General features: G+C 44.8%; 53 protein-coding genes and 2 pseudogenes (2 of these 55 only partly in view). 35 read left to right on the top strand and 20 right to left on the bottom strand.

The features are described 5' to 3' along the window. Nucleotides 1-861, top strand: the 3' portion of a protein-coding gene (gene cyoE, locus OCV20_RS11235; protein WP_086775313.1) for a heme o synthase. Its footprint begins 12 nt before the window's first position; 861 of the gene's 873 nt are visible here — the last part of the coding sequence; its start codon lies beyond the left edge, outside the window; it ends in the stop codon at nt 859-861. Between the two features lie 96 nt (nt 862-957). Here cyoE and OCV20_RS11230 read toward each other — a convergent pair whose 3' ends face one another. From OCV20_RS11230 to OCV20_RS11210, 5 genes are all read right to left on the bottom strand, one after another. Beyond that, nucleotides 958-1,446: a hypothetical protein gene (locus tag OCV20_RS11230; RefSeq protein WP_086775312.1), complete on the bottom strand. Its 489-nt coding sequence runs from the start codon at nt 1,444-1,446 to the stop codon at nt 958-960. Between the two features lie 222 nt (nt 1,447-1,668). Then, the gene (locus tag OCV20_RS11225) at nt 1,669-3,645 is read right to left on the bottom strand and encodes an alkyl sulfatase dimerization domain-containing protein (protein ID WP_086775311.1); all 1,977 of its coding nucleotides are present in this window, start codon (nt 3,643-3,645) and stop codon (nt 1,669-1,671) included. Between the two features lie 329 nt (nt 3,646-3,974). Next, nucleotides 3,975-4,964, bottom strand: coding sequence for an efflux RND transporter periplasmic adaptor subunit (locus OCV20_RS11220; protein ID WP_048614593.1), 990 nt, complete (start codon nt 4,962-4,964; stop codon nt 3,975-3,977). Further along, on the bottom strand, nt 4,964-5,575 hold the full coding sequence (locus OCV20_RS11215) for a magnesium transporter (protein WP_086775310.1): 612 nt from the start codon (nt 5,573-5,575) through the stop codon (nt 4,964-4,966). The genes OCV20_RS11220 and OCV20_RS11215 overlap by 1 nt, the downstream gene beginning before the upstream one ends. 1,000 nt (nt 5,576-6,575) lie before the next feature. Then, nucleotides 6,576-7,811: an OmpP1/FadL family transporter gene (locus OCV20_RS11210; RefSeq protein ID WP_086775309.1), complete on the bottom strand. Its 1,236-nt coding sequence runs from the start codon at nt 7,809-7,811 to the stop codon at nt 6,576-6,578. A 134-nt stretch (nt 7,812-7,945) separates the two neighbouring features. Between OCV20_RS11210 and OCV20_RS11205 the strand changes: the two genes are divergently transcribed. From OCV20_RS11205 to OCV20_RS11190, 4 genes are all read left to right on the top strand, one after another. Continuing rightward, complete coding sequence (locus OCV20_RS11205; protein WP_086775308.1) at nt 7,946-8,881, top strand: LysR family transcriptional regulator; 936 nt, start codon at nt 7,946-7,948, stop codon at nt 8,879-8,881. Between the two features lie 256 nt (nt 8,882-9,137). Then, the gene (gloA, locus tag OCV20_RS11200) at nt 9,138-9,515 is read left to right on the top strand and encodes a lactoylglutathione lyase (protein ID WP_017084654.1); all 378 of its coding nucleotides are present in this window, start codon (nt 9,138-9,140) and stop codon (nt 9,513-9,515) included. A gap of 14 nt (nt 9,516-9,529) precedes the next feature. After that, complete coding sequence (locus tag OCV20_RS11195) at nt 9,530-10,627, top strand: alkene reductase (RefSeq protein ID WP_086775307.1); 1,098 nt, start codon at nt 9,530-9,532, stop codon at nt 10,625-10,627. Between the two features lie 110 nt (nt 10,628-10,737). Next, the gene (locus OCV20_RS11190; protein WP_086775306.1) at nt 10,738-11,604 is read left to right on the top strand and encodes a DMT family transporter; all 867 of its coding nucleotides are present in this window, start codon (nt 10,738-10,740) and stop codon (nt 11,602-11,604) included. 100 nt (nt 11,605-11,704) lie between these two features. On the opposite strand, the gene OCV20_RS11185 is transcribed toward OCV20_RS11190, so the two are convergent. Next, nucleotides 11,705-12,133 carry a MarR family winged helix-turn-helix transcriptional regulator gene (locus OCV20_RS11185; RefSeq protein ID WP_048614583.1) on the bottom strand — a complete coding sequence of 143 codons (429 nt, stop codon included), beginning with the start codon at nt 12,131-12,133 and terminating at the stop codon, nt 11,705-11,707. A gap of 16 nt (nt 12,134-12,149) precedes the next feature. Further along, nucleotides 12,150-12,794, bottom strand: a complete 645-nt coding sequence (locus tag OCV20_RS11180) for a cytochrome b/b6 domain-containing protein (protein ID WP_086775305.1) — start codon at nt 12,792-12,794, stop codon at nt 12,150-12,152. Nucleotides 12,795-13,002: 208 nt separating this feature from the next. Here OCV20_RS11180 and OCV20_RS11175 point away from each other — a divergent pair, with 208 nt between their 5' ends. From OCV20_RS11175 to OCV20_RS11165, 3 genes are all read left to right on the top strand, one after another. After that, nucleotides 13,003-13,440 (top strand): c-type cytochrome, encoded by a 438-nt coding sequence (locus OCV20_RS11175; RefSeq protein WP_086775304.1) that lies wholly within the window; start codon nt 13,003-13,005, stop codon nt 13,438-13,440. 83 nt (nt 13,441-13,523) lie between these two features. Further along, a complete protein-coding gene (locus OCV20_RS11170) occupies nt 13,524-14,033 on the top strand; it encodes a helix-turn-helix domain-containing protein (RefSeq protein WP_086774936.1) in 510 nt (169 codons plus the stop codon). After that, the gene (locus tag OCV20_RS11165) at nt 14,030-14,872 is read left to right on the top strand and encodes an IS3 family transposase (protein WP_108721729.1); all 843 of its coding nucleotides are present in this window, start codon (nt 14,030-14,032) and stop codon (nt 14,870-14,872) included. The genes OCV20_RS11170 and OCV20_RS11165 overlap by 4 nt, the downstream gene beginning before the upstream one ends. A 70-nt stretch (nt 14,873-14,942) precedes the next feature. Here the strand turns inward: OCV20_RS11165 and OCV20_RS11160 are convergent, their stop codons facing one another. From OCV20_RS11160 to OCV20_RS11150, 3 genes are all read right to left on the bottom strand, one after another. Continuing rightward, on the bottom strand, nt 14,943-16,067 hold the full coding sequence (locus tag OCV20_RS11160; protein WP_238382788.1) for a BamA/TamA family outer membrane protein: 1,125 nt from the start codon (nt 16,065-16,067) through the stop codon (nt 14,943-14,945). 224 nt (nt 16,068-16,291) lie between these two features. Next, entirely contained in the window at nt 16,292-16,786 is a 495-nt protein-coding gene (locus tag OCV20_RS11155) for a peptidylprolyl isomerase (protein WP_048609354.1), read from the bottom strand. Nucleotides 16,787-16,908: 122 nt separating this feature from the next. Next, nucleotides 16,909-17,517, bottom strand: coding sequence for a TetR/AcrR family transcriptional regulator (locus OCV20_RS11150; protein WP_086774540.1), 609 nt, complete (start codon nt 17,515-17,517; stop codon nt 16,909-16,911). 197 nt (nt 17,518-17,714) lie between these two features. On the opposite strand from OCV20_RS11150, the gene OCV20_RS11145 reads away from it, so the two are divergent. Then, the gene (locus OCV20_RS11145; protein ID WP_238382790.1) at nt 17,715-18,671 is read left to right on the top strand and encodes a glycosyl transferase family protein; all 957 of its coding nucleotides are present in this window, start codon (nt 17,715-17,717) and stop codon (nt 18,669-18,671) included. A 98-nt stretch (nt 18,672-18,769) separates the two neighbouring features. Here the strand turns inward: OCV20_RS11145 and OCV20_RS11140 are convergent, their stop codons facing one another. After that, nucleotides 18,770-19,066, bottom strand: a complete 297-nt coding sequence (locus OCV20_RS11140) for a hypothetical protein (RefSeq protein WP_048614800.1) — start codon at nt 19,064-19,066, stop codon at nt 18,770-18,772. A 178-nt stretch (nt 19,067-19,244) separates the two neighbouring features. Then, a complete protein-coding gene (locus OCV20_RS11135; protein ID WP_048609358.1) occupies nt 19,245-19,478 on the bottom strand; it encodes a hypothetical protein in 234 nt (77 codons plus the stop codon). Between the two features lie 302 nt (nt 19,479-19,780). Here OCV20_RS11135 and OCV20_RS11130 point away from each other — a divergent pair, with 302 nt between their 5' ends. The 4 genes from OCV20_RS11130 (at nt 19,781) to udp (ending at nt 25,384) form a co-directional block, all read left to right on the top strand. Next, nucleotides 19,781-20,197: a CBS domain-containing protein gene (locus tag OCV20_RS11130; protein WP_048609359.1), complete on the top strand. Its 417-nt coding sequence runs from the start codon at nt 19,781-19,783 to the stop codon at nt 20,195-20,197. A 171-nt stretch (nt 20,198-20,368) separates the two neighbouring features. Next, nucleotides 20,369-21,832, top strand: coding sequence for an MATE family efflux transporter (locus tag OCV20_RS11125; RefSeq protein WP_086774542.1), 1,464 nt, complete (start codon nt 20,369-20,371; stop codon nt 21,830-21,832). A gap of 153 nt (nt 21,833-21,985) precedes the next feature. Continuing rightward, a complete protein-coding gene (locus tag OCV20_RS11120; RefSeq protein WP_086774543.1) occupies nt 21,986-24,343 on the top strand; it encodes a zinc/cadmium/mercury/lead-transporting ATPase in 2,358 nt (785 codons plus the stop codon). A 282-nt stretch (nt 24,344-24,625) separates the two neighbouring features. After that, a complete protein-coding gene (udp, locus tag OCV20_RS11115) occupies nt 24,626-25,384 on the top strand; it encodes a uridine phosphorylase (RefSeq protein ID WP_017632176.1) in 759 nt (252 codons plus the stop codon). A gap of 196 nt (nt 25,385-25,580) precedes the next feature. Here udp and OCV20_RS11110 read toward each other — a convergent pair whose 3' ends face one another. Together OCV20_RS11110 and OCV20_RS11105 are read right to left on the bottom strand one after the other, a co-directional pair. After that, complete coding sequence (locus tag OCV20_RS11110; protein ID WP_086774544.1) at nt 25,581-26,747, bottom strand: DUF1887 family protein; 1,167 nt, start codon at nt 26,745-26,747, stop codon at nt 25,581-25,583. A 198-nt stretch (nt 26,748-26,945) separates the two neighbouring features. Continuing rightward, nucleotides 26,946-28,937, bottom strand: coding sequence for a methyl-accepting chemotaxis protein (locus OCV20_RS11105; RefSeq protein WP_048614565.1), 1,992 nt, complete (start codon nt 28,935-28,937; stop codon nt 26,946-26,948). 277 nt (nt 28,938-29,214) lie between these two features. On the opposite strand from OCV20_RS11105, the gene hinT reads away from it, so the two are divergent. The 7 genes from hinT (at nt 29,215) to OCV20_RS11070 (ending at nt 35,734) form a co-directional block, all read left to right on the top strand. Further along, the gene (gene hinT / locus OCV20_RS11100) at nt 29,215-29,565 is read left to right on the top strand and encodes a purine nucleoside phosphoramidase (RefSeq protein WP_017065295.1); all 351 of its coding nucleotides are present in this window, start codon (nt 29,215-29,217) and stop codon (nt 29,563-29,565) included. A gap of 257 nt (nt 29,566-29,822) precedes the next feature. Continuing rightward, the gene (locus OCV20_RS11095) at nt 29,823-31,214 is read left to right on the top strand and encodes a COG3014 family protein (RefSeq protein ID WP_086774545.1); all 1,392 of its coding nucleotides are present in this window, start codon (nt 29,823-29,825) and stop codon (nt 31,212-31,214) included. After that, nucleotides 31,214-31,597, top strand: a complete 384-nt coding sequence (locus OCV20_RS11090; RefSeq protein WP_017060222.1) for a YcfL family putative periplasmic lipoprotein — start codon at nt 31,214-31,216, stop codon at nt 31,595-31,597. The genes OCV20_RS11095 and OCV20_RS11090 overlap by 1 nt, the downstream gene beginning before the upstream one ends. Nucleotides 31,598-31,683: 86 nt before the next feature. Next, nucleotides 31,684-32,274 (top strand): penicillin-binding protein activator LpoB, encoded by a 591-nt coding sequence (gene lpoB / locus OCV20_RS11085; protein WP_017060223.1) that lies wholly within the window; start codon nt 31,684-31,686, stop codon nt 32,272-32,274. A gap of 154 nt (nt 32,275-32,428) precedes the next feature. Next, nucleotides 32,429-33,283 carry a phosphotransferase gene (locus OCV20_RS11080; protein WP_048616613.1) on the top strand — a complete coding sequence of 285 codons (855 nt, stop codon included), beginning with the start codon at nt 32,429-32,431 and terminating at the stop codon, nt 33,281-33,283. Nucleotides 33,284-33,391: 108 nt separating this feature from the next. After that, on the top strand, nt 33,392-33,931 hold the full coding sequence (ycfP, locus tag OCV20_RS11075; RefSeq protein ID WP_009847155.1) for an alpha/beta hydrolase YcfP: 540 nt from the start codon (nt 33,392-33,394) through the stop codon (nt 33,929-33,931). A 513-nt stretch (nt 33,932-34,444) separates the two neighbouring features. Then, nucleotides 34,445-35,734: an NAD(P)/FAD-dependent oxidoreductase gene (locus OCV20_RS11070; RefSeq protein WP_009847154.1), complete on the top strand. Its 1,290-nt coding sequence runs from the start codon at nt 34,445-34,447 to the stop codon at nt 35,732-35,734. A 121-nt stretch (nt 35,735-35,855) separates the two neighbouring features. Here the strand turns inward: OCV20_RS11070 and OCV20_RS11065 are convergent. After that, nucleotides 35,856-36,203, bottom strand: a pseudogene (locus tag OCV20_RS11065) (GNAT family N-acetyltransferase); the annotation flags it as partial. Nucleotides 36,204-36,247: 44 nt separating this feature from the next. On the opposite strand from OCV20_RS11065, the gene OCV20_RS11060 reads away from it, so the two are divergent. Further along, nucleotides 36,248-36,757: a helix-turn-helix domain-containing protein gene (locus tag OCV20_RS11060; protein WP_086774936.1), complete on the top strand. Its 510-nt coding sequence runs from the start codon at nt 36,248-36,250 to the stop codon at nt 36,755-36,757. Next, complete coding sequence (locus OCV20_RS11055) at nt 36,754-37,596, top strand: IS3 family transposase (RefSeq protein ID WP_108721729.1); 843 nt, start codon at nt 36,754-36,756, stop codon at nt 37,594-37,596. Before OCV20_RS11060 ends, OCV20_RS11055 begins: the two co-directional genes overlap by 4 nt. 30 nt (nt 37,597-37,626) lie before the next feature. On the opposite strand, the pseudogene OCV20_RS11050 reads toward OCV20_RS11055, so the two are convergent. The 4 genes and pseudogenes from OCV20_RS11050 to OCV20_RS11035 all read right to left on the bottom strand — a co-directional run. Continuing rightward, nucleotides 37,627-37,830: pseudogene (locus OCV20_RS11050) on the bottom strand (GNAT family N-acetyltransferase); the annotation flags it as partial. A gap of 137 nt (nt 37,831-37,967) precedes the next feature. Beyond that, nucleotides 37,968-38,735: a peptidoglycan binding protein CsiV gene (locus OCV20_RS11045; protein WP_017065298.1), complete on the bottom strand. Its 768-nt coding sequence runs from the start codon at nt 38,733-38,735 to the stop codon at nt 37,968-37,970. A 63-nt stretch (nt 38,736-38,798) separates the two neighbouring features. Then, entirely contained in the window at nt 38,799-42,260 is a 3,462-nt protein-coding gene (mfd, locus tag OCV20_RS11040; protein ID WP_086773732.1) for a transcription-repair coupling factor, read from the bottom strand. A gap of 6 nt (nt 42,261-42,266) precedes the next feature. Beyond that, a complete protein-coding gene (locus tag OCV20_RS11035) occupies nt 42,267-42,836 on the bottom strand; it encodes a hypothetical protein (protein ID WP_048658284.1) in 570 nt (189 codons plus the stop codon). Nucleotides 42,837-43,063: 227 nt separating this feature from the next. Between OCV20_RS11035 and lolC the strand changes: the two genes are divergently transcribed. Genes lolC through lolE form a run of 3 tightly spaced genes read left to right on the top strand, consistent with a single transcriptional unit; the run spans nt 43,064 to nt 46,202 of the window. Continuing rightward, nucleotides 43,064-44,272: a lipoprotein-releasing ABC transporter permease subunit LolC gene (gene lolC / locus OCV20_RS11030; RefSeq protein ID WP_162290805.1), complete on the top strand. Its 1,209-nt coding sequence runs from the start codon at nt 43,064-43,066 to the stop codon at nt 44,270-44,272. Continuing rightward, a complete protein-coding gene (gene lolD, locus OCV20_RS11025; RefSeq protein ID WP_048609370.1) occupies nt 44,265-44,957 on the top strand; it encodes a lipoprotein-releasing ABC transporter ATP-binding protein LolD in 693 nt (230 codons plus the stop codon). The genes lolC and lolD overlap by 8 nt, the downstream gene beginning before the upstream one ends. Beyond that, nucleotides 44,958-46,202 (top strand): lipoprotein-releasing ABC transporter permease subunit LolE, encoded by a 1,245-nt coding sequence (gene lolE, locus OCV20_RS11020; protein WP_086773730.1) that lies wholly within the window; start codon nt 44,958-44,960, stop codon nt 46,200-46,202. It abuts the gene before it with no gap. Between the two features lie 191 nt (nt 46,203-46,393). Here the strand turns inward: lolE and OCV20_RS11015 are convergent, their stop codons facing one another. Beyond that, on the bottom strand, nt 46,394-46,906 hold the full coding sequence (locus tag OCV20_RS11015; RefSeq protein WP_017060232.1) for a DUF2062 domain-containing protein: 513 nt from the start codon (nt 46,904-46,906) through the stop codon (nt 46,394-46,396). 17 nt (nt 46,907-46,923) lie between these two features. Here OCV20_RS11015 and OCV20_RS11010 point away from each other — a divergent pair, with 17 nt between their 5' ends. From OCV20_RS11010 to lapB, 10 genes are all read left to right on the top strand, one after another. Then, nucleotides 46,924-49,254, top strand: a complete 2,331-nt coding sequence (locus tag OCV20_RS11010) for a DNA internalization-related competence protein ComEC/Rec2 (protein ID WP_086773728.1) — start codon at nt 46,924-46,926, stop codon at nt 49,252-49,254. Nucleotides 49,255-49,285: 31 nt separating this feature from the next. Then, nucleotides 49,286-51,034, top strand: a complete 1,749-nt coding sequence (gene msbA / locus OCV20_RS11005; protein WP_086773727.1) for a lipid A ABC transporter ATP-binding protein/permease MsbA — start codon at nt 49,286-49,288, stop codon at nt 51,032-51,034. A 13-nt stretch (nt 51,035-51,047) separates the two neighbouring features. After that, the gene (gene lpxK / locus OCV20_RS11000; protein WP_086773738.1) at nt 51,048-52,055 is read left to right on the top strand and encodes a tetraacyldisaccharide 4'-kinase; all 1,008 of its coding nucleotides are present in this window, start codon (nt 51,048-51,050) and stop codon (nt 52,053-52,055) included. Next, nucleotides 52,036-52,215 carry a Trm112 family protein gene (locus OCV20_RS10995; protein WP_004736429.1) on the top strand — a complete coding sequence of 60 codons (180 nt, stop codon included), beginning with the start codon at nt 52,036-52,038 and terminating at the stop codon, nt 52,213-52,215. Before lpxK ends, OCV20_RS10995 begins: the two co-directional genes overlap by 20 nt. Beyond that, entirely contained in the window at nt 52,215-52,961 is a 747-nt protein-coding gene (gene kdsB, locus OCV20_RS10990) for a 3-deoxy-manno-octulosonate cytidylyltransferase (RefSeq protein WP_048609374.1), read from the top strand. The genes OCV20_RS10995 and kdsB overlap by 1 nt, the downstream gene beginning before the upstream one ends. A 292-nt stretch (nt 52,962-53,253) precedes the next feature. Next, nucleotides 53,254-53,934 carry a (d)CMP kinase gene (gene cmk / locus OCV20_RS10985; RefSeq protein ID WP_017060237.1) on the top strand — a complete coding sequence of 227 codons (681 nt, stop codon included), beginning with the start codon at nt 53,254-53,256 and terminating at the stop codon, nt 53,932-53,934. A 106-nt stretch (nt 53,935-54,040) separates the two neighbouring features. Continuing rightward, a complete protein-coding gene (gene rpsA / locus OCV20_RS10980) occupies nt 54,041-55,711 on the top strand; it encodes a 30S ribosomal protein S1 (RefSeq protein ID WP_010439921.1) in 1,671 nt (556 codons plus the stop codon). A 121-nt stretch (nt 55,712-55,832) separates the two neighbouring features. After that, nucleotides 55,833-56,117, top strand: coding sequence for an integration host factor subunit beta (gene ihfB / locus OCV20_RS10975; protein ID WP_017060238.1), 285 nt, complete (start codon nt 55,833-55,835; stop codon nt 56,115-56,117). Nucleotides 56,118-56,246: 129 nt separating this feature from the next. Beyond that, nucleotides 56,247-56,519, top strand: a complete 273-nt coding sequence (locus OCV20_RS10970; protein WP_017066774.1) for a LapA family protein — start codon at nt 56,247-56,249, stop codon at nt 56,517-56,519. Between the two features lie 12 nt (nt 56,520-56,531). Then, nucleotides 56,532-57,671, top strand: partial view of a lipopolysaccharide assembly protein LapB gene (gene lapB / locus OCV20_RS10965; RefSeq protein WP_016769333.1) — the 5' portion only. The gene runs 36 nt beyond the window's last position; the window shows 1,140 of its 1,176 coding nt (coding positions 1-1,140); it begins with the start codon at nt 56,532-56,534; its stop codon lies beyond the right edge, outside the window.

The following is a 57,671-nucleotide window of genomic DNA, read 5'->3' as shown; positions in this document are numbered from 1 at the left end:
TATCTGTCTATCACCAAGCCGGGCATCATTTTCGGTAACCTGATTTCTGTTGCGGCGGGGTTCTTCCTTGCCGCAAAAACAGAACCAGCCAATGCGATGTTGTTAGTGACAACATTAGCGGGTGTGGGACTTGTGATTGCATCAGGTTGTGTTGTGAACAACATCTTTGATCGAGACATCGACCAAAAGATGAAGCGCACACAAAATCGAGAATTGGTTCAGGGTAACATCAATACAGACGTCGCGTTTGTCTATGCCTTGGTTTTACTGCTCTTAGGCACTGCTCTGCTGTTTCAGTTCGCTAATCCGATCTCTGCGGTCATGGTGTTGCTTGGCTATGTGTTTTACGTCTTTTTCTACACCATGTGGTACAAGCGTACATCGGTTTACGGCACTTTAGTCGGCAGTATTTCGGGCGCGGTTCCGCCATTGGTGGGTTACTTGGCGGTGACTAATTACATCAGCCTTGAAGCAGTATTGTTGTTTGTGATGTTCTGCTTATGGCAAATGCCACACTCGTACGCGATCGCGATGTTCCGCATACAAGATTATCGAGATGCAGGCATTCCCGTGTTACCGGTGAAAGAGGGCGTCGACAAAGCGCATCAACACATGAAAGCCTATGTGGTGGCGTTTGGCGCAGTCTCTTTAGCGCTGTTCTTACTCGGAGAAGCAGGCTATGAATACCTAGCGGTGTCGGCAGCAGTCTGTTTTATGTGGACCAAAGTGACATTCCGCAAAGTCGATTGCCTCAACTACATCCAGTGGTCAAAGACGGTCTTCAAGGTCTCTCTGCTGGTGGTAATGAGCATCAGTGGTGTGCTGGGATTGGAGTTGATTCCACTGCCTACGCTTTTTTGATTTAAGTTTGTCGTTGAACCCTCAATGTTCTGAAGTCCGAGGGTTTGACGACTTTTTATCTGTTCCGCTTTATTTTATCTGTTCTGCTTTAAGCTATTACCCTTCAAGAATATCACCAAGCCAATCTTCAAGCTGTTCTCGTTTATCTTGTGGGCCGTTGATGATCACTAAGCCGTTTAGTGTCGCGTGATCCCAAGATATGGTGCCCGTTGCAAGCGCATCGAACACATCGAGTTCAGTAATTAACAGTAGATCTTCTTCGGTAGGCAAAGTATCTCTGCCTGACACATCGACACCTTTCTCAAACTTCACTTGGCTGTAATGACCTTTAATCGCTTCGAATAAGTTGAATTCAATTTTGCTTGGGTGGGGTTTCGCAAGCGCGGCTTTGATGGCAAAGAGTCGAAAGTGATCAGGCTTATTGAGGTTGTTGAATTCATTGTCTTGTCTGGCTGTGATGACGTTGCCAAATACCTCGAGCGAACCGGGCTCTGTCACCAAACTAAATCCGGTATCTTGGTGAAGACCGCAGGCAAACGTGAGTGAAGAGGTGAGTGAAAGAATCAAAGCAAATCGTTTTAACATAATGGTTATCGAGACCTGTAACAGGGTTAAGAAGCTGACGGCAAAAGCCGAACCTAACGATAAAAAAGGGACCACAAAGGGTCCCTGTATTTGTTTGTCGTCCATGTGAAGCGGTCAGCGAATCGACTGATAGATATTTAGCGAGATTGTTTGCTAAGTAGCTTTCGTCAAAGAGCCATCGTCGAAGAACTATCGCCAAAGAGTGACCGTTCGAACTCGCTATTAGCGAACGATGAGCATGATTTCTTCTGGAGTCATTGCCTTATCGAAGTAGCTCATGAATTGACCGAAGCCTTTGATGTCGCCATTCGAGAACGTGAATGCACCAGACTGTAGGTTGGTACCAATCACTTGTTGAGCGTTTGGGCCCGCAATCAAGATTTGGTTCAGTACTGCACGAGTGGTGTCGATTTGAACGTCTGCGTCTTTTACTGCTTCTTCGTGTAGCTGAGCAATACCGTTACGAATTTCGATAGTGAATGCTTCGTTCGTATCAGAGAAGTTGTACGTTAGCATCATGTTTACGTCTAACGAGCTTTCTGCGATAAGCGTTGAAGTCATCATGTCGAAGATCTGCTTGCTTGGTAGCGCGGTAAGAACGTCAACAGAAGCGAAGCTGATCATGTTAGAGAAGTCACGTTTGTTCTCTAGTTCAGCCGCCGCGTTAAGCGCCCAGTTACGCCAGTTGATGTTCACTTGGTCTGCAGCCCATGCTTTGTAAGCTTGTGCTTTCATCTCACGAGCTTCCATATCTTGCTTGTTTACCGTGATTGGGTAAGAAAGAATTTCTGCTGCAAATGTGTAGTTTTCAGCCTTAATTGCTGCTTGTGCAGTAGTAAGGATGTTGTCACGACCGCCCATGATCTCTACGAATGCTTTAGCGCGTTGCTCGTAAGCCATTGGCTCTAGCTGCCATGGATCCGCTTCGAAAAAACCGTTGTAACCTACGTAAATCTGACGCACGGCGTGTGCAACGGTACCGTAGTGCTCACCTAACCAAGGGTGTTCTGCAAGGTGCTTAGGAAGTTTAACTACTTCAACTAGCTCGTCTGGCGTCATACCTTTGTTCATGTAACGGATAGTTTGGTCATGAGTGTATTGAATCGCATCACGGTAAGCCGTTAGTACGTCAGCTACCGCTTCTTTGCCTTCAACAGGACGACCGTGAGAGTTAATCATGATCTCAGTGTCGAACTTACGCATTACGTCGATGCCCTTGAACCACATTGATGGGTCACGGAATTTAGTACCACGGATGGTGTGAAGGTTAGGGAAGTTCTCACCTTGAAGTACTTCAGCCGCGTGCAGGATTTTCTGATCTGGGAAGTAAACCACTAGCTCATCTTTAGTTTCAGATGGCACGTTCTCGATGTGCATTTTCACGCCAGCAATTTCGATTTCGATGTGGCTTTGGCTTGGTACAAGCAGGTTTGGTTCGATGAACGAGATAGCACCTTGCATGAAGCGTGGACCAAGGCCGTCGTTTACTGTGCCGTGTTCGCCTTCTTCTACGTGCTTAGCGCCGGTGTAAGAAGTACGGTGACCAAATAGAGTACCTAGGTTTGAAGACCAGTTAGCCACGGCAGCGGTTAGGCCTTCTTCAGCGATGATTTTTACTTCACCTGATGCCACTTCTTCGTCAGTAACCCATGCTCGCACACCAGAGATGTGGTCGATGTGGTTGTGAGAATAGATGATTGCTTTAACCGGCTTGTCGGTGATTTGACGGAACTGATCTTTAACCGATTGAGCCATTTCTACTGACTCGCCTGGATCAACAATGATGATGCCGTCCGTACCTTCAATCATGACGGGTGTATCTAGACCGAAACCGTAACCAAGATATACGTTGTCATCTACTTTGATGATTGCTTGGTCCATTTTACGACCATGCTTGGTGAGGATTGGATGAACGTTATCAGACTCTTCTGTGTAAGCCAGTGAGTCGCCCGTTTTCGAAACAACTTGGATGCGCTCGCCTTTACCCCAGAATAGGTTTGATTTGTGTTCGAATAGAACCTCGCTCTTGTAGCGAGCATCAAGATCAATGTTTTGGTATTGCGCAGCATTTGCTGTCTGAAGTTTTTGGCCGGCTTTCGATGTCGCTTCTACAGTTGGCGTTGCAGATGCAAAACCAGAAGCAAGTAGAGCGCTCGCGATAGCAACAGGAAGCGCCATTTTTTTGAAAGTATTAGTCATGGTCGTGACCTTATATTTTGATACAGGAATTGGATTTCTTGAGCCAAATGATAGAGGTGGGGGAGGTCGCTATCTACGCGCTAATAAGATTTCAACTCATCGTTTTTTCGATGGTTTATTTCTATAATGATTGTATTGGCGATTAATTTTTGATCTAAATCAATTCGCAAATGAGCTTGCAACAGATATAAAAATGCCCCGAAATTCGGGGCATTTGTTTTACAATTAGTCGCTAGTTCATGAGTGGCTGTTATACGAGTGAATAACAGCCAAATCATTGAATATTTAATTGCTTATCAAGAGCTAATCGTTTACTAAGAGCTTAAGTATTACCAAGCACCTAAGTATGACTTGTAAGATTGTAGGCGAACCGTTGCTGCGCCGATTACATCGATGAAACCCCAGAACGGATGTGGCTTCTCAGCCGAGATCCAAGCCGCGCCAGTTGAACCAATAGGGATGTTGTAACCTTCTGGTTCAATGATCTCAAGTACGATGGTACGACCTAAACCATTGCCGTTTCTTACTACGTGTTGACCGACACTTTGTGGCCCCTGAAGTGGAGAAATGCTCGACTCACCAGTACCGGCATTAAAGCTGTGTACTTTTGCTCGGAATACGTGACCTGGGTATGCGTCAACGAAGAACTCAGCGAAGTCCCCAACTTGAACATAGTTGTAAGTTTGGTCTGAAATACGCATCTCAAGGAATTTTTTGCTGGTGTTGTAGAGGTGCATGTTACCCATAACAGAACCTTCAGCAATGTTCACTATCGAAACCTGACCGTCAAACTCAGCTCTAATGGTCTTTTTCTCTTGCGCCCAATTTACTTTTTGTAAATCGGCTTTTAACGACACAAGTTCAGCGTGCAGCACTCGAAGATCAGAGTCGTACTTTTCTACGTCACGCATATTGAAGATTTCAGGTGACGTTTCAGCACGCTCTAAGTCGCGATTCATTTGCTTGATCTCTTCTTCTTTCTGAACAATTGAAGATTCGATCTTTGCTTTGTCTGCGGCAGAGTCGATGTCGACGAGTGTGTAAATTACGTCGCCTTCTTTAACCATTTGGTTGTGCTCAACAAGCACTTGGTCGATCTGCTGGCCAAAGATTGGTGACATCACCGCGTGTGGTGCTTTCACTGTGGTTGAGTTGGTTAAATCAACGGGTGCCCACAAGCGAGAGATTACCGCTAATACCGCAAGAATCGTTACGCCGCCAATGGCAGCCCATGTGTAGTTCTTGAAGTTCTTCTTAAGTGCGCCTGTCGCAAACAGTGACCATACAATTAGGATGTATGGGATCATCATCTCTTTCATTATGCGACCTCTTTTTCTGTAGCGGATGGTGTTGTTGGAGTCTTTTCTTCTGAAGCCTGCTCTTTTGAAGATTGCTCTACTGCAGACGGCTCTGTTACCGGTTGTTCAGGTGATACGTGGACTGCGGCTGTCTCTGTATTGGTCGCGTCTTGTTTAGGCTGAACACCACGGCGAATCACATCACTCAGTGATTGACCAATATGTTTCCAGTTCGCCAATGCGATAACCAATGCGATAACCCAGAATGTTTTGCTGATGAAGAGTCCGCAAAGTGATAGTGCAAACACGATTTGAACGTGAGCGCTTTTGTGCTCTTTTGCTTTATGCACACCCAGTTCATGCAACTGCCACATGCCGTAAACACCGGCTAAAACCACAGCAATGGTCACTGAGAACAAGTAACCAGAGAAGGACTCCATCTGGAAGAAGTTCATCATCATTTCATTGGGATGATTGTTGAATTGAGACATGTCGATGTCTTTGGAATGGATTGTGCCTAATGGTGCAAGAGCCCATGCTCCAGCAAACATCACCGCCATAAACAGGCAGAATTTAATCAAGACCATCACAACGGCCCAGATTTTCTTGAAAACGATTTTAATAAAGTTCATATCTCAACCTACATCAATAAGAAGAGAGAATTTGCAGCCTAGAAGTCTAACTTTTAATGACATCTTAAAAAGTAGATGTCTATTATGTGGGTAGATTGGTGCGCATAATAAACAAAAGTAATAGATGGTATTTAAAGTGATACTACTCAATCCAGACAACCGATTCTCGGTATCAAGAAGCGAATATGCTTCCTTACAAACCAATTCTTATTGTTAGCCTGAAACGCAGGTTGAATGACGATGCGCTGTCGAACGAAATATTAGGCTCGTTCTTTTCGCTATTGTCTTCTTTACGTGTAATACCTCGTCTGTCGAGGGGGGCTTCCATGGCAATTGACATAGTGTTGTAAAACATTTGTCAGCATTCTGTTTGGGCTAAGAATTGATTTGTTAGCAGGATAATAGGAAGAGTTTTGAGCAGTATCTACCCAGAATTACGATTTGATAATATCGTAATTACGATGAGTCACTATTACTCTAAATCGGTAGATTGAATTATTTGCTAGCGCTCAAATTCGGCTTTAAAACATCGTTAGTTAATTTGGTTTGGATCAATGAAATGACTAATAAAAGCATCAATAAGCAATTTGGCAGAATTTATCTTTTTACACGCTTCTTACAATAAAGGGAGTAACAGAAACGAATGATGGATGACATATAACTGATAATAGTTTTTTGAGCACTGGGTAAATACGTTTTTTCTTACGGTTGAGTGCTGAATTCGACATATTGTAGCTTTAATTCCTCAAATGTATATCTCAATGTCGCTGAACACAGTGTCATGATAAACGAGACAATATCGTATTGTTTATGTTCTATTGAATAGGTAACCTAACCCAATCAAATGCGATGTTGAATGGGGATGAAACATTGCAGTTGAAGAACAGATAGAGAAAGACCTAGCGGATAGCTAGGCCTTGATGTGGTGCACGAGTGAAGCCATGAATCGGGTACGGTGCGTTACTCATAGATAATCGACGAAAAGGTCGAGACTGATGCTTTACAGGAAGCGGTAGTTCGCTTGCATACCAAAGAAGTGTGCGCTGTTGTCATAAGCGCCTTGAACATTGATAACTTGCCCGTTTGAGTAATTCAACTCAGGCTCGTCCAGATCGATGTAATCGTAGTAAGCGCGCAGCTCCCAGCTCTTGTTTAGCGCATAGGTAACACCTGCGCCGATACGCTTGGTTTCGCCTACAGGAAGATCCATATATTGATGAGTTGCGTCATCTTGCGGCGAAGTTTCGTAGCTGATGCCTGTTTCTAGTCGCAAGGTTGGGGTGATTTGGTAATGAGTACCTATGGCTAGGTTCCACACATCGTCAAAGTTACGGTCGACAACTTTTACTGAGTTATCATTGATGTCTAACGTGAGGTCTGTCCATGTTGATAGGTCATACCAAGTCACACTCCACAACATGTCCCATTGGTCATTGACGGCGTGCACGCCGCTAATTTGGATGTGTTGAGGCATGATAAAGTCGAGCCCAACATCGCGTTTGGTGTCGCTAGCCGAATGTTGAAGATCACCCTCACCGTAATGAGCAAGTTCAGAGCGGTACATAAAGCCAAAACGATGTTGTTCGTTCGGTTGGTAAAAGGCACTAAGAGAGTAGCCAACCGTGAAATCATCCGCGTCTGCTTCGAATAAATGCTCAGACCCAATGTCGCCAGTGCCGATAAAAGGGTTCAACTCGCCGTTCGCAGTGAGGTATTCCGCATTGATAGAGGCACCCAGCGAAAACTGCTCATTCACTTTGTAAGATATCGAAGGCATCAGTTGAACAGTCATGAACTCAACGTTCTTTAATAGACGCTGCCCAGAAAAGTTATCACCATAATCGATCCCTGAACCACCTTGAGAAGCCAAAGCAAAACCAGCGTGAAATTTGTCGTTGATAGGGGCAACAAAGTAGAAGCTTCCTACCGGAGCCCAACCACCAGCCTCAATGTTACTGTCAAAACGCTCTGTTGGGTCTGTGTCTGAATAGTTGATGTCTGTGTAGAGGCCAGCCAGATTGACGGTGAGTTCAGGGTTTTCTAGCTGAGACATAGCGGCAGGGTTAGTCCATGCGGTTAACGCACTTTCAGCTAACGCTGCCGATCCTGCGCCTGCGGTACTTGCGTTGAGGGAACCAAGTTCAGGAAGAAGGTGAGCCGCAGCTTGTGCTGGGTTTGAAAGCATCGCGTTACTCGTCATCATCGCAATAGTGATGGCAAGGTAATGTTTTTTCATGGGGAAACCTATTAAGAAACTAATTACGCGGGATGTTAGTGTCTCAATTTGGGACTTTAAACGAGGGATTCTTATTTCATTCTATCGTTTTTACGATAGTATGGTGCTCATGGTCGCCTAACGAGTAATGATATATGAGCAACGACATCCCCAACTTCAATCTACTTGCCGTGTTTTCTGCGGTGATGGAGCAGGGCAGTTTAAGTAAAGCTGCGGATCAACTCAGTACCAATCAATCGACCATCAGTACCGCATTAGCCCGCCTAAAAAAAGAGATTGGCCAAGAGCTTTTTGTTCGCAAAGGAAGAGGTGTTGCGCCTACGTCTTATGCGCAAAGCTTGTATGAACAAATTAAAGCGCCGATCAATGAACTCAATGGCGTGTTTCAGTCGATGGCTAATTTTGATGAGCAATCCTCTGAGCGTAAGTTTGTTATTTCTGCACCTGAGCACTTACAGTGGGTGCTGCTCAATAGTTTCGCGGAGCTTCCTAATCAAAACTTGTCGTTGGAAGTCTTTGATCAACCAGACAGTGATGAGCGCATTTACGAAGATCTTTTGACGCAAGAGTTCGATGCGATGATCGATATTGTGGTGCCTGAACACCCCAGTATCGTCAGTGAAACACTTTATGAAGGCGAGTTTGTGATCGTGTGTCGTTCTGATCACCCGCGAATTCAAGGTGAAATCAGCGAAGCTCAGTTCTTAAGTGAAAAGCATGCCGTATTAGACAGAACACGACGCAAAGTTCGAAGTTTGAATCACTACACTTCTTTGGATCTGTCCCAGCGTAAAATCGTGTTTCACGGGCGTTCGCTGTTCAGTAATATCTTGCTGTGTAGCCAATCCGATTACATCACTGTCGTGCCTTTATCTATGGCCGTGCAGTTCCAAGAAAAATTAAGTTTACAGCTGTTCAAGCCACCCTTTGAATATCAGCCGATGTCTCATTACCTGATTTGGTTGAAGAAGCAGAACAGCGATCCTGCTCATAAATGGTTCAGAGAACAAGTCATCAGTACATCAGACTCGATGTCGAGGGCGCTTAAAGATAGGCGGTTGCGATTTTAATTGAGAGTCTAAATCTAAGGGGAGCATTGGCTTCCCTTTTTTGTATCTTTTAGTTTGTACTAGTCAATATGTTAATAACAAAAAATTATTAAAATGAGAATATTTAATAATTTCACTGATTTGTGTGTGTTCAGTAATATACCTAGCAACAGAGAAGTAGGTGGCCTCAAGGTCAACCTCAACGAACACTACTTAGCTTTATTCTATGAGTTAACTTCATACGACGAGGCTGAGATTAAAGTATCAAGGGCGAAATATGAAATTCCTACACACAATGATCCGAGTTACTGATTTAGACAAGTCTATCGAGTTCTACACCAAGGTATTGGGAATGAAGGAACTTGAACGTCATGAAAACAAAGACTACCGCTACACATTGGTTTTTGTTGGCTACGAGCAAGGCGGCACGACTATCGAGCTAACGTACAACTGGGATACTAACGAGTACGAGATGGGCAGCGCGTTTGGTCATCTGGCATTGGGTGTAGAAGATATTTACGCAGCATGTGACAAGATCAAATCACTAGGTGGCAACGTCACTCGCGAAGCGGGTCCAGTGAAAGGCGGTTCAACTCATATCGCTTTTATTACTGATCCAGACGGCTACCAAATCGAACTGATTCAACTAGGTTAATCGAGGATATAACAATGACAAACGCACTATTTCAACCAATTCAACTTGGTAATATCGAGCTTAAAAACCGTATTGTTATGCCACCGATGACGCGCTCTCGTGCAACGCAACCTGGTAATTCAGCAAACGACATGATGGCGGCTTACTACGCTCAACGCGCTTCTGCAGGTTTGATTATTGCGGAAGGCACACAAATTTCACCTATGGGTCAAGGCTATGCTTGGACTCCAGGTATCTATTCTGACGAGCAGATCGCTGGTTGGAAAAAAGTGACTGATGCCGTACATGAAAAAGAGGGCATTATCTTCGCTCAACTTTGGCATGTAGGCCGTGTAACACACCCAGACAACATTGGCGGTGAACAGCCAATCTCGTCTTCTGCACTTAAAGCAGAAAACGTAAAAGTATTCATCGATAACGGCACTGATGAACCGGGCTTTGTAGATGTGGTTGAACCTCGTGAGATGACGAAAGAAGACATCAAAGAGGTGATTGAACAGTATCGTCAAGCGGCTTTGAATGCGGTGGAAGCAGGCTTTGATGGTATCGAACTTCACGCAGCGAATGGTTACTTAATCAACCAATTTATCGATTCTGAAGCAAACAACCGCACTGACGAATACGGTGGTTCAATTGAAAACCGTTTACGTTTCCTAGGTGAAGTGGTTGAGGCTATGGTTGAAGCGATTGGTGCTGACCGTGTTGGTGTACGCCTTGCTCCATTCACATCGTTGAATGGTACGGTTGACGCTACGCCAGTAGAGACTTACACAGCGGCGGCAGCACTACTTAACCTATACAAAATTGTTTACTTGCACATTGCAGAAGTTGATTGGGACGATGCACCTGAAACGCCAAAAGCATTTAAAGCGGCAGTTCGTGAAGCTTATGATGGTGTCCTTATTTATGCGGGTAAATACGATAGCGAGCGTGGCGAAAAAGCTGTTGCTGAAGGCGTAACTGACATGGTTGGCTTTGGCCGTCCATTCGTTGCGAACCCAGATTTACCAGCTCGTATTCAAAATGGTTACCCACTTGCGGCGCACGATCCAAACACATTGTTCGGTGGTGCTGAAAAAGGTTTAACGGATTACCCTGAATACGCAGGCTAAAAACAGCTGCCTGAAGCAGAGTATTGAGATAGTATCTTGATCCTGTTGAATGTTTATAAAAAGCAACCTTGCAGAGTCGGGTTGCTTTTTTTGTTATTGGACTAAGTAAAATGATGAACGTGAAAGCGATGCGCGGAGAGCTTTACCTTCTATTTGCCACCCTGCTAGCTGGGGTGGGATGGATTGCATCTAAGCTGGTGGTATTAGAAATGCCTGGGCCAGTGTTCATTGGTGTGCGATTCCTCGTCGCGAGTCTTATTCTTCTGCCATTTTGTATTCACCATATTCGTAAGCTTTCGCTTAAGCAGATTCTGTCTCTTTGCGGCGTGGGTGTGTTGTTGTCTGCCTCATTGCAGGTATGGGTGTTTGCGGTTTCAGTGACGGAAAGCTTGTCGGAAGGGGCATTCATCATGAGCTTAGCCATGATCATTGCACCGTTTGTGTCTTGGATTTTGTTTCGAGTTAAGCCTAATCGTGCGTTTTGGATGTCTTTCCCTATCGCGATTATCGGCATGCTATTGCTGACTCTGGGCAACGGCTGGCATGTTGAGCAGAGTCAGATTTACTTCTTACTAGCATCGATGTTGTTGTCCGTTCACTTTGTGATGAACAAGCGTGTGATTACCAATATCAAACCTATCGCATCAATCTGTGTGCAACTGTTTGTGGTGGGTGTGAGTGGTTTAGCCTTTGCTTCTATGACTGCTCAGCCGGAGTTCGAAATCACCAAAACCTTAGTCTTCTGGTTTATTGTGTCTGCGGTGATCGCAACGTCTATTCGTTACTTGTTGCAAACGGTCGGTCAGCACTCCGTGAACATGGAAGTGGCGGCATTGATCATGATTCTTGAGCCTGTGTGGACGCTGCTGTTAAGTGTGAGTGTGCTTGGTGAAAGTGTAGAGATGCAGAAGCTGCTCGGTGGGGCGGTGATCATTGCTTCACTGTTTTGCTATATCAAATGGTCGAGACGAAAATAAAACACTCGGCGCAAGGCCGAGTGTGGGTTGTTTTTCAATACACGTTCAGAGTGTAATAATTTCTAAGCACTAAGCTTGGTAAGCAGTGAACGCGGTAAGATCAGATTGCCGCGACTATTTTCTGAAGTAGCTTGAGCATTTGTTGTTGCTCTTCAGCATCTAACTCGTTCATCAACTCTTTGTTTAAACGAACTGGGATAGGAACGAGTTGTTCTTCAAGTGCTTTGCCTTTTTCCGTTAAGTAAATTCGGAAAGAACGGCGACTGTTTGGATCGGCTCTGCGTTCGACCAGTTCAAGCTTTTCTAACTTGTCTAATGTGCGTGTCGTTGTTGAATTCTCGACTTTGGATTTCGCAGCAATATCACGCTGAGTCACACCTTCTTCTTCCCAAAGACACATCATGGTTGGCCATAGAGCAATGCTTAAGCCATGTTCTTTCAATTCCGTGTCGAAATCTTTGGTCGACTTATTGGCGATCACATTGATCATCCAACCAAAGCTTTTTTGTCTATCAAACTCTTCTGGCATCTATCGCTACCTAATTTTACTGTGATATTACAACTATTGTCATCGTAACTAATACCGATGCAATTAGCACCAACAACGCTTTCCTATTTGATGAAAAAGCCAATTGACTGCTATTTCTGAAATAATCCGTTGACGCTGAATGGTTTTGTTTGCCTGTGATCATGGCAAGAACCAGCGGTTTTGAACGCAGTTTGTAGATGATAATGGCCACCAAGTGCAGTACGACAAAGACCACTAACATGCGAGCGGCAATGCCATGTACTGTGCATAACACATCGAATATTGCATCAGTAATCACGAATTCCGAACCTGGAATCGCATCAAAGAAACCAGCAATAACAAGCCCCGTCGTACATTGGATAAACAGAGTCGTGATCATTCCTATCACCATCCAGGCACCCAACGGATTATGTCCCGGTTTTGGGCGAGCCTTTCCACGCAAGTAATTCCAAGCCGATTTCGGGGAGCTAATGAATTGAGAAAAACGACTGGTATCACTGCCGACGATTCCCCAAACCAAGCGCCATAAAATCAGACTGAACAGTGCTAGGCCTAAATAAACATGGGGGCCTTGTCCGTTAAATCCTGATGCAGCAAGACCAATAAAGAGTGCGGCTTGAAGCCAGTGATAAAGTCGAGTTGGTAGATCCCAGATTTTCATAATGCTTTTCCTGTTCGTAAATTTGCCTGATAGGAACAATTTACACAACAATAGTTGCGTGTGCAACTATTGTTGTGTAAATTAAATGCATCTCTTCGATTACGGTTGAATTATCAAGCCGTAATTCACTAAGAAACCAATCAGTAATTAACGAAGAAATCACTCAATCAATTAACCACTCAATCAATTAATCACTAGGAATGACACTATGAAAAAATTCACTATCGCTTTAATCATCGCACTACCAACGATTGCTCTACCTATGATCTCTGCAGCCGCAGCGGATGTTGTAAATAATCGTCAACAAGCTTTTAGCTCTATTGAAGAGGTCAGTAAACAAGTCGATTCAGAATTGAATAACAGTGACGTGGATTGGCTGAAGGTAGGCGAGTTAAGTGAAATGTTGGTGGAACATGGTGATGTCTTGAACGCGAGTTTTTCTGAAGCTGACACAGGAGGTAAGGCCAAGAAGGAGATTTGGAGCAAGCCTGAGAAATTTAACCAACTGATGTTACAGATGAACCAAGGCTTTGCAGAGCTGTATCAGGCGAGTGTTGAACAAGACTTGTCGAGTGCAGAGCAAGGGTTAAATTCTGCGAATAAGGCCTGCAAAGGGTGTCACCGTACTTATCGTTCTCGTTGGTAGTTTTTGAAATGCCCTTAAAAACAAAAGCCTGTGCGAATGAACTGACCCCCAATAGTTGGACACCAATTATTGGGGGTCTTTTTATGTCCAAATATAGCCGAGAGCTAAAATGTATCATTGCTAAGCAATACTTAGATGGCACGTCATCTCTCTACTTAGCAAAACAATATTCAATTTCTTCAAGGCAGATACGGTATTGGGCTCAAGTCTTTGCCATCCATGGTACTGATTCATTTTTACCAACTAATCATGCCGCGACTGCTCAAACAAAACGAAAAGCATTGAATTTAATGTGGACGAATGAATGGTCTCTCACGCACACTAGCGCTGTATTAAACCTCTCATCCCCTGGAATACTCTCTGTCTGGCTTAAACGATTTAATGAGCTCGGTATCAAGGGGCTCGAAATGCGCCAGAAAGGAAGACCCTCAATGAAACAGCAACCTCAACGTACCACTAAGCCTGATAATGAAATGACACTTGAGGAGCTAAAAGAGGAGTTGGTCTACTTACGAACCGAGAATGCCGTTCTAAAAAAGTTGGAAGAGTTGGAGCAGAAAAAAAACCGTCGAACAAAGAAAAAGCGGTCATAGCTCTAACTCTTAAAGGCAAGTACCCATTAAAGCACTTACTGCACACTCTACAGTTGGCAAAAAGTGTCTTTTATTATCAGGCTCAAACGAGCAAGCGCCAAAATAGCTACGAACGTGAGCTGCGGTTGATAAAGTCAATTTATCATGAACATAAGGGGCGATACGGCTACCGCCGTATTCACTTGGAACTAAAGAATCAGGGGTTCGTGCTTAATCACAAAACGGTTCAAAGGCTTATGGCTCAGCTCAACCTTAAATCGACGGTCAGGATTAAAAAGTATCGTTCATACCGAGGAGAGTCAGGAAAAGCTGCTCCCAACGTTCTTGAAAGAGATTTTAGTGCGACTCAACCCGATGAAAAGTGGGTAACTGATGTCACGGAGTTCAAAGTCAAAGAGCAGAAAGTATACTTATCTCCCGTTGTCGACTTGTTTACTCAGGAGGTGGTTGCTTATAGAGTGGCCAAAAATGCCTGCTTGCCGCTTGTCACAGATATGCTGACGGAAGCTATATCAACGCTTAAACCCAACTCAAAGCCAATTATACATAGCGATCAAGGTTGGCAATATCGCCATCGACAGTATCAGAAAAAGGTAGCGGAGAGTGGGTTAACGCAAAGCATGTCGAGAAAAGGTAACTGCTTGGATAATGCTGTTGCTGAAAACTTTTTTGCTTTACTCAAAACCGAGATGTATCACAACCAAAGCTTTGAAGATGCAGATGCTCTGATAGAGCAGATTAAAGAATACATCGAGTACTACAATACCAAACGTATAAAAGTGAAACTAAAAGGCCTGACTCCGATAGAATATCGAACTCAGGCCTTGAAAGCCGCTTAACAGAAATGTCCAACTTTACGGGGTCACTTCAGGATCGCGACAGGCTTGATGTGATAGTCGTTGGTGAGAGCTAAATATTTTCGCCCAAGCTAAAATACGCCAACACTTCATCTTCACTGTTGTAGGTGAAGTCCATGCGAACATTGATGCGCTCTTGACGCATTAGGCGATAACGCAAACCAAATCCAACCATTGATAAAAGGTCACCATCATCAAAGCTATGGTATGGGTCTTTCGGGTTGAGTCTCTCGCCAAATACTTTGCCGACACCGGTTAACCCGACCACAGACACGTTGTTTAGGAAATTGATCGATGAGCCAGAAATCGAGTAGCGATACTCCATTTCTAGATTGGTCATATGAGAGGCTATATGATCCCCGGCGACAAAGCCTCGTTGAACGTTTCGCCCTTGTCGCCCGTAAGTGCTGTACGCACTGCTTGGGGCATTTTCAGCATCTAATAAGTAGCGAGTTACCCATCGGCTGGCGATAATGTGGTTATCGTTATGGGTCAAACTGTAGAAAAAACGGTAGTCGGAAAACAGTGAAGAGTAGGTCGCATCTTCATCATTGCCTAGCCAAGTCCCGTGGTTCTCATACGTGAGTTCGAACAAAAAGCCATGGTATGGATAATAGTAATGCTCTCGCTCATCCCACAAGAATGAAAGTTTAGCCCCAGTATCGGCTTCATATTCTTCGCTAAACCCTGTCAACTTCAACAACAGTTTGTCACGGGGTGTGTCGGCTAAATAGCGAGCCGTGGAAAAGTCTAACCCCATACCTAGATAGATATTGTCATACACTTTGAAGTAGAAATCGCCATCGAACGCGTACTCTTGATGGTTGGTATCAACAAGGTCTACCAAGGTTATGTTGGTGCTAGAGAACCCCATTTCACCGCTAAATCTTATTGAGTCACCTTTCAGCAACAGCTCCGCATTACCTTTGATGTAATAGCTGTCGTTCTGTGTGTAAGTCAGTGTCGCTGATAATGTGGAAGCGTTCTTGGTTTCGCCATCGGCGTAGAAGTTATAGATGGGCACCACAGAGATCCCGGTATCTACACTCGGGTCATAAAAGGGGATCGCGATAACACGAAATTGGTCATCGAGTTCTGGTTCTTTTGATTCTCGTGTATCAACTTCGAATGCGGAACTAGAGAAACTGGCAACAGAAGAGAAGAGGGCTGTTGTCAAAAAAGAGTGTCGAGTCATGTAGAGAGTTACGTCCAATGTAAGGTTGACCACAGAGCAATGGGAGCTTGCGGATCAGGAGCATAACACGTCATTTATACTGATTAATAGTAAGGGAATGGTTAATCCTGTAAATATACCGTACAGAAATGAGTACAGTTGATAACATCGACAATAAGAAAATGGTGAGAAAAATTCTCACCATTTCGTTGCGTTTTCGTCGTGAATTACTCGTTGATGGTGACTTTAGTAATCACAATATCTTCGCAAGGCACATCTTCGTGTCCCCAACGAATGGTTGTTGGTGCTACAGCGATTTTGTTTACGACATCCATACCCGCTGAAACCTTACCGAATACCGCGTAACCCCAGCCAGCATTGGTTGTTGAGGTGTGATCGAGGAAGTCGTTGTCATCAAGGTTGATGAAGAACTGCGCCGTTGCAGAATGTGGTGCATCAGTACGAGCCATTGCCACAGAACCAATCACATTCTTCAAGCCACGGTTTGCTTCGTTGACGATCGGTGCACGAGTTGGTTTTTCTGTCATGTCGATAGTGTGACCACCACCTTGAATCATGAAACCTTCAATAACACGGTGAAATGTCGTGCCTTCGTAGAAACCGTCTTGGCAGTATTTAAGGAAGTTTTTCGACGTTACTGGCGCTTTTTCAAGGTTCAGTTCAATCTCGATATCGCCAAAGTTGGTGGTGAAAGTAATCATAGGGCTACCTAAAGTTGAAGTTTACTGAGTCGTAATGACGAAAGTGGGTTGCAGTATAGGGAAAATAACAGCGGATACCAGTGATGGTTTCATTGTGGTTGAATTCTCGTCAACCACCAAAATCACGCCCGATATTGCTTAAGGAACATCTCGACACTTGAAGTAATGATCACTTGTTTGTGCGCAGCATCCGGTGAAGGCACATGACCTATGATTTGCGGCCAAAACGCAAAAGACTTAAGCAGACCAATGAACTGCGTGGAGGCGAATTGTGGGTCAAGACCGATTAAACGACCGTCTGCCAATGCGGCTTTAATCCAGGTTGTAAGTCCACTTTCTGCTTGGGAATATTTTTCCATCGCTTGATGCGCCAGTTCGGCGTTATGGAAATACTCAGAGAACAGTACACGTGACAGGTCGATGAAGCCTTCAGACTCAAGTAACTCAAGTTCTTGGTTAGCTATCGACGAAAGTTGTTCTTCAAGTGGCAGTTCTGCTTGATAAGGGAAATGCGTCGCGGCCAGAGTTTTGCTCCAAATACTGTCTAGAATCTCATCTAAAAGCAGCTCTTTGCTGGCAAAGTGATTGTATACGGTGCGCTTTGATACTTCTGCGCGACTCGATATTTTATCCATGCTGGTGGCCTTGTAGCCATGCTCAGTAAACTCTGCGATAGCAGCGGCAACGATCGATTCACGTTTTCTTTGGCTCAGCGTTTTTTTTACAGTCATCGGGATACTACTCAATATGTCGCGGTTAGTATTGTATACGCTAATTTTACACCAGTAAGTTTACTTTTAGAACACCAATCCGCGTATTGGTAATTAGGTCGATAGCCACTGAATCGCTTTGCAATGCACTGTGGGTATCATAGAATCGAAAGTGTATTCGAATTTTATTGATATCAACGGAAGAGAATAAACAATCAATGAGTAGTATTTTAGAGTGTATTCGTACAGTTGGACGAGGAGAAAGAGGGCGAAAGCCTTTATCGTTCGAACAAGCCTACCGCATCATGGATGAGTATTTAAGCGGAGAAGTCGGTGACGACCAAATGGCTATGCTACTGATGCTGATTCGTGTGCAGAATGAAACTAATGAAGAGATCGCTGGCTTTGTAAAAGCGTTTCAATCTCGAGTGCCAGATTTAGGCGCCGATATTGATTGGCCGTGTTATGCAGGTAAGCGTAACGATAACGCCAGTGGCAAGCCTTGGAACTTGTTGGCAGCAAAAATCTTAGCTGACAATGGCTATAAAGTGTTAATGCATGGCTATATGGATAAGCCGAGCGGTAGGACGCACGTTGAAAGCCATTTGCAAGATGTCGGTGTGCAAAGTGCTGAGAACCCTGAACATGCTAAGTCGATTCTTGAACACGACGGCATTGCTTATTTATCGCTAGCTAACTTTGCGCCCGAAGCACAAACCATGATTGGTTGGAAACACCGTTACGGTTTGAGAACACCAATTAACACGGTAGTTCGAGCATTGAATCCTGGTGGTGGTCGTTTAGGTCTGCGTGGCAGTTTCCATCCTGGCTTCCCACAACTTCATGCGGAAGTTGAGCATGTTATTGGCAATAAATCCCACTCGGTGATTTCATTCAAAGGGATGAACGGTGAGTCGGAATATAATCCTAAAGTTAGCCAAACGGTGTGGATGAGCTCTCCTGACAAAGTCGAATCGTTCTACTGGGAAGAGATGATGAACCTAGAGTTGCCACTTCCTAGTCAATGTGTACTTGGTACGTCGGCTGAAGAGATGGCGTTAATGGCGAATACCGTTGTCGACAGTATGACAGCCATTCTCTTTGCAGAAACGCACGATAAAACTGAGGCATACCAGAAAGCGGTGCGCCTGTGGCATGAGTACTGTGCGCGTTAGATGGTGGTTTGTAACCAATGAGAGAAGGTCAGCGAGCGCTGGCCTTTTTTATGCTTAATTTCTAGCAAGGGCTTTTCGTGAACGCCCAAACAATAGAGCTACTTCACTCGCATCAAGCGATGCATTTTGTCTTCGAACTGAATCTCGATCACCTGTGAGATTTTCATCTTATCAACACGATCAAGCATTCTCGCTTGGTAATCACGTTTTTTCATCCACTCTAGCGGTTCTTTAAATCCATCTTCATTAATCACAAACGATTGATCGGTAATAGAGTCTTCAAAGATATGAACCACCCAAATGCGTGATTGGAAATCCAATAACTCACTAAAGTAGTTTTTTAACTTAGATAAGGAATTAGTTAGATACGTTTTAGGTGAGGTTTGAGAAGACATAGTAAACCGTATTGGGACAATGAAAATCGGCAAGGGCGCCGTCTGATCATTATAGCCTTTACCCGTTAGGCTTGTCAGGTCGAATTCGGCAGCCATTCACGGCTATTACGCTTGCTAATGCTTTGCTATTGCTACTGTGGCTGCCAGTTAGTGATTAACCAAATCAGTGTCGGATTCACTATTTTACGAATAGGCCGAAGTCGATCTCTTGTTCTCTTTGATATTTCACCAGCTTCACTTTTAGGTCGTGTTTTGCTGCTAAATCAATAGCTAAGCATGACATGCGTTTTATCTCATCAACGCAGCTTGATATGAGCGGTTTTTCTTGATTATCGATAGTGGCGATGAGTGTGTTTTCTGTACCGTCGTTACCTGCGTAAACATACGCGTACATGTTGTTGTCGTGTTGCATAAACTTCCTAAATCGGGATTTCTAATTATTAGTGCGGTGAAGATTACAGGGTTTATTTACGCAGGCTAGTTCGGCTAAGTAAGGTTAAGCAAGGGAAAGTAAGGCTTTGTAAGGGCTCTTTTTTTCTTTTTTCTGGCGTTCGAAAACGTGCTCAACCCTTTGTTTGTCTCACTTTTTTGTCTTGTTAGGTTTTGCCTATCAATAAAATTGTTGAAATCCATTTAGTAAAATCAAGATTTTAGACAACAATTAACTTAACAAGATAGAAAAATATATGACGCAAAGTATTTAGGGAGAACGCAATGCATTCTATTAAAGTGAAAGATTACATGACGCAGCAGGTTGTGACATTTACTCCTGATATGCCGTTAAGTCTAGCGTTAGACAAAGTGATGCGTAGCCACCATATGGGTGGACCCGTAATCGATGATAAAGAACAAGTGATTGGCTTCCTTTCTGAGCAGGATTTACTCGAGAAACTTGTGAAGGTCAGTTACTTCTGCCAAGACACACACCTTGTGGGTGACTGTATGTACCAAGAAGTGCTGTCGGTGTCACCTGACCTATCCATTATTGAATTGGCGGACATGATGCAGGTTGGAAAACCTAAAGCATACCCTGTGATCGATAATCGAAAACTGGTGGGTATTATCACCAGAACCGATGTTTTGAGAGCAATCGGTAAGAACTTGGAAGAATGCTTCAAACATCAGGTATAGTAGCGTGTTAAGAACGATTATTTTTCTCAATACCCTCAATTGAAAAAAGGCGCACTAGCGCCTTTTTTCTGTATAGCGCTTTTCTTGGTCGATCCTCTCTTTGTGGATCCCGAGTCTGTTGATTAGCTGATTGGGCTTTAGCTCTTGGGTATTCCAACTTTTGGAGGTTTCATGTCAAATCAAACGGCAAAGTTTGTTGAAGGTTCAACGATGCGCCACATATTGGTGATGTCGGGGGCTGGCTCTGTCGGTTTGATGGCGTTATTTGTGGTCGACTTACTCGACATGCTGTTTATCAGTATGCTCGGGCAGGTTGAATTGGCTGCTGCGGTAGGCTTTGCAGGTACGCTGACTTTCTTTTCTACCTCCGTTTCGATTGGTACTTCTATTGCCATGGGCGCATTAGTGTCCAAAGCCATCGGCTCAAAGAATCAAGAACACGCTCGAAACCTAAGCACCAGTATCATGCTGACTGCGTTTGTTATCAGTTCGACCATAACTGCAATCATGTTCGCTTATATTCCAGAGCTGCTAGCCGCGATAGGCGCCAAAGGGATTGCGGCCGAGCGTGCTCAAGCTTACCTACAGATTTTGCTGCCAAGTGGTCCATTTTTGGCGTTAGCGATGGCGGCGGGTGCGGGCTTAAGAGCAGCGGGCGATGCCAAACGTTCGATGTGGGCAACTTTGTCGGGCGGCATTGTTAACGCGATTCTCGATCCTCTGTTTATTTTTGGTTTTGGTTGGAACATTGAAGGGGCGGCTATCGCTTCGGTTGTCGCTCGCTTCTCGGTGTTGTTCTTCTCGCTTTACCCTCTGATTCGCAGTCATCAGTTGGTGGCTCCACCTTCTTTTGTGCAATGGCGCCTTAATATTCGACCAATATTGGCGATTGCACTGCCTGCGATTATCACCAATACCGCAACGCCTATCGGTAACGCGATTGTGACAACGGGTATCGCACAATATGGTGAGGATTTTGTCGCGGGCTTTGCCGTGATAGGTCGTCTGACGCCAGTTTGTTTTGCGGTTATCTTTGCCTTGTCTGGCGCTGTGGGGCCAATCATTGGTCAGAACTTTGGTGCTGAACGCATGGACCGAGTAAAAGAAACACTCAATAACTCATTGCTGGTTACTACGGCATACACCATCGCTGTTTGTATTCTGTTGTACTTCGTTCAAGGTTATGTCATTCAAGGCTTTAGCTTACAAGGTGATGCAGCAATCATTGTGGCAGCTTTCTGTACCTATGTGGCGTTAACCTTCACCTTTAACGGCGCGCTATTTGTTGCCAACACCTCTTTTAATAACCTAGGTAAACCGCTTTACTCGACAGCATTAAATTTGGGTAAAGCCACGTTAGGTACTCTGCCGTTCGTCTATCTAGGTTCGGAGTGGTATGGCGCTTTGGGTGTTCTTTATGGTCAAGCTTTGGGTAATGTTATGTTCGGGATTTTAGGTATCTTGGTGCTTCGACATCATATCGCTGAGCTGATGCAAGGCTCTCAAGTCGACCCTGTGGAAGATGATGTGTCGATTGTCAGCCTGAACACTCAGCCATTCTGTTCACACGATGCAGTGCTTATTGATGATGTATCGGCAAACCGTGAAGAGTGTACGGAGCTTAAATCTCAGTAAGCCATCGGCGCTGGCATAATATTTTTGTTTTCTTGAAAACTTCTTCTTGACCTTGGAGTAGCCTCCAAGGTTTATACTTTTGATGAACTTAAGGTTCTGTTGCTCGTAAGTTAGCAACAACCTCAAGGCTTTTGAGTATTAAGGAGATACATTATGTGCGCAAAACATGCAGCGTGCCGCTCAGCAAAAGTGGACGTTCAACCTCAAGCGGCAGGATCAAGTTGCTCTAGCCCTAAAATTTCAAGCATCACAGCAGCAGGTACTTCATCTGGTTGTTGTAGCTCTTCCGCTGCTCCGTCATCGTCTGGAGATGATTGTTGTAGTTCGTCGGACAGTGGAGAAGAAGACAGTCAGTCCTCAACTTTATCTCTCGACGCCCAATTTTCGAAAAGTTGGCTGGTTGCCGGAATGGACTGCCCAGTTTGTGCAAGAAAAATAGAAAACGCGATCAGCAATATTGACGGTGTTATTCAAGCGAAGGTTCTCTTTGCTACCGAAAAGCTGGTTGTGAAATTCGATAATGAAAGCCTTGCCGACACCATTGAACAGGTCTCTATCAAAACGGGTTTCCCTCTTACGGAAGTCGGTTCAAAGAAAGAAAAACAACAACCTGAGACTTTTTGGCAAGCTCATATCCAACCTAATTTACAGATTATCGCGATTGCAGCAGCAATGCTGTTTGCTGCGCTTCTGAAAAGTATCTCTCCTCAATTAAGTGAAGGCTTGTTTACGGTAACTTGTCTGCTTGGTTTATATCCGGTGGCGAAGAAAGCGGTTCAGCTGGCACGTTCAGGTACACCGTTTGCTATTGAAACCTTAATGAGTGTTGCCGCGCTGGGTGCTTTGTACCTTGGCGAAACTGCGGAAGCAGCGATGGTTCTATTATTGTTCTTGATTGGTGAGCGCTTAGAAGCGTTTGCTTCATCTAGAGCAAGAAGTGGCGTTCAAGCGCTAATGGCATTGGTACCAGAAAACGCGACTAAGATCATCAACGGCGAGCGTGTAGAAGTAGCAGTCAGTGAACTGGTTCCTGGTGATGTGATTGAAGTGGCTGCGGGCTCTCGTTTACCTGCTGACGGACAATTGATTACAGACGCGGCAAGCTTTGATGAAAGTGCGTTAACCGGTGAATCTGTTCCTGTTGAACACATCGAAGGCAATAGCATCATGGCTGGCGCTGTGGTGGTCGATAAAGTGGTTCGTATCACCATCACTTCAAAACAAGGTGAGAACGCGATCGATCGCATTCTTCATCTGATTGAAGAAGCAGAGTCTCGTAAAGCACCACTAGAGCGATTCCTCGATAAGTTCAGCCGTTGGTACACACCGTTAATGATGGTAGTGGCTCTGTTGGTCATCATCACACCACCATTGTTGTTTGCGCAGCCATGGGAAACATGGGTATACCGTGGCCTAGCGCTATTGTTGATTGCTTGTCCGTGTGCCTTGGTGATCTCGACTCCTGCAGCGATTACCTCTGGTTTAGCAGCAGCTGCGAAACGTGGCGCGCTCATTAAAGGCGGCGCAGCGCTAGAGCAGCTTGGTAAAATCCAAACCATCGCCTTCGATAAGACAGGCACACTGACCGAAGGTAAGCCTCAGGTTACGGATATTCAACCTCTATCGGGTTGGCAACAAGATGCGATGCTGCGTGTAGTTGGGGCAATTGAAGTTGGCTCTACTCACCCGTTGGCGCAGTCACTTGTCGCTAAAGTAAAAGATCTGAATATTGAGATTCCTGAATCACACAACAAGAAAACATTGATTGGTAGTGGTGTTGAAGGTGATGTTGATGGTGTTAAGTATCAGGTTCTGTCGCCGTCTAAAGTGACGTTCGATCTTGGTCTCGATGTGGTTTCTCAAGTAGAAGCATTAGAAGGCGAGGGCAAGACGGTTGTGGTTGCTCTCGAGGTTAAAGATCAAGAAGAGTTAACAGAGCAAACTACGACTGTGATTGGTTTGATTGCTTGGCAAGATACGTTACGCAGTGACGCTAAGCTTGCGATTGAACGACTTAATGACTTGGGTATTCAATCTATCATGCTGACCGGCGATAACCCGCGCAGTGCAGCAGCGATCAGTAGCAAGATTGGTATGCAGTACAAGGCAAGCCTATTGCCAAGCGACAAGGTATCTTACGTTGAGGAGTTGTCTCAACAGTCGCACGTGGCGATGGTCGGTGATGGCATTAACGATGCACCAGCAATGAAAACGGCGAATGTCGGCATCGCAATGGGCGGTGGTACAGATGTCGCTTTGGAAACGGCGGACTCAGCACTGACTCATAACCGCTTAACTGAGCTGCCAGCGATGATTGAACTGTCGCAAGCGACCATGAACAACATCCGTCAAAACGTAGCCCTTGCGCTTGGTTTGAAGGGCGTGTTCTTGGTGACAAGCTTGTTAGGTATTACCGGTTTGTGGGTGGCAGTTTTAGCAGATAGTGGTGCAACTGCATTGGTGACATTGAACGCATTGCGTCTGCTTCGATTTAAATCTAAAGCGGACTAAATCTAGCTCACCGACATAGAGCATTCTTAATATAAAAGCGCCTTTAGCGGTAATACGTTAAAGGCGCTTTTTGTCTCATTAGTATGCAACACAGGCGTTCTGATTGCTTATTTTTGTGATGCCAATCGGTTTTTTGTGAAACTTGAATTCTTGTTGCGATCGTTCATGTGATGTGTGTCACTTCATTTTGTAATGAGCTTGGTTAGAGTGTGTTCGTACCCCACGAATTTACTATGAGCTTAAATAAGGGTAAAAAGCCCAATAAGCCAAAAGGAGCGAACTATGTCTCAAGCTGTTTTCCACTTAGGTGTTACTGAAGCAGATCTTAACGGTGCTACTCTTGCGATCATCCCTGGTGATCCTGCTCGTGTGCAAAAAATTGCAGAAGAGATGGAGAACCCAGTATTTCTTGCTAGTCACCGTGAATACACGCTTTACCGCGCAGAGCTAGACGGCAAGCCAGTTGTTGTATGTTCAACAGGTATTGGTGGCCCATCGACTTCTATCGCAGTTGAAGAGCTTGCTCAACTTGGTGTTCGCACTTTCCTACGTGTTGGTACTACTGGTGCTATCCAACCTCACGTAAACGTGGGTGACATGATTGTTTCTACAGGTTCTGTTCGTCTAGACGGCGCTAGCCTGCATTTTGCTCCAATGGAGTTCCCAGCAGTGGCTGACTTTGAAGTTGCTACAGCAATGAAAGCGGCAGTCGAAGAATCAGGCGCAGCAGTTCATATGGGCGTAACGGCTTCAAGTGATACGTTCTACCCAGGTCAAGAGCGTTACGACACGTTCTCTGGTCGCGTTGTTAAGCGTTTCCAAGGTTCTATGCAAGAATGGCAAGACATGGGCGTTCTGAACTTCGAGATGGAATCTGCAACACTACTAACAATGTGTGCTAGTTCTGGTCTGAAAGCAGGTTGTGTTGCTGGTGTAATCATCAACCGTACTCAAAAAGAGACGCCTGATCACGACACTCTAAAAGTAACGGAAGCACGTTCAATCAAAGTGGTTGTAGAAGCTGCTCGTAAAATGCTTTAAGTCTTAAAGTGCTTTTAGTCTTCAAGTGACATTAAATTTTGAAAATGGCCGCATCGAATGATGCGGCCATTTTTTTGTGCCGTCTGAAAGTAATTAATAGAGAACACAGACAACAAAAAAGGCGAGTGACTTAATCGTCATTCGCCTTTTTAACAATCTGCTTAAGAGCATTGAGCTCTCATGAGTTTATTGGTTTTTAGTACTCTAGATCTTCACTGCCACCCGCAGCCGTAAACCATGCCGTTAGGTGTGTTTTAAGATCTTTCAATTCGTCAGGGCCAATCAATGCAAGGCCAAGATCTTCTGCTCGTGTGATGTCGTTATGACGAAGAGGGCGGAAGCTCACTAACATTGCACGTGCTTGTAGGCCACCAAGCAGGTCTCTAAGCGATTCCAGTTTGTACAAGGTGTCATCACCATCATCACGCATGCCTTTGGTCTTACATTCGATGATGTGCAGCTTATTGTTCACCACAGAGGCAACATCAAGCTCGTTACGAACCTCACGTTCACCCAGTTGACGGTATACCTGAACATTCAAAGAACGGTCTTGAATGGTCGGCATGTCATCTTGGATTTGCTTAACAGTGCTATGAACCAATGTTTCAAGCCATTCACCGTTTGAGAAGCGGCGTGCGTCTTCATTGGCAAAGGTCAAAATACCGTTGTCGTAAGTCGCAATTTTAGCTTCAACCAAATCGCTCAGCAGCATGTTGAGCTCGTGATAGCCTTGTTGCTTCTCCGATAACCCTACATCAAGTTTCTGTTCTTTACGGCAGGTCGTTGCTAGGTAATTCAATGTCGCAAGACCTGGGCCTAGTTCGAGTGCGTTACTTGCCCAACGTTCACCCAGCTCATAAAGTTTCTGATCAAGTTGCGGAGACAGCTGAACATCGCTGAATTCACCGCGAGCGCCGAACACAGTCAGGTAGTCGTCGATAGTGATGCGGTCTTGAACCTGTGCATCTTCTTTACCATTCGGGTACAACCAGCACAGCTTGTCACTGTTTGGTTCAACCACGAAGATTGGCCAGTGGTAAGTGCGGAATACTTCGTACACAGAAAGTAGGCGGTGACGGAGGCCACAACTTGCGTTGAGCTTCACTTCTTGGCCGCGTGCTTTGAGGTCTTCAGCAAGGGTTTGGATAGATTCTTTAATGACGGATGTATTTACGATGGTTGGAATTTCGAAAAACTCACTCGTAATGTCGCGCTTGTGCAAAACGCTGTCTAAACGTTTGTACATACTGACTTGATTTTTGTCGCCGATAAACACGATGTGAGTGCTGACCGTTCGGTTATCAAGTAATGGGGTGAGCAAGCGAATGGGGTCTTGATCGATAATGCCAACATGAACAGCCATATAAATTCCTTAATAGCGGCTCGCTCATAAAGGTGAAAGAAAAAAACGGGAAGCAGCAAGCCTTAATAATCATATAATGACAAAGCTCATAAAAAACAAGGGCAACCCTTGATAAAAGTTGCCCTAGCTCAATTAGTTACCACTATTGGGTAAGAAGTCTCAACAATCTCACTAAATATCTATCGATTCTTCATTTATCTATAGTTTGAATTGATGTACTAAATCACCTTGCTGGTTCGCCAGAATTGTTAGGTTTTGGCTTGCCTCTGCAATTGAAGACATCGCTTGGTAACTCTTATCTGCGATGTGGTTGATGTCTTCGATGTTGCGTGCGATATCACCAGACGTTTCACTCTGTTCAGCAGCTGCTTGAGAGATGTGTGTACTCATGTGGCTGATCTCTAGAATCAAGGCTTGGATCTCTTCCATCGCACTGTTTGCACTTGAAGCTTGTTGAACCGACATGTCCATATCGCTCATGCAGCTTTCGATGACGTTACTTGCGGTTTTCGAGCTTGATTGCAGATTGCTGATCATGGTCTCGATTTCAGAAGTCGATTGAGTGGTCTTTTGTGCTAGCACTCGAACTTCGTCGGCAACGACTGCAAAGCCACGACCTTGTTCACCAGCACGCGCTGCTTCGATTGCCGCATTAAGTGCAAGTAGGTTGGTTTGTTCAGCAATACCACGAATAACGTCAAGGATTGAACCAATCTGGCTACTCATCTGTTGTAGCTCGCCTACAGCACCCACAGACTCAGTAAGGCGAACCTCAAGCTGATTAATGGTGCTGATGTTGGTGTTCATGATCTGACGACCAGATTCAGAAGCCGATTCTACTTGTTGAACCATGCTTAGTGAGCTTTGCGCGCTGTTCGCCACTTCTTGCACAGAATGAGACATCTCTGTCATTGCTGTTGCAACGGTCGCGGTTTGTTCGCGTTGGCTGTTCAGTTGAGCCTGTGTTTCTGTAGAGGTTTTTTGGTTAACGCTTGCTGTCTTGGTTAGGTCATCTGAAGCATCATTCAGCTTCACAAGGATGTTGTGCAGGTTGTCCGCCAAGGTATTGATGTGACGGCTTACACGGCTGAATTCGTTGTCGTAGCGAATATCGATACGCTGAGTCATATCGCCTTCGGTTAGACCTTCTAATGTACCGAGGATGCGAGTTAATGGCTCTCGTACGCTATGTGCAATGTGGTAACCAATTGCAGCAGCGAACACAGTCACAACAATGCCAATTGCAATCGCGTTGAATAGGCCTTTGTCGTAGATGCTGCTTGCGTCAGCGAGTGATGAGTTGAGTTGCTCTTCAGCGGTCACGTTGAATGAGTCCAAAACGGCCATCGCTTGGTCAACTTCTACGGCTAGGTTGGCGATGTTCACGTACAGCGCTTGCTTGGCTTGCAGGTAGTTGTTGTGCTTGTCTAGTACGCCGCCTTTCTGACCAACGTCTTTGGTGAACTTCTGAACTGACTCATCGAAGACATTTTTAAGTGCTGGTAGTTGTGTTGATAGACCGCGATAAGCGTAGTTAAGATGAGTAACGGCCTTTTTGTTTTGGTTAACGGCTTTCTGAACGAAGGCAACGTCAGAGCTAGCAAGTGCATCAGAGGTAATAACTTCTGCGTCTTGCAGTTTGATGAAGTAGCTCTTTGCCATCACTTTTACAGAGATGCTTTTTTGATCGGCAACGTACTCTTTCATGCCAACGGTTAATTCTGAATGTAAGCGTTGGAAGTCACGAGAGGCTTTTTGCACTTGTTCTTGTGCTTCGAACATCGCAACGTAGTTATTCATCGCTTCGTCAGCTTCGGCGAAGTAGCGTTCTTCCATTGCTCTTAATTGCGCGATACGTTCAACAAGTGAAGCATTGTTTTGGCTTGCCGCTTCTAAACTACCGAGAACTTCTGAAAACGAGTTTTGTGATGCAGCAAATTCTGTACGCATTGCAGACATGCGTTCAGCGTTTTGTGTGGTTAAGAAATCTTTGAATGACTTATCAGCAGAAAGCAATTGAACACTTGTTTGATTTGAAAGCGCGACAAGTGGCAATGAGGTTTCTGAGACACTCTCAAAATTGCTGTGTATCTGATTCATGCTGTTCATCATGATGGTTATCGTGACTGCGAACATGATGATGATCAGTGCGAAACCAGCGTACATACGCTTGATCACAGATCCCTTCATGGCTTTCTCCCTAAATAAAAATGCAGACCTAATGTCAGGTCAAAGTAAAACTAACAAAATTGTCAGCATTCTATTGAGCTCGGCTTACGCGTTTTATGACGCACACGTCAAAAATAACGCTAAGTTATAACCAACATGCCATTCTTGAGAGCTAAGGCTCGTTTTCTTTGATTTGAACGGTGTTTTTTATTATGCTTTAAAGCAGATTTATTGTGGTTTGATGCGGCATAGCGCATACTCAAAGCATTAAAAAATAAATGTTTTATCGGAGAGAAACATGGCTGAAGAAACCATTTTTACTAAGATCATCAACAAAGAAATCCCAGCAGATCTACTATACCAAGACGATTTAGTCACCGCATTTCGCGATATTAACCCTCGCGCGCCAAGCCATATTCTAATCATCCCAAACAAGCTGATTCCGACAACCAACGATGTTGAAGTCGAAGATGAAGCGATGATGGGTCGCATGTTTACTGTTGCTCGCAAGTTAGCAAAAGAAGAGGGCATTGCAGAAGATGGCTATCGTCTTATCGTGAACTGTAACTCTCACGGTGGCCAAGAGGTTTATCATATTCACATGCACTTGGTTGGTGGCCGCCCACTTGGCCCCCTATTAATGAGCTAATGAAAAGCTAACGAGTTAATGAAAGCTAATGCGCTAGTTTAAACGCGCTCATTAGTGGGTTAACACAAGTAGTTAGTTGGAAAATTTGTAGTTTGTATGCCAACTTTAAGTTCTATCTGTTGTCTGAATGTCGGCATCGCCTAGGCAGAGGCTATATCAGTAGGGTTTCAACTGGCTTGAGATCCTTTTTACAACACGTTTCGTTTTGATAATGAGACCAATAAAGTTGGCATTTTAAACATGCACGGAGACGATAAGTGAAGCAACAGTTTAGATTCGCTTCCATTGCCCTGTTATCGGCGTTGACCGTAGGTTGTGCGAGTATGTCTGCAGGAAGCCTGTTCAGTCATTACAGCGCACAGAACAAAGCGATCTACCAAGCCGTTAAATCTGGAGATTATTCAGAGGCTCAGCAAGAGCTACCAGATTACGCGGCAGGCGACATCCTTGATAACTTTGAAAGAGGCAGAATTAATCTGCTGGATCAAAAATACCCTGAGAGTAAGGCTTCGTTTGAAGTGGCTGATCAGGCGGTGACTGAGCAGCAACGCAAAGCCGTGATCTCAATCTCAGACAGTGCAACCAGTGTGGGTGCGTTGGCTGTGAATGACAATATTACTGAGTATGTGCCAGCCGATTATGAGTTGGGCTTTCTTCATCTGTATCTCGGTTTAAATTACCTCAAGAAAAACGATTTAGAAGGTGCGGTGATCGAAATGCGTCGCGCCAACCAAGTTCAAGAACAAGCGAAGAAGCAACGCGAAGCAGAGTTAAACAAAGCAGCCAGCGATGCGAAGAAGCAAGGCTTCTCTGCCAATGTGGGTAGCATTCTTGCCAATTACCCTGATGCAGGTAAAAAGCTGCAGTCGGTACAGAATGCGTATCTGATGTTCTTGTCTGGTCTGCTTTATGAAGCGTCAAATGATTTAAACAGCGCCTACGTTGACTATCGTCGTGCTTTGGCTGTGATGCCAGAGAACCAAGAAATCATCGATAGAACCATGGCAACAGCCGCTCGTTTAGGGATGCGACAAGATTTAGCGACATTAGAAAAGCGCTATAAGCAATCTTCTAAACTTAGTGCAGGCGAAGGGCGAGTGATTGTTCTTCAAGAGCAGAGCGCTGTACAAGCTATGGACAGTTGGCGACTAGATTTACCTGTTTATGACAGTCGCGATCAGGGGGCAATATACTCTCTTGCGCTGCCATATTACCCAAGTCAAAACGTAGAGCGTTTTTCTGCCTTGCGAATCAGCGGTCAACCGTTACAAGAACACTTGATCACTGACGTAAACGCGATGGCGCAGAACGATTTATCGGAACGTATGACGAGCATTGTTATTCGCCAAGCGCTACGTGTCGTCGCGAAAGATCGCATTCGTAAAGAAGCAACCAAAGGCGATGACGTCGGTAATATTCTGTTCAACGTGTGGAATACACTGACAGAGCAACCAGACACTCGCAGTTGGCAATCATTACCTGCAGAGATTAAGAGCAGCACGTTTGTAGCAAATAGCGGTCAATATACGTTGGAAGCGGGCGCTAGAACGTACGACTTTGATATTCGAGAAGGGCAGACCACCTTGGTGTGGATTTCTCGACAAGGAAACAACGCAACAATGTGGCATAAACAGCTAGGGAGGCTGTAATGAAAAAGTGGTTAGTGAGCTTAGCAGCGGTAATGGCGCTGGCTGGTTGTGCTGATAATACAGCTGGCGTAAGGGTCGATAGTCTGACTCAGAACGTTTTCTTTGGTGACAAGGTATTGGGCAGCCGTTTACAGGTTGAAGATATTCGCACCGATTTGGTCGACGGTCATACGCGCGGAATCGTTCGTTTAAACAGTAACTATAAAGGCGATCAACATATCCTTTATCGTTTTTACTGGTACGACGATGCAGGGCTTGAGGTCAACCTAAAGCAAGGCCCTTGGAAGCAAGCGATTGTTCGTGGTTTTGAAAGTATTTCGTTGTCGGAAGTGTCGGTAAACCCGAAAGCGACTCAGTTCAGAGTCCAGTTCCGAGAGCAGTAAGTTAGATTAAACGGGTCTCATGATTCGTAAATATAAGAATTTAAGAGTGTGGGTAACCCCGCTCAGTGATAAGTTGAGGAAACAAAATGAAAAAGAGTGTCATTGCGCTACTAGGTTTAGCGGTTATTTTAGGCGGTTGTTCAAACAAGGTAAGCTACGGTGATGCACAAGCAGTAGAAACCACGACAATCGATTTCGGTTCAACTGACCTTCAAACGATTGCGGGTGAAATGGTCGATAGCATGATGGCGTCTGGTTCTGTGTCTTACATTACTCGTGAACAGCGTCCAATCGTGTTTGTAGAGCGAATCAAGAACAAAACAAGTGAGCACATCGATACTGAGTCAATCACTGACACCATCAGTACGAAGATGCTGAACTCTGGTAAGTTCCGTTTCGTTGATATGGACCGTGTAGAGTCTGTTCGTGACCAATTGAACTTCCAAAACAACGATGAGCTTGTAAATCAAAGTTCAGCGATTCAATTCGGTAAAATGGTTGGTGCTCAGTACATGCTGTACGGCAACCTATCAAGCATCGTTAAGAAAGCGGGTAGCGATGAAGACGTATACTACAAAATGACGATGCGTCTAATGGATCTTGAGTCTGGCTTGATTGAATGGGCTGACGAGACTGAAATCCGTAAGCAACAATCTAAGAGCCTACTAGGCCTTTAATTTCGCTTACTTGCCAACTATGCGCAGCCAGTTTTGACAGCGTATAGCTTGGTCACACGCCAATGCAGTGCATGATGTGCTGTTTATGAAGAGACACTGGCTTTTGGTCAGTGTCTTTTTTGTAGGGAATGAAGACGTTTATAGGGAATGAGCAATGGCAATTTTTTCTTGGTCTGAGGCTAAGCTTCTTGATACCAGTTTGAGTTCGCTTGACGGTTATTTTTCTGAGCCTCCAGTTAGAGCGCAGACATTAACCGGTGGTTTGACCAATCGATGTTGGAAGTTAGTTGATGCCGATGGTACTGCGTATGTTTGGCGGCCAACCACACCTATCACCAAAGCATTCTTCATCTCTCGTCATGAAGAGTACCAAGTGTTGTCTGCCATTGAGCGTCTCGGCATCGGGCCAAGCCCAATGGTGGTGAATGAGCAAGGTTTGTTGGTTGAATGGATTGCGGGTGAGACACTTTACGAAGATCTAGAACTCGATGACCTGTTGAAAACGCTGATCTCTGTTCATCTGGTTAATACTGCGCGATTACCACTGCAACCATTCAGTTTCACGGCGCGAGTCGACCATTACTGGCTGCAGCTTGATGCGATTCATAAGACCGAAGCCTGCACTAAGATTTATCAAGAGTGGCGCGTGGCTCCGAGTATTACCAATGTTGACCTGTCTTTGTGCCATTTTGACTTAGGTGGTTATAACCTAGTGAGAAACAGTGACGGCATTAAGATTATCGATTGGGAATACGCTGCGCTCGCAGACCCTAGGCTCGATTTAACGTTAACCATTGCGGTTGCTGGCGTGCCAGTCACAGAAGCGGTTGAGAAGTACTGTCAGCTGCGAGGCATTCATGATGTCCAGCCTTGGCTCGATGGTGTAGAAGCATGGTTACCAAGAAGCCAGATGATGGCGATGCTATGGTATTTACTTGCTCATCAGCTTTGGGGTGATGAAAGTTATCTGCGTGAAGCGGAGGCCCTGAGTCACACTTTATGTAGCTAGGATCACGTTTAGGAAGTGAAAAATATAATTTCTCAGCTGTTACCTTTAAAACCTTGTTTTTCGTGTTAGATTGATCAAAACGTACCAATATTCAACGGGGGAGGTACAATGATTATCTATCTACATGGCTTCGACTCAACAAGCCCGGGCAATCACGAAAAAATACTGCAGTTGCAATTCATTGATGATGACGTTCGTTTCATCAACTACAGTACTTTGCATCCAAAACACGATATGCAGCATCTGCTAAAAGAAGTGCATAAAGTGATAGAGCAATCCGATGATCCGCATCCCATTATTTGTGGTGTAGGTTTAGGTGGTTTTTGGTCTGAGCGTATTGGTTTTTTATGTGGGATTAAGCAGGTGGTGTTCAACCCTAATCTGCACCCTGAGAACAACATGGTAGGTCGAATTGACCGTCCAGAAGAGTACGAAGACATCGCAACTAAATGTGTTGCTCAGTACCGCATGAAAAACAAAGGACGCTGTTTAGTAGTGTTGTCTCGTGAAGACGAAATTCACGACAATACCAAAACCGCAGCCGCGCTAGAAGATTACTACGATGTAATCTGGGATGAGAAAGAGAGTCATAAATTCAAAAAGATCTCTCAACATCTTCAAGCAATGAAAGCGTTCAAAAACGCTTAATCAATCCAGATGTTTTATAAAAGCAGTGCTCATTTGGGTGCTGCTTTTTCACATCTGAATCTTAGAGATTGGTATTGATAAAGTAGTTGTATATGTTTTATCGGTCGGTTTGTGCATTTATAGATCAGTTTGCGCAAACGTTAACTAATTAGTCGCGAATCCTCATTGAGGGTAAGGATTTTTTTGTTGCGGTCATCTTTTTGCTATATATAATGTTCCCAAGCAAAATATTTTGACAAATATCAAAAAAAATTGAGAGCGAGTGAAAAAACTTGCCCATAATTTGTGTTCTGCCTCTCAGGTAGTCACCTTTTTTATCCACGTGAGCAAAGCAACAAACCATTATTTGTTGTTTGTAACCCCTCTAACTACTCGGTGAGCTGTCGTTATTCTTTTTCGCGGTAATCCAATTTGTAACAGCCTTCGCATTCAAGGCCGAGTAGATACATAGAATTTATCGGTTGGAGTAATCGAGCCGAACCCCATTTATTCATTTTGTAGAGGATTGTCATTGTGACAAAAATTATCGTAGTAGGCGGTGGTGCTGGTGGTTTAGAACTAGCAACTAAGCTAGGCCGCACTTTAGGTCGTAAGAAACGTGCCCAGATTACTCTGGTAGACCGTAAAGCAAGCCACCTATGGAAACCATTACTTCATGAAGTAGCAACGGGCTCACTGGATGAAGGTGTTGATGCACTAAGCTACCGTGCACATGCAAAAAACCATTACTTCGATTTCCAAATGGGCAGCCTAAACGACATCGATCGTGAGCGTAAAGTGATTGCACTAAGCGAGCTTACAGACGAGCACGGTGAACTGCTGATGCCAAGCCGTGAACTTGAATACGATATTCTTGTGATGGCGCTAGGCTCAACGTCAAACGACTTCAATACTCCAGGCGTTCGTGACAACTGTATTTTCCTTGATAGCCCAGAGCAAGCACACCGTTTCCGTACAGAAATGAACAACCAGTTCTTAAAGCTTCACGCTAAGAACGGTCAAGGCACGGTAGACATCGCGATTGTTGGTGCTGGTGCAACTGGTGTAGAGCTTTCTGCAGAGCTACACAACGCAGTTAAAGAACTTCGTACTTACGGCTTCGGCGACCTAGATTCAAGCAAGCTGAATGTTAACCTTGTTGAAGCGGGTGAGCGTATTCTTCCAGCTCTACCTCCTCGTATTTCAAGCGCAGCACACTCTGAGCTAACCAAGCTTGGTGTGAACGTTCGTACGAATACGATGGTGACTCAGGCGGATTCTGACGGTCTAACAACCAAAGATGGCGACAAGATCCCAGCTCAAATTATGGTATGGGCGGCAGGTATTAAAGCGCCTGATTTCATGAAAGATATCGGTGGTCTTGAAACGAACCGTATCAACCAGTTGGTTGTGAAAAACACGCTGCAAACAACACTGGATGACAACATTTTTGCTATCGGTGACTTGGCACAATGTACACAAGCAGACGGTTCATTCGTTCCGCCACGTGCACAAGCGGCTCACCAAATGGCAAGCTGTGCATTTAGCAACATCATTGCTAAGTTGAACGGTCGTGACCTGAAAGATTACATCTACAAAGATAAAGGCTCGCTAGTTTCACTTAGCCGTTTCTCTACGGTAGGTAGCTTGATGGGTAACCTGACGAAAGGTTCGATGATGGTTGAAGGTCGTATTGCTCGTGTGGTTTACATCTCTTTGTACCGCATGCACCAGATGGCGCTTCACGGCTTAATCAAAACATCACTGATGATGTTGGTTGGTCGTATTAACCGTGTACTTCGTCCAAACTTGAAGCTTCACTAATCAGGTAAGCTTTCTAAGGGCATTACGCTGATAATAAAAAAGAGCTCTTCGGAGCTCTTCGGAGCTCTTTTTTGATCGTGTCGATTATGTGCTATCGCTGGTATTGAACTCATTTCTGCTGTTAAGACGTTGGAGGTAGCACAGAATAAACCACGCCATCTTTTGGCTTACCGTTAAACAGAAATCGATTCTTGGCAATGGTTTCTCGTTCTGCGCCACACTTCTCTATCAACTTTTGGCTAGGTAGGTTCTCGGTATCGCAGACAATCTCCAAACGCGTTAACTTGAGTTGCGCGAAGCAAAATTCAAATAGGGCGAGCATTGCTTCTTTGGCGATCCCTCTCCTTTGAAAGTCATCACCGACCCAATAACCTAAACTCGCCATATTAAAGGTGTGGTAAAGCTCATTTATGGCAACCATACCGACCAGCTTATCGCTTTTTCGTTCAAAGATGCCAAAGCCAAACTGAACTGACCCCCAATAGTTGGACACCAATTATTGGGGGTCTTTTTATGTCCAAATATAGCCGAGAGCTAAAATGTATCATTGCTAAGCAATACTTAGATGGCACGTCATCTCTCTACTTAGCAAAACAATATTCAATTTCTTCAAGGCAGATACGGTATTGGGCTCAAGTCTTTGCCATCCATGGTACTGATTCATTTTTACCAACTAATCATGCCGCGACTGCTCAAACAAAACGAAAAGCATTGAATTTAATGTGGACGAATGAATGGTCTCTCACGCACACTAGCGCTGTATTAAACCTCTCATCCCCTGGAATACTCTCTGTCTGGCTTAAACGATTTAATGAGCTCGGTATCAAGGGGCTCGAAATGCGCCAGAAAGGAAGACCCTCAATGAAACAGCAACCTCAACGTACCACTAAGCCTGATAATGAAATGACACTTGAGGAGCTAAAAGAGGAGTTGGTCTACTTACGAACCGAGAATGCCGTTCTAAAAAAGTTGGAAGAGTTGGAGCAGAAAAAAAACCGTCGAACAAAGAAAAAGCGGTCATAGCTCTAACTCTTAAAGGCAAGTACCCATTAAAGCACTTACTGCACACTCTACAGTTGGCAAAAAGTGTCTTTTATTATCAGGCTCAAACGAGCAAGCGCCAAAATAGCTACGAACGTGAGCTGCGGTTGATAAAGTCAATTTATCATGAACATAAGGGGCGATACGGCTACCGCCGTATTCACTTGGAACTAAAGAATCAGGGGTTCGTGCTTAATCACAAAACGGTTCAAAGGCTTATGGCTCAGCTCAACCTTAAATCGACGGTCAGGATTAAAAAGTATCGTTCATACCGAGGAGAGTCAGGAAAAGCTGCTCCCAACGTTCTTGAAAGAGATTTTAGTGCGACTCAACCCGATGAAAAGTGGGTAACTGATGTCACGGAGTTCAAAGTCAAAGAGCAGAAAGTATACTTATCTCCCGTTGTCGACTTGTTTACTCAGGAGGTGGTTGCTTATAGAGTGGCCAAAAATGCCTGCTTGCCGCTTGTCACAGATATGCTGACGGAAGCTATATCAACGCTTAAACCCAACTCAAAGCCAATTATACATAGCGATCAAGGTTGGCAATATCGCCATCGACAGTATCAGAAAAAGGTAGCGGAGAGTGGGTTAACGCAAAGCATGTCGAGAAAAGGTAACTGCTTGGATAATGCTGTTGCTGAAAACTTTTTTGCTTTACTCAAAACCGAGATGTATCACAACCAAAGCTTTGAAGATGCAGATGCTCTGATAGAGCAGATTAAAGAATACATCGAGTACTACAATACCAAACGTATAAAAGTGAAACTAAAAGGCCTGACTCCGATAGAATATCGAACTCAGGCCTTGAAAGCCGCTTAACAGAAATGTCCAACTTTACGGGGTCACTTCAAACGCATCGGCTTTCACCCAGTTCAGGCGAGTCGCCAGAATAAACTTCTCGGCTTCGATGATGGAAAACTCGCTATGACACCAGTCGACCCATGGCAACAAGCTAGGGGAGGACTTAACCAGCTGAGAAAATTCTTGAGCATCTGAGGCCTCAATGATTTTAAGGCTAAGATTTTGTGTGTTGATCTGAAATTCAGGGCTCATAAGACGTACCAAGTAACGTGTAAGTACTGAACAAAGAGAGTCAGTACAGAATAAAGATAGATAGCACCTAATAAAACGCCCTCACTAGGAGGGCGGATTGAATTATTTATATAATTATAGCCGAATCGGCAAGTAACTTACTGCGCTACACGTCTAACTTGAATCACCATTCCAAGAAGTGGGTGGTCAAGGTAGTGAGTTTCTGTACTGCGCATACGACGTTTTTGGTCCATGCGGTAGCTCTTAAGGAACTCTTGGACTTCAACCGTCGGAGAAATCTCAGTTAGATTGCCCACTTGGACGTTGCTTTCTGCGCCACTTACTGGTGAATCTAGCTCGATTTGTTGCTCTTGTAGAGTCACTTCACGAACGCTTGGTGCTTTTAAGTCCAAGGTCGTTTCAGCGTATAGGTAGTGCTGAACGTAGATTTGCAGTTTGCCGTCTAATTCGTAGAGTGGCTTATCAATGGTCTCTTCTTGGAACCCATCAGCGCTGCCAGCAGTGATTGCGCCTTTTTCAGAGCCATCAGCATTAAATTGTTTAGAGAAATCTTTACCTGCTTGAATGTGGAAAACAGGGGCAGAGCTCTTACCTTGGTCGCCTTGACGCCAAGCGGTATGCATCAGAACTTCAAAGCCAGCGTGTTTACGTAGCTTGTCTTTCTGAGGCGTTAATTTGTATTCCGAGTAAGGCAACATCTGTACGCCTTTCTTTGCTCGGTATTGGGTATCTTGAAATGAACCAACACGCTCAAGAGAAATCTTAGGCTGTGTATTTGGCCAAGATTCGTTCACCTTCTCTGCATCAACAGCGCGCTTAAAAATGATCACTTCTATATCAAATTGTCTCTGCGCCAAACTTGGCAGTGAGACGAACAATAGTAGCAGTGGGATCAGTCTTTTCATTTTTACTCCGTCTTCCAGCCGAACTACCGGCTGGATAATTTATATGTGCAAGTGGATTGGGTCTTATGCTGAAGGCAGCAAGTTTTGTCTGAATTCGCCCAATAAATCACTAACAAATTGAATTCGTTTCCGTCTGTCGACCAATGGTATCGTAAACTTGAACTTTGTTGGTCCTTCCATTGAAAACTTTTGCGGTTGAGATTGCAACAGTTTAACAAGGTAGGCTGGGTTTATGTCAGCATCCGGGTAGAATTCTAAGAATCCACCCTTATCGTGAGCTTCAATTTTCTTCGCTTTGATAGACGCTGCGGCTAATTTTAGCTCTGAAACTGATAATAAGTTCTTGGTTGCATCAGGCAGAAGGCCGAAGCGATCAATCAGCTCGACTTTCAACTCTGCCAATTCGTCGGTGTCACTCACACTCGCTATACGTTTGTACGTTGATAAGCGCGTGTTGATGTCTGGGATGTAGTCATCTGGCAATAGTGCTGGAAGACGCATCTCAATTTCAGTTTGTTCACGCAGTAGGTCATCAAGCGATGGCTCTCGACCTTCTTTCAATGCTTCAACCGCTTGTTCAAGCATCTCCATGTACAAGGTGAAACCAACTGACTGGATTTGACCACTCTGTTCATCACCTAACAGCTCACCCGCACCACGAATCTCTAAATCGTGAGTTGCTAAGGTAAAGCCCGCGCCCAAGTCTTCGAGTGAAGCAATCGCATCCAATCGCTTGATCGCATCTTTGGTCATTGCTTTAGGGTGTGGCGTTAACAAGTAAGCATAAGCTTGGTGGTGTGAACGACCTACACGACCACGTAATTGGTGCAACTGTGCTAAACCAAGGTTATCGGCTCTATCCATCAAGATAGTATTGGCCGTTGGTACGTCGATACCGGTTTCGATGATGGTTGTACACACCAACAAGTTAAAGCGCTGGTGGTAGAAGTCATTCATGATGCGTTCCAGTTCGCGCTCACGCATCTGGCCATGAGCCACAGTAACACGCGCTTCTGGAATCAACTTCTGTAGTGACTCAGCTGTTTTCTCAATCGTGTCGACTTGGTTGTGCAGGAAGTAAACCTGACCACCACGCATTATTTCACGAAGCACCGCTTCTCTGACGATGGCATCATCACTCTCGCGAACGAAGGTTTTAATTGCCAAGCGTCGTGCGGGTGGTGTGGCGATGATCGAAAGGTCACGCATACCACTCATTGCCATGTTCAGCGTTCGCGGAATAGGCGTTGCAGTAAGTGTTAGAATATCGACATCGGCGCGCATCGCTTTCACTTTCTCTTTCTGACGCACACCAAATCGGTGTTCTTCATCGACAACCAGCAGGCCAAGGTCTTTAAACTTAATATCACTCGAAAGCAGCTTGTGAGTACCCACCAAGATGTCGACTTTACCGTCGGAGACATCTTGCATGATCAACTTCTGCTCTTTAGCTGATTTGAATCGGGATAGAACCTCAACACGAATCGGCAAGTTGGCGAAACGGTCACGGAAGTTCTCGAAGTGTTGCTGAGCAAGTAAGGTGGTTGGAACTAACACGGCTACTTGTTTGCTGTTGTCGGTACAAACGAATGCTGCACGCATCGCGACTTCGGTTTTACCAAAGCCAACATCACCACACACCAAACGATCCATGGCTTTTGCTTGACACATATCAGACATAACAGCATTGATGGCCATCGCTTGGTCATCGGTTTCTTCAAACGGGAAGCCAGATTTGAAGGTCGCGTATTGGCCGCGGTCGAGTACAAACTTGTAGCCAGGTTTTAGCTCTCGCTTGGCGTAAACATCAAGTAGCTCCGCTGCAACGTCACGTACTTTCTCTGCGGCGCGTTTACGCGCTTTTTGCCACGCTTCGCCACCGAGTTTATGTAGCGGTGCTGAATCTTCAGCGCCACCCGAGTAACGCCCGATTAAGTTCAAAGAAGCAACTGGCACGTAGAGCTTGGCATCGTTTTGATACTCAAGCGTTACATATTCGGTTTTCATGCCGCCGGCTTCGAGTGTTTGCAAGCCGATGTAGCGACCAATACCGTGGTCAATGTGCACAACAGGTTGACCCGGTTTAAGTTCGGCTAAGTGACGAATGACAGTATCGCTGTTAACGCTTTTCTTGTCTTTCTTGCGGCGCTGAACAACGCGATCACCCAACAGGTCGCTTTCACAGATAAGGGCGATGTTTTGCTCTTCGTGGATAAAGCCATGTTCCGATGACCCTAGGATCAGGCTGAACTTATCTTTACCTTTAATCGCCGCGTCGAGGTTTTCAACTTCGCTTGGACGAACTTTAATGCCTCGAAGTAATTCACTCAGAGCTTCACGGCGGCCTTCAGACTCAACTGAAAAGACCACTTTTCCTTCGAAGGCTTCAGTGAACTTTCTTAGGTTTGCGAGTGGCTCTTTATTCTGATGCTGAACGCTGAGATCAGGAAGAGACACAACCGGAAGGTTGGTACGTCCAGCTTTCTCTTCAATCGAATCTAAGCTTAGGTTTACCTGCGGTTTCTGTTTGAAGTGTGCGAACAGCTCGTCTTTCTTCAGCCACAGTTGTTCAGGCGTGAGAAGTGGTCGTAATGGGTCAACACCGCGCTGTTCGTATCGATGAGCAACGTCCGTTAGGAATGAGTCTACTGCAGTCTCGACATCACCTAGAATCAGCAGTTGCGCTTCATCGGCAACGTAATCAAACAAGGTTTCTGTGTGATCGAAGAACAGAGGTTGCCAGTACTCAATACCAGCCGGCCATGTGCCTTTAGATACCTGCATATAAACCGATTCTGGTTCACGGCGTGCATCAAACTGTTGGCGCCAACGAATACGGAAATCTTCAATTGCTGTTTCCGAGGTTGGGAATTCGTGAGCAGGTAACAGACGAATCTCAGAGATGTCTTCAATAGAACGTTGGTTTTCAGGATCGAAGGTACGAATTGTATCGATCTCATCATCGAAGAAGTCGATACGATAAGGATCTTTGCTGCCCATTGGGAACAGATCGAGAATAGACCCTCGGCTTGCGTATTCACCCGGACCAAACACTTGATCAACGTAACGATAGCCAGACTTTTCAAGCTGCAGGCGCAGTTTTTCTAAAGAGTAGAGATCGCCTGTTTTCACCATTAGAGTGTGTTGTAGCAAAAAGTCACGCGGTGATTGACGCTGAAGTAGCGTGCTGATTGGTACGATCGTGATGCCATCTTTTAGCGTTGGTAGGGCATAAAGGCGAGCGATACGATCTGAGATGATCTCTTGGTGAGGCGAGAAACTATCGTATGGCAGTGTTTCCCAATCAGGGAATAATGCGACTTCATGTGCCGTAAATTGTTCAATTTCAGATTGAAGCTTAAGCGCCACTTGTGGGTCGGGTACAGCCAAGACGGTATGGCTGTTGTGTTGCTCTGCGAGTTTGGCAATGGCAAGAGCGAGAGACGAACCGACTAGGTTACCGATGTGCTTTTTGTCACCGGCACCTTTAAGTTTAGGTAGTGTAAATATGGATTTTTTGGTCATGTTAATTTACTTGTTATCTCGGTCTAGAGAGCGTTGACGCAAGAGTTTCTGTTGTTGATGAAGTGCCGCTTTAATTAGCAGGTCTTGGTCGGTATCGCGAAGATGAGCGTATTTAAATTTGATTTCGAAACCTGAGTCTTTCGCCTCGCTAGCAAAGACTTCTGCGTAGCAATAAATTGCTGCTGCTGGGTGCTCTAGAAAAAGTTTGGCTTTTACTAAGCGACCCGGTTCGATGTCTACTTTTGAAAAGCAGGAAAACTGACTCGCACCAAATGAATAGGTGTGAGTACGAAATTTCTCATCATCTTGCTGCGATAACATAAAGCTCAACAAGAGGTTTAATTTCGAGTTTTGTGCATCCAATAAGCTGGTGACATTCTTCAAGTCGCTGTTTTTCAGTTCAGCACGCGCACTGTCAGCTAACAGATCCAATTGGCTAAACTCACTTGCCACCACAAATGGTGCTGGGATCTCAGATTCGAATTGAATTTGAGAAGGTAAAGTGAAGCCGCTGTCCATTGGTTCAATATTAGCGGTAAGGCTATGGTGAACGGTGAAAAACTCTTGTTCTGTCATGCGTTAGTTCCTTGAAGTGATCTATTGATTATCGCTATGTGGCCGCAGTAATCAAGGTCAGTTAATTGAAAGTCTCAAATAGTTGTTTGAAATTTGGTAATTTGACAAGGTTCTGTTTTTCAAGCCTAACTAATTGAGTTAATTCACTCTATATTTTCAATTAACCCCTACACAGTAACAGCAATACCCGTTACATTAACCCGCATCCCCTTTAGATGGTTCAAAGTATGTTTCATCCTATTTCGTTGTTTGTTGGCCTACGCTATTTGAAAGGCCGTTCAGGTGATCGCTTTAGCCGTTTTGTTTCTTATATGTCGACGGCAGGTATCACCATTGGTGTGCTGTCTTTGGTTACTGTTTTATCGGTAATGAATGGATTCGAAGCGCAGTTAAAAGACCGAATTCTTGGTGTTCTTCCTCAAGCGGTGGTTTATGAGCAAGGTGGCACTACCTCTCTTTCTGCCCAAGCGCCTAATTTTGCAGAGCAAATCTCGCTTAATGGTCACGTTGAACCGATTGTCCGCAGTGAGGCAGTGATTCAGAGTCCGGCTCAGTTATCTGCAGGGTTGTTAATCGGCATTGAACCTAATTCAGACGACCCTCTTCAGAACCACTTAATTGCGGGCAGATTGTCTTCACTTAAGGCGGGTCAATATCAGTTGTTCCTCGGTCATACTTTGGCGAGAAACTTGAAAGTGTCTATGGGTGACAAAGTTCGCCTGATGGTGACCAGCGCTAGCCAATACACCCCATTAGGTCGTATTCCAAGCCAACGAAATTTCACCGTTGCCGGTATTTTCAATACAGGTTCTGATATCGACGCTCAACTGATGGTGACAGACATCCAAGATGCAGGGCGTTTGATGCGTTATAAATCAGACACTATTTCAGGTTGGAGACTGTTTTTTGACGACCCGTTTGAAGTTGCAGAGTTATCGACTCAGCCATTACCGGAAGGTTGGTTGTGGAGCGACTGGCGAGACCAACGTGGTGAGCTATTCCAAGCCGTTCGTATGGAAAAAAACATGATGGGCTTAATGCTTGGGCTTATCATCGGTGTTGCTGCTTTCAATATCATCTCGGCGCTTATCATGGTAGTGATGGAGAAGCAATCTGAAGTCGCGATTCTTAAGACCCAAGGCATGACTGATGGTCAAGTCATGGGGATCTTCATGGTTCAAGGCGCAAGTAGTGGCGTGATTGGTGCGCTCTCTGGTGGTGTGTTAGGTGTTGCCCTAGCTATGAACCTTAATACTATTTTAGAGGCGATGGGCGTTGCTCTATTCTCATTTGGTGGCCAGCTACCAATTCTGATTAACCCGATTCAAATCGCTGTTGTTGTGGTTTTGGCTATTGCACTTAGCCTGATTGCCACTGTATTCCCTTCTTATCGTGCATCGTCTGTGAAACCTGCTGAGGCCCTTCGTTATGAGTAATTTTCTTCAATGTAATGATATCCGTAAAACGTACCGTGAAGGCTCGTTAGATACTGAGGTGCTCAAGGGAGTCAGCTTTGAAATCGAAAAGGGTGAGCTAGTAGCAATCATCGGTACCTCTGGCTCGGGTAAAAGTACTTTATTGCATATCTTAGGCGCATTAGACGATGCTTCTGCGGGCAGCGTAAGTTTTCTTGGTCAGGACTTAGCATCTTTGAGTTCGAATAAGCAGGCGAAGCTTCGCAACCAGCATCTTGGCTTTGTGTATCAGTTCCATCATCTTCTCTCGGACTTTTCAGCGTTAGAAAACGTAGCAATGCCGTTGCTGATTGGTGGTGAGAAGCCTGCGAAAGCAAAACAAGAAGCACAGTTGTTACTTGATAAAGTGGGGCTAAGTCATCGTGTTGATCATCGACCTTCAGAGCTTTCTGGTGGTGAAAGGCAACGTGTGGCGATTGCTCGAGCATTGGTGAATAAGCCTGCGCTAGTGTTGGCGGATGAACCAACCGGTAACCTAGACCATAACACCGCACTGTCTATTTACGACTTAATGCGTGAACTGAACCGTGAATACGATACTGCCTTTTTGGTCGTGACTCACGATGGTGAACTTGCCGGTAAGATGGATCGCCAACTTCACATGCAAGATGGTTTACTGGTCAACGTAGAAAAAGAGGAGAGCTAAGTGTTTTCTTCTTTATCTCTATTGATAGGCGGCCGATTTAGCCGTGCGAAACAACGAGACAAGATGGTGTCGTTCATCTCTTTGTCCTCGACGATTGGTATCGCTGTTGGTGTCGCGGTGATCATTATCGGCTTATCTGCGATGAATGGCTTTGAGCGAGAGCTTCAATCACGAGTACTTTCTGTCATTCCTCACGGTGAGTTTGAAGGCGTGAATGAGCCTGTGACTCGTTGGGAGCACGTGATTGAGGAGTCTGTTAAGCACGATAAAGTCGTTGCTGCTGCGCCTTATGTGAAAATTACTGCACTTGCTGAAAAGGGCAAAGAACTCAAAGCAATTGAAGTTCGCGGCGTTGACCCACAAGTTGAGCAACAAGTATCGAGCCTGTCGAGTTTTATCGATAAGCAAGCTTGGAGCGAGTTTAAGGCAGGACAACAGCAGATCATTTTGGGCTCTGGTGTAGCGAATGTGTTGGGTGCGAAAGTCGGTGATTATCTAACTTTGATGATTCCAACGGTAAACGGTTCTGTGAAGGTTCAGGCGCCAAAGCGTGTTCGAGTGAAAGTGGTTGGCTTGCTGACGCTTAATGGTCAGATAGATCACAGCTTGGCTCTGATCCCGATTGGTGATGCTCAGGTCTACGCAAACTTAGGTGAGGCGGTGACTGGAGTATCTTTGAAAGTGACCGATGTGCTGAACGCAAACTCTATTGTACGTGAAGTGGGTAATCAGCTTGATGTGTATGTGTATCTGCGCAGCTGGCAACAGAAGTTTGGTTTCTTGTATCGAGATATTCAGCTGGTTCGCACCATTATGTATCTAGTGATGGTACTGGTTATTGGTGTCGCTTGTTTCAACATCGTCTCGACCTTGATGATGGCAGTAAAAGACCGAGCATCAGAGATCGCGATTTTAAGAACCATGGGCGCATCGGACGGCCTTGTGAAGCGCATCTTTGTTTGGCAGGGCGTATTTTCAGGCGTGTTAGGCAGTTTAGTCGGGAGTGCAATAGGTGTGTTAGTCGCGCTGAATCTCACCACACTTATCAAAGGGCTTGAAAAGCTGGTCGATCACCAGTTCTTGTCCGGTGATATCTATTTTGTCGACTTCTTGCCATCACAACTTGATATGACGGATGTTGTTGTGGTTTCCGGCACTGCGATTGTGCTGAGTTTACTGGCGACATGGTACCCAGCATCACGAGCAGCGAAGTTAAACCCAGCCTCAGTGCTGAGTTCTAAATAGCAAGCAGTCAGTTTTTCAGTCGATACAAAAAAGGATCCCAGTGGGATCCTTTTTTATTGAATTCAATTCGTGTTCTTTACGACTTTCGTTACATGCCAATCTTGCAGAGGTAAGTGGCTCATCCGATTTTAACTTGTGTGCGTTTTAAGTGAAGCACAGACAAGGTTAGATTGAATAACAAGGAATGGCGTTCAATGCCTTGCTTGTCGCTTCTTCCAACTTCTTACTACTGAGTAACGCCATAAACCGCGAATACCAAAGTAGCCAATCATTGCTGAAACCACGCCACAAATCAGACAACCCAATAAGAACGGAGGCCCAATAGTACTCATTTGCGCCAAGATGAAGTCCCAAGACAATTCGAAATGGAAGGCTTGAGGTGGCACATGCATAACAAACGCCCCGACTTTATAAGCAAAGTAGAAGAGAACAGGCATGGTAACCGGGTTACTGATCCAAACAAGTGCGACAGCTAAAGGCAGGTTAACGCCACATGCGACAGCAAGGCCTGCAGACATAATCATTTGACTTGGTAGAGGGACAAACGCCATGAATAACCCAACAGCAAACGCGCCAGCCGCAGAGCGACGATTAAGGCACCATAAGTTGGGGTTGTACAAAACATTGCCAAAAACTTTCAATGCTTTCTGACGCTTGATTAGATCATGGTCAGGCATAAATCGTTTGATAAACTTTCTTGGCATAGGAGGAAGCTACTCTCTTGTTTAACACTTGGTTCTTGATTTCATTTGCTGCGACAGTTGTGTCTGCCAGCTTCTGGCCTGTGATGCCACATTGGGTTTGGGCACCATTGATGCTGTTGTTACTGCTAGCATCAACAAAGTATAGCGTTTTCCGGAGTGCAAGAGGTCCAGTAACAGCATTGATACTAGTTATCTGCCTAGGGAATGCGATTGAAATACAAACGAGTCGCTTGTTCCAGTCAGGGCAGAATACTACCATAAATGCGTCGGTTGTTAGCCTTTTTAGTGAAAATAGCCATGGTTTTGAAAGCGTAATAGTAGCCAGATCAATTGGCGGCGAAAAATTAATCTTTCCCCAATTGATAAAATTACGTTTGTTTACTCCTTTTAAGTTAACGCTTGGAGATGATGTCTATTTATCGGCCTCAATAAAGCCGGTATGGGGAAAACTCAATGAAGCCGGCTTTGACCTCGAAAAGTACTTGTTTAGTGCTGGCGTGGTTGCCAATGCAACTTACAGAGCAGATACCAAGTACCGAATTCACTCTAGCACCAACTTACGCGCCCAATGGTTTGAAACCAGCCTTGAGAGGTTAAGTCTGCTGGCAAATCAAGATCTCATTATCGCTTTGAGTTTTGGATATCGAGACCTTATTCCGCTTCAGCGGTGGGAATTGCTTAAAAGCAGTGGCTTGATTCACTTGATGGCTATTTCGGGGCTGCATATTGGAATTGCCTTTGGTATCGGCTATCAGATTGGCAAAGTATTCAGGTTACTTTCCCCTTCATTTCTTTGGTTACCTACAATATTCGGGCTCGGCTTGGCGTATTTCTATAGTTGGTTTGCTGGGTTCACGCTGCCAACTTTGAGGGCTTTAGTGATGTGTGTCATCGCGAGTTATTTCTTGTGGCGTGGGCAAAATATCAGTTTGCTTCGGTATGTCGCTTTATGCCTGTGCGTAGTTCTGCTGATTTGGCCGTTTTCAGCCTTGTCGAGCAGCTTTTGGCTGTCCTTTGGTGCATTGGGCGCTGTTCTCTATATCGCGTTAAATACACAGCGCTCAGCTTCAACCTTTACATTTATCAACCACGTACTCCAACTGATTAAGATTCAACTGATGCTGACATTCCTTATCGCGCCTTTCTCGATGTTGTTTTTCAAAGGAGTCAGTTTAGTCTCTGTTTTCTACAACTTGTTCCTTTTGCCTTGGGTATCGATGGTGACGATCCCGTTGTTGTTTATGGCAATGTTTCTAAGCTTAATATCTGAGTCAGTGTCTGGCGTGGTTGGTATAACAGCGCTAGACAATGATTTGGTCAGTCAGCTGTGGAAGTTGGTCGACTTGTCGCTTGAGCCTCTCGTATTTAGTCTTCCTTTCTCTGAGCGATTTTGGATCCAAGTAGATAACCAGACGATTGCATTATCAGTATTCCTTATCTTGTTCTTGAGCTTTGTTAGTCGGTATTTCAAGCGAACATTATCGATATTGGTAACTGCAGTGTTCGTGTTGTGGTGGGAGTTCGGTAAACCTCAGCAAGACAAGCTAACCATAGACATCTTGGATGTTGGACATGGGTTGTCTTTGGTTTTAGAAAAGAACAATCAGATTGTCGTTTATGATCTTGGTAATGCGTGGCCAGGAGGCTCGGTTGTTGAGTCTTTGTTGATTCCTACTTTGAATCAGCGGGGGATTCATGAATTAGAAGGCGTGATTGTGAGTCATTTCGATTCTGACCATGCTGGTGGTTATCCGGCGTTACTAGAGAACTATACGCCAAAGTGGATACGAACCAGTCAAAACATTATTCAAGAACGCCAATCTACCACTCAAGCCCCGTCTAATATTCTAACATGTACTATTGGAGAGGTTTGGAACTGGCAAGATGTTGTTTTTGAGGTGTTGTGGCCGCCTAATCAAGTGAAGAGGGCGTATAACCCACATTCGTGTGTGGTCAAGATCTCAGATCATAGTGCTGATTTCTCAATTTTGCTCACTGGTGATATTGAACTGGTAAGTGAGTGGTTACTTGCTCGTGAGGGAGAACAGCTAAGGAGTGATGTCATGTTGGTTCCGCATCATGGTAGCGATTCGTCATCGATTAAGCCGTTTATTGAGGCTGTGTCTCCTCAGCTGGCGATAGCTTCTCTTGCTAAAGGCAATCAGTGGGGAATGCCGAGTGAGTCTGTTATTGAACGTTATCAGGAAGCGGGGAGTACTTGGCTAGATACAGGTGAAAGCGGACAAATAACCATCACTCTTAGCAAAGAAGGTTGGCAATATCATGCGATTAGAGAGCAACAAGGCGGGCAGTGGTATAGGCAGATGCTCCGTAAGGGAGTAGAATAGATAGATTATTGTGAGAAAATTAAGCGATTCTATGTCAACACAAACAGATGAAACTACCTGGGTCACATTTAAAAGACTTTGGACTTATATTCGACTATATAAGGCCGGCCTAGGTGTTGCGGTAATTGCGCTTATTATAAATGCCGTTTCTGATACCTATATGATTTCCTTACTAAAGCCGTTACTTGATGAAGGCTTTGGTAATGCTGAATCTGACTTTTTACGCACGCTCCCTATTATTATCTTTGCCATGATGTTTATTCGTGGTGTCAGTGGCTTTGTTTCAACCTATTGTTTGAGCTGGGTCTCTGGCAATGTGGTGATGGAAATTCGTCGCAAAATTTTCAGTCATTTCATGCATATGCCTGTTTCTTTCTTCGATAAAGAACAGACAGGCGCATTGCTATCTCGAATTACTTACGATTCAGAGCAAGTGTCTGCAGCAACCAGTAAAGCGTTAGTCAGTATTGTCCGTGAAGGTGCAAGTATTATTGGCTTGTTGACGCTGATGTTCTGGAATAGCTGGCAGTTGTCTTTAGTGTTATTTGCTGTAGCGCCTTTGGTTGCGTGGGCGATCAGTATCGTATCGAAGCGATTCAGAAAGATCTCTAAGAACATGCAAACCAGTATGGGCCATGTGGCGTCGTCTGCTGAACAAATGCTGAAAGGACATAAAGTGGTTCTAACTTACGGTGGTCAAGATCTAGAAAAACACCGCTTTGATAAAGTTAGTAACCAAATGCGCCAACAAAGCATGAAGCTAATCACTGCTCAAGCGGCTGCTAACCCGATTATTCAAATGATCGCATCAGTTGCGATTGTTGTTGTTCTATTCCTTGCTAGTGTTGATTCTATTAAAGCCGAGCTTACTCCTGGTACGTTTACCGTTGTCTTCTCTGCAATGTTTGGTCTATTACGTCCGTTAAAGGCATTAACTAACGTAACGTCTGAATTCCAACGTGGTATGGCTGCGAGTACAACTCTATTTGGCTTGATGGATCTAGATACCGAGCAAAACAAAGGAACGTTGAAACCTGAAACTGTAACGGGTGAAGTGGCTGTTAAAGATGTCACGTTTACTTATGACGGTGCAGAGAAACCAGCACTTGATAAGGTCAGCTTCAATATACCGAAAGGTAAAACGGTTGCGCTTGTTGGGCGATCGGGTTCGGGTAAAAGTACCATTGCCAACCTATTTACTCGTTTTTATGACGTAGACTCTGGTTCAATTGAGCTTGATGACCACGACATTCGTGATTACGAATTGAGAAATCTGCGTGAGCACTTTGCTCTCGTTTCTCAAAATGTACATCTGTTTAACGATACGGTGGCTAACAACATCGCTTACGCAGCAGAAGAACAGTATTCACGTGAACAGATCGAACACGCGGCTAAGCTTGCTCATGCAAGTGAGTTTATCGATGGCATGGAAAATGGCATTGATACGGTTGTGGGCGAGAATGGCGCGAGTCTTTCTGGTGGTCAAAGACAGCGTATTGCGATTGCTCGAGCTCTATTGAGAGATGCACCGGTTTTGATTCTTGATGAGGCAACGTCTGCACTGGATACTGAGTCAGAGAGAGCGATTCAATCTGCACTAGAAGAACTGCAAAAAGACAAAACAGTATTAGTTATCGCACACCGACTCTCTACCATCGAGCAAGCTGATGAGATTCTAGTGGTTGATGATGGTCATATTGTAGAAAGAGGCGCACATGCTGAGCTAATCGCGCATGATGGTGCTTATGCACAATTACACCGAATTCAGTTCAGCGGATAAATTAGGTCTTGTTGTGATCGAAAAGATTTGGTTTAACAATCACCCGTTGAAATATCTTCTCTGGCCGCTATTGTGGCCACTGAGTCTGCTGTTCAACATGATCAGTAGTCAGCGTCGTGACGCTTATCTCTCGGGGAAGAAAGAGACCTACCGCCCGCCTTTACCTGTTATTGTTGTGGGCAATATTACTGCTGGCGGAAATGGTAAAACGCCGGTTGTGATTTGGTTAGTAGAGATGCTTCAGGCTCACGGCTATAAACCCGGAGTCGTGTCTCGTGGCTACGGTGCAAAAGCACCAAGCTATCCGTTGGTGTTGGATGAAAATACGCCAGCTGAGCATTCGGGTGATGAACCTCGCTTGATTCGTAAGCGAACTGGTGCGCCAGTCGCAGTCGACCCTGTGCGAGCTAACGCAGTGAAATCGTTGCTGAGCAAAGGCGTTGATGTGATTATCACTGACGATGGCCTTCAGCATTACGCGCTTGAACGCGATATTGAATTTGCGGTTATCGACGGCGCAAGACGCTTTGGTAGCGAGAGCTTGATTCCTTTAGGCCCATTACGAGAGCCGATTTCACGTTTAGAAGAGGTCGACTTTTTGGTGAACAATGGCGGTAAAGCGCACGGGCGAGAGTTCTCGATGTCTTTGCTTCCAAGCCAAGCGGTTAACCTTAAGACAGGCCAAAAAAGGTCTGTGGCAGAATTACAGAAGCTGGTGGCTTTTGCCGGTATTGGCCACCCACCGCGCTTTTTTAAAACATTGGAAGATCTTGATGGTGATGTGGTCTTCACACAGGGCTTCGCCGACCATCAAGATTTTAATAAAGATGAACTTCATGCCTTAGCTAATAAAGGTATGAATCTGATTATGACAGAAAAAGACGCTGTAAAATGCGAAGAATATGCTCAAGATAACTGGTGGTATCTTCCAGTTTCTGCGCAGTTTGATGAAGATTCGCAACAGCAAATTTTAAAAAGAATAAAAGAGGTTATGGAATACTATGGATCACCGTCTACTTGAGATCGTTGCTTGCCCTGTATGTAAAGGTAAACTAACTTTTGACAAGGATAAGCAAGAGCTTGTTTGTAAAATTGATCGCCTTGCTTACCCAATTAAAGAGGGTATTCCTGTTCTTTTAGAACCTGAAGCTCGTACCGTTTCTATGGATGAGGGTAAGTAATGTCTTATACGGTTGTTATACCTGCAAGATACCAATCGAGCCGTTTACCAGGGAAGCCACTTGCTGACATTGGTGGAAAGCCGATGATTCAATGGGTATACGAACAGTCAATGAAAGCGGGTGCCGATAACGTTATTATCGCTACAGACGACGCTCGAGTTGAAAAAGCGGCTAAAGCATTTGGCGCGACCGTTTGTATGACATCACCGAATCATGAGTCAGGCACTGAACGCCTAGCTGAAGTGATTGAAGTTATGAAGATTCCTGATGATCATATTATCGTGAATGTTCAAGGTGATGAGCCACTTATCCCACCTTCGATCATTAATCAGGTTGCCAACAATCTTGCTAACAGTACAGCTCCGATGGCAACGTTAGGTGTGGAAATCACTCATGCTGATGAAGTGTTTAACCCTAATGCCGTCAAAGTTGTAACCGATAAAGACGGTTACGCCTTGTATTTTAGCCGAGCAACCATCCCTTGGGATCGCGATGCTTACGCGAACAACGGTACTGCAGCGGAATCTCCTTTGCTTCGTCATATTGGTATCTATGCTTACCGAGCGGGTTTTATCAATACCTACATTAATTGGGAACCAAGCACTCTTGAACGTATTGAGTGCCTAGAGCAATTACGAGTACTTTGGTACGGTGAAAAAATCCACGTAGACGTTGCAGCGGAAGCGCCGGCTGCTGGTGTTGATACGCCTGAAGACCTAGAAGCGGTTCGAGCTATTATTGGCTAAGCTTCTTTGAGCGAGTTATTGTTTGCTCTACAAAATGAAAAATGATGAGCCTTGCCTATTGCGAGGCTTTTTTCTATCTACCGAAAAATGCGCTATCGAAAAGCGCGTGTGTGTCTTATTGACCTAAGCAAACGGATATTGAGATAGTTGCATTGGTTTATGCATCATCAACACGGAATTATCTGAGATTTACCTCGCTCGAGTACCAATTTTTCTCTATAATATGCCGCCTATAAAGTAGTGGCGAATCGCTAGTACAGAATAAAACTTACGACAAAACGTGGAGTAAAAGATGCCTTCTCAAAGCCCAGTGATTACGGTTGATGGACCAAGTGGTGCAGGTAAAGGTACCCTGTGTATGTTGCTAGCAGATAAGCTAGGCTTTCATCTTCTAGACTCAGGCGCGATCTATCGCGTATTGGCTTTAGCGGCAATTCACCATGGTGTGGATACTGAATCAGAGGATGCTTTAGTACCGCTTGCTACACACTTAGACGTGCAGTTTATTGCTGAAGGCGACTTAGTTAAGGTTATCCTAGAAGGTGAAGATGTGTCTGGTGAACTTCGTAAAGAAGAGACTGGCATGGCGGCTTCAAAAGTTGCTGCTTTACCTCGCGTTCGCGAAGCACTGCTTCGTCGTCAACGTGCATTCAGCGCTGCGCCTGGTTTGGTTGCAGATGGTCGTGACATGGGAACGGTTGTGTTTCCTGAAGCTGAAGCGAAAATATTTTTAGATGCAAGTGCTGAAGAGCGTGCGAGTCGCCGCCTTAAACAGTTGCAACAGAAGGGGTTAGATGTTAAATTTGACGACCTTTTGAGCGAGATCCAAGAGCGAGACGACCGAGATCGTAATCGCCCAGTGGCGCCACTTCGCCCTGCAGAGGATGCTCTAGTGCTTGATTCCACCTCAATGAATATTGAGCAGGTAGTAGAAAAAGCACTACACTATATTGAATCGAAACTGGCTGGGTAATTTCGCCGAGCTAGTACGAACGTTGGTCGCAAGGATGATGACCGGCGAATTTATCAACCCCATGCGGTAGGATACCCATGGACGTTTAATTATTGAAGATTAAATAATGACTGAATCTTTTGCTCAACTCTTTGAAGAGTTTCTATCTGAAACTGAATTCCAACAAGGCAGCATCGTTAAAGGTACTGTAGTAGCTATCGAGAACGGTTTCGTTCTTGTAGACGCTGGTCTTAAGTCTGAATCTGCTATCCCTGCTGAACAATTCAAGAACGCTGCTGGCGAACTTGAAGTTGAAGTTGGTGCTGAAGTAGACGTAGCTCTAGACGCTGTTGAAGATGGTTTCGGTGAAACTCAACTTTCTCGTGAGAAAGCGAAGCGTCACGAAGCTTGGATCGTACTTGAGAAAGCTTGTGAAGAAGCTGAAACTGTTGTTGGTATCATCAACGGTAAAGTTAAAGGCGGTTTCACTGTTGAACTTAACGGTATCCGTGCTTTCCTTCCAGGTTCTCTAGTAGACGTACGTCCTATCCGTGACACTGCTCACCTAGAAAACAAAGAGCTAGAGTTCAAAGTAATCAAGCTAGACCAGAAGCGTAACAACGTTGTTGTTTCTCGTCGTGCTGTTATCGAATCTGAAAACAGTGTTGAGCGTGACGAACTTCTTGAAACTCTACAAGAAGGTACTGAAGTTAAAGGTATCGTTAAGAACCTTACTGACTACGGTGCATTCGTTGACCTTGGCGGTGTTGACGGTCTTCTACATATCACAGATATGGCTTGGAAGCGCGTTAAGCACCCATCAGAGATCGTTAACGTTGGTGACGAAATCCTAGTTAAAGTTCTTAAGTTCGATCGTGAGCGCACTCGTGTTTCACTAGGTCTTAAGCAACTAGGCGAAGATCCATGGGTAGCAATCGCTAAGCGTTACCCAGAAGGTCACAAGCTTTCTGGTCGTGTTACAAACCTAACTGACTACGGCTGCTTCGTTGAAATCGAAGAAGGCGTTGAAGGTCTAGTACACGTTTCTGAAATGGATTGGACTAACAAGAACATCCACCCTTCTAAAGTTGTTAATGTTGGCGACGAAGTTGAGGTTATGGTTCTTGATATCGACGAAGAACGTCGTCGTATCTCTCTAGGTCTGAAACAGTGTAAAGCTAACCCATGGCAGTCATTTGCAGAAATGCAAGCTAAGGGCGACAAAGTTACTGGTAAGATCAAGTCTATCACTGACTTTGGTATCTTCATCGGTCTAGAAGGCGGTATCGACGGTCTTGTACACCTATCTGACATTTCTTGGAACGCTGCCGGCGAAGAAGCTGTACGTGAATACAAGAAAGGCGACGAAATCTCTGCTGTTGTTCTAGCAGTAGATGCAGAGCGTGAGCGTATTTCTCTTGGCGTTAAGCAAATGGAAAACGACCCGTTCAACGCATACGTTGCTGACAACAAGAAAGGTGTTCTTGTAAACGGTACTGTTACTGCAGTTGACGCGAAAGGCGCTACTATCGAGCTAATCGAAGGCGTTGAAGGTTACATCCGCGCTTCTGAAGTTTCTCGCGACCGTATCGAAGATGCATCTCTAATCCTAAGCGTTGGCGACAGCGTTGAAGCGAAGTTCACTGGTGTAGACCGTAAGAACCGCGTAATCAACCTATCTATCAAAGCTAAAGATGAAGCTGATGAGCAAGAAGCAATGGCTTCACTGAACAAGTCTGAAGAAGGCGCGTTCGGTAACGCAATGGCAGACGCATTCAAAGCTGCTAAAGGCGAATAATAGCTTCTCATTAAGAGAATTATAGCTATCTAGCCAAGAAAGGAGCCGTAAGGCTCCTTTTTTTTTGCTTATTTTTCCGATAGGTCTATAATTTCTAAAAAGAAAACCAACGAGGGTAACTATGACTAAGTCTGAATTGATTGAAAGACTATGCGCTGAGCAAACGCATCTTTCTGCAAAAGAAATTGAAGACGCTGTAAAAGACATTTTAGAGCATATGGCTTCAACACTAGAAAGTGGTGATCGAATCGAAATTCGCGGTTTTGGCAGCTTTTCTCTGCATTATCGTGAGCCTCGTGTTGGACGTAACCCAAAGACTGGTGACAAGGTAGAGTTAGAAGGTAAATACGTTCCTCACTTCAAACCAGGTAAAGAGCTGCGTGAACGAGTAAACTCAGGAATGTAGCCTACTTATCGGAATTAAGAAAAGCGGCATACTATAATGTATGCCGCTTTTTTATGACCATAATATGGTGGTCTGATTAGTAATTTTCCTGCATAATCGTACAGCTAACCAACCAATGAGTGATGAACTATGAAAATTATAAAAATAGTCGCCGTTATCGCACTTTTCCTAATTGCACTGGCTTTAGGCTCTCAAAACCAAACAACTGTGAATTTCAACTATCTGCTAGCGCAAGGTGACTTCCACCTCTCAAGTTTATTAGGTGTTGTATTCGTTTCAGGCTTCGCCCTTGCTTGGTTAGTCTTTGGTAATATGCACATGCGGTCTCAGCTGAAAATTCATCGCTTGAAGAAGCAACTCAATAAGCAATCAAAGCAGGTCGCTGCTGATACTAAAGCTTAAAGGCTATATTTGATGTTAGAGTTACTGTTCTTACTTTTGCCCATCGCAGCCGCTTATGGCTGGTATATGGGTAATCGTAATGCTCAGCAAGAAAAACAAAAGCAATCACACCAGATCTCCCGTCAATACGTGACGGGTTTGAACCTATTACTGTCAGATCAATCTGACAAAGCGGTTGATCACTTCATTGAGCTGCTTCAAGTAGACAATGAAACCATCGATACTCACTTGGCTTTGGGCAACTTGTTCCGCTCAAGAGGCGAAGTCGACCGCGCTATTCGTATTCACCAAAATCTCATCTCTCGTTCGGGGCTTACCCTCGATCAGAAAAACCTCGCACTGCAACAATTAGCCAAAGACTATATGGTCTCTGGTTTCCTTGATCGCGCCGAAAAAATCTTTGAACAGCTTGTAGAAGAGCCTGACCATAAAGAGGGCGCTTTACAGCAGTTGGTGGCTATTTATCAGCAGACCCGTGAGTGGAACAAGGCTATCCATTACGGAAATATCTTAGTTAAGCTCGGCAAGAAAAAAATGAAGATGCGTGCGACCGTTGCGCATTTCTGGTGTGAGCTTGCGATGCAAGAACAAGCCGACGGTAATCGTTCTAAAGCGCTTCAGCATTTTAAGAAGGCGCTTTCTGAAGACCCTAAATGTGTTCGTGCAAGTATCGCGCTAGGGAAGTTTCACTTAGCGAACGAAGATTACCAAAAGACAATTGATTGTCTTGAATCGGTACTTGAACAAGATATCGATTTTATCAGTGAGGTGTTGCCAACTCTTGCTGAGTGTTACCACAAGCTTGGACAAGAAGCTCAATTGGTCGAGTTCCTCAAAGCGTGTATTCAGAAGAAAGCCGGTGTATCTGCCGAACTGATGCTGGCGCAATTGGTTGCTCACCATGAAGATGTAGGTTCAGCTCAAGAGCTACTGACAAAGCAGCTTGTTAAAAACCCAACCATGAAAGGTTTTTATCGATTAATCGATTACCACCTAGCGGAAGCAGAAGAAGGCCGAGCAAAAGACAGCTTAACCACGCTTCAATCTATGGTTGGTGAACAGCTTAAGGTTAAGCCCCATTATCGTTGTCGTCAGTGTGGTTTCTCAACACATTCAATGTATTGGCACTGCCCTTCATGTAAAGGGTGGGGG

This window comes from Vibrio coralliirubri (assembly GCF_024347375.1).
GTDB classification, from domain to species: Bacteria; Pseudomonadota; Gammaproteobacteria; order Enterobacterales; family Vibrionaceae; genus Vibrio; species Vibrio coralliirubri.
The sequence above is the reverse complement of the archived record's forward strand: the minus strand, read 5'-3'. Positions and strand labels throughout refer to the sequence as shown.

Bases quoted from the DNA above. Each gene is read 5' to 3' on its own strand.
- udp (WP_017632176.1), top strand. From the start codon at position 24,626: ATGTCTCAAGCTGTTTTCCACTTAGGTGTTACTGAAGCAGATCTTAAC.
- lolC (WP_162290805.1), top strand. From the start codon at position 43,064: ATGTTTCATCCTATTTCGTTGTTTGTTGGCCTACGCTATTTGAAAGGC.
- cmk (WP_017060237.1), top strand. From the start codon at position 53,254: ATGCCTTCTCAAAGCCCAGTGATTACGGTTGATGGACCAAGTGGTGCA.
- OCV20_RS11135 (WP_048609358.1), bottom strand. From the start codon at position 19,478: ATGCAACACGACAACAACATGTACGCGTATGTTTACGCAGGTAACGAC.
- OCV20_RS10970 (WP_017066774.1), top strand. From the start codon at position 56,247: ATGAAAATTATAAAAATAGTCGCCGTTATCGCACTTTTCCTAATTGCA.
- OCV20_RS11090 (WP_017060222.1), top strand. From the start codon at position 31,214: ATGAAAAAGTGGTTAGTGAGCTTAGCAGCGGTAATGGCGCTGGCTGGT.
- OCV20_RS11125 (WP_086774542.1), top strand. From the start codon at position 20,369: ATGTCAAATCAAACGGCAAAGTTTGTTGAAGGTTCAACGATGCGCCAC.
- OCV20_RS11105 (WP_048614565.1), bottom strand. From the start codon at position 28,937: ATGAAGGGATCTGTGATCAAGCGTATGTACGCTGGTTTCGCACTGATC.
- OCV20_RS11185 (WP_048614583.1), bottom strand. From the start codon at position 12,133: ATGCCAGAAGAGTTTGATAGACAAAAAAGCTTTGGTTGGATGATCAAT.
- OCV20_RS11195 (WP_086775307.1), top strand. From the start codon at position 9,530: ATGACAAACGCACTATTTCAACCAATTCAACTTGGTAATATCGAGCTT.
- OCV20_RS11060 (WP_086774936.1), top strand. From the start codon at position 36,248: ATGTCCAAATATAGCCGAGAGCTAAAATGTATCATTGCTAAGCAATAC.
- OCV20_RS11130 (WP_048609359.1), top strand. From the start codon at position 19,781: ATGCATTCTATTAAAGTGAAAGATTACATGACGCAGCAGGTTGTGACA.
- OCV20_RS11170 (WP_086774936.1), top strand. From the start codon at position 13,524: ATGTCCAAATATAGCCGAGAGCTAAAATGTATCATTGCTAAGCAATAC.
- OCV20_RS11145 (WP_238382790.1), top strand. From the start codon at position 17,715: ATGAGTAGTATTTTAGAGTGTATTCGTACAGTTGGACGAGGAGAAAGA.
- lolD (WP_048609370.1), top strand. From the start codon at position 44,265: ATGAGTAATTTTCTTCAATGTAATGATATCCGTAAAACGTACCGTGAA.
- mfd (WP_086773732.1), bottom strand. From the start codon at position 42,260: ATGACCAAAAAATCCATATTTACACTACCTAAACTTAAAGGTGCCGGT.
- OCV20_RS11210 (WP_086775309.1), bottom strand. From the start codon at position 7,811: ATGAAAAAACATTACCTTGCCATCACTATTGCGATGATGACGAGTAAC.
- OCV20_RS11080 (WP_048616613.1), top strand. From the start codon at position 32,429: ATGGCAATTTTTTCTTGGTCTGAGGCTAAGCTTCTTGATACCAGTTTG.
- OCV20_RS11140 (WP_048614800.1), bottom strand. From the start codon at position 19,066: ATGTCTTCTCAAACCTCACCTAAAACGTATCTAACTAATTCCTTATCT.
- kdsB (WP_048609374.1), top strand. From the start codon at position 52,215: ATGTCTTATACGGTTGTTATACCTGCAAGATACCAATCGAGCCGTTTA.
- OCV20_RS11190 (WP_086775306.1), top strand. From the start codon at position 10,738: ATGATGAACGTGAAAGCGATGCGCGGAGAGCTTTACCTTCTATTTGCC.
- OCV20_RS11215 (WP_086775310.1), bottom strand. From the start codon at position 5,575: ATGAACTTTATTAAAATCGTTTTCAAGAAAATCTGGGCCGTTGTGATG.
- OCV20_RS11150 (WP_086774540.1), bottom strand. From the start codon at position 17,517: ATGACTGTAAAAAAAACGCTGAGCCAAAGAAAACGTGAATCGATCGTT.
- ycfP (WP_009847155.1), top strand. From the start codon at position 33,392: ATGATTATCTATCTACATGGCTTCGACTCAACAAGCCCGGGCAATCAC.
- OCV20_RS11220 (WP_048614593.1), bottom strand. From the start codon at position 4,964: ATGAAAGAGATGATGATCCCATACATCCTAATTGTATGGTCACTGTTT.
- OCV20_RS11230 (WP_086775312.1), bottom strand. From the start codon at position 1,446: ATGTTAAAACGATTTGCTTTGATTCTTTCACTCACCTCTTCACTCACG.
- hinT (WP_017065295.1), top strand. From the start codon at position 29,215: ATGGCTGAAGAAACCATTTTTACTAAGATCATCAACAAAGAAATCCCA.
- gloA (WP_017084654.1), top strand. From the start codon at position 9,138: ATGAAATTCCTACACACAATGATCCGAGTTACTGATTTAGACAAGTCT.
- OCV20_RS11110 (WP_086774544.1), bottom strand. From the start codon at position 26,747: ATGGCTGTTCATGTTGGCATTATCGATCAAGACCCCATTCGCTTGCTC.
- OCV20_RS10995 (WP_004736429.1), top strand. From the start codon at position 52,036: ATGGATCACCGTCTACTTGAGATCGTTGCTTGCCCTGTATGTAAAGGT.
- rpsA (WP_010439921.1), top strand. From the start codon at position 54,041: ATGACTGAATCTTTTGCTCAACTCTTTGAAGAGTTTCTATCTGAAACT.
- ihfB (WP_017060238.1), top strand. From the start codon at position 55,833: ATGACTAAGTCTGAATTGATTGAAAGACTATGCGCTGAGCAAACGCAT.
- OCV20_RS11015 (WP_017060232.1), bottom strand. From the start codon at position 46,906: ATGCCAAGAAAGTTTATCAAACGATTTATGCCTGACCATGATCTAATC.
- OCV20_RS11225 (WP_086775311.1), bottom strand. From the start codon at position 3,645: ATGACTAATACTTTCAAAAAAATGGCGCTTCCTGTTGCTATCGCGAGC.
- OCV20_RS11120 (WP_086774543.1), top strand. From the start codon at position 21,986: ATGTGCGCAAAACATGCAGCGTGCCGCTCAGCAAAAGTGGACGTTCAA.
- OCV20_RS11045 (WP_017065298.1), bottom strand. From the start codon at position 38,735: ATGAAAAGACTGATCCCACTGCTACTATTGTTCGTCTCACTGCCAAGT.
- OCV20_RS11155 (WP_048609354.1), bottom strand. From the start codon at position 16,786: ATGATTACTTTCACCACCAACTTTGGCGATATCGAGATTGAACTGAAC.
- OCV20_RS11175 (WP_086775304.1), top strand. From the start codon at position 13,003: ATGAAAAAATTCACTATCGCTTTAATCATCGCACTACCAACGATTGCT.
- OCV20_RS11205 (WP_086775308.1), top strand. From the start codon at position 7,946: ATGAGCAACGACATCCCCAACTTCAATCTACTTGCCGTGTTTTCTGCG.
- OCV20_RS11035 (WP_048658284.1), bottom strand. From the start codon at position 42,836: ATGACAGAACAAGAGTTTTTCACCGTTCACCATAGCCTTACCGCTAAT.
- lpoB (WP_017060223.1), top strand. From the start codon at position 31,684: ATGAAAAAGAGTGTCATTGCGCTACTAGGTTTAGCGGTTATTTTAGGC.
- OCV20_RS11180 (WP_086775305.1), bottom strand. From the start codon at position 12,794: ATGAAAATCTGGGATCTACCAACTCGACTTTATCACTGGCTTCAAGCC.
- msbA (WP_086773727.1), top strand. From the start codon at position 49,286: ATGTCAACACAAACAGATGAAACTACCTGGGTCACATTTAAAAGACTT.